This window comes from Streptomyces sp. NPDC050161 (assembly GCF_044460025.1).
Classification (GTDB): domain Bacteria; phylum Actinomycetota; class Actinomycetes; order Streptomycetales; family Streptomycetaceae; genus Streptomyces.
Genome location: NZ_JBITJM010000034.1, coordinates 1 through 52,179, shown reverse-complemented (window position 1 = coordinate 52,179; position 52,179 = coordinate 1). Strand labels below are relative to the sequence as shown.

At 70.6% G+C, this 52,179-nt stretch carries 40 protein-coding genes; 12 read left to right on the top strand and 28 right to left on the bottom strand.

The features are described from left to right. Positions 1-291 precede the first annotated feature (291 nt). The 3 genes from ACIBK8_RS33855 to thyX form a co-directional block, all read right to left on the bottom strand. The gene (locus ACIBK8_RS33855; protein WP_393687725.1) at positions 292-1,977 is read right to left on the bottom strand and encodes a ribonuclease J; all 1,686 of its coding nucleotides are present in this window, start codon (positions 1,975-1,977) and stop codon (positions 292-294) included. A 113-nt stretch (positions 1,978-2,090) separates the two neighbouring features. Next, a complete protein-coding gene (gene dapA, locus ACIBK8_RS33850; RefSeq protein ID WP_227047812.1) occupies positions 2,091-2,990 on the bottom strand; it encodes a 4-hydroxy-tetrahydrodipicolinate synthase in 900 nt (299 codons plus the stop codon). A gap of 197 nt (positions 2,991-3,187) precedes the next feature. Beyond that, entirely contained in the window at positions 3,188-3,955 is a 768-nt protein-coding gene (gene thyX / locus ACIBK8_RS33845) for an FAD-dependent thymidylate synthase (protein WP_399046305.1), read from the bottom strand. Positions 3,956-4,195: 240 nt separating this feature from the next. Between thyX and ACIBK8_RS33840 the strand changes: the two genes are divergently transcribed. Together ACIBK8_RS33840 and ACIBK8_RS33835 are read left to right on the top strand one after the other, a co-directional pair. Further along, on the top strand, positions 4,196-4,435 hold the full coding sequence (locus ACIBK8_RS33840) for a hypothetical protein (RefSeq protein ID WP_399046303.1): 240 nt from the start codon (positions 4,196-4,198) through the stop codon (positions 4,433-4,435). 102 nt (positions 4,436-4,537) lie between these two features. After that, entirely contained in the window at positions 4,538-5,095 is a 558-nt protein-coding gene (locus ACIBK8_RS33835) for a hypothetical protein (RefSeq protein ID WP_399046302.1), read from the top strand. Between the two features lie 84 nt (positions 5,096-5,179). On the opposite strand, the gene ACIBK8_RS33830 is transcribed toward ACIBK8_RS33835, so the two are convergent. The 6 genes from ACIBK8_RS33830 to eccD all read right to left on the bottom strand — a co-directional run bounded on the left by ACIBK8_RS33830 (position 5,180) and on the right by eccD (position 12,224). After that, complete coding sequence (locus tag ACIBK8_RS33830; RefSeq protein ID WP_399046301.1) at positions 5,180-5,632, bottom strand: hypothetical protein; 453 nt, start codon at positions 5,630-5,632, stop codon at positions 5,180-5,182. Positions 5,633-5,637: 5 nt separating this feature from the next. Continuing rightward, positions 5,638-6,390, bottom strand: coding sequence for a 4-hydroxy-tetrahydrodipicolinate reductase (dapB, locus tag ACIBK8_RS33825; protein ID WP_399046300.1), 753 nt, complete (start codon positions 6,388-6,390; stop codon positions 5,638-5,640). Between the two features lie 37 nt (positions 6,391-6,427). After that, positions 6,428-7,807: a M16 family metallopeptidase gene (locus ACIBK8_RS33820; RefSeq protein ID WP_399046298.1), complete on the bottom strand. Its 1,380-nt coding sequence runs from the start codon at positions 7,805-7,807 to the stop codon at positions 6,428-6,430. Next, the gene (locus tag ACIBK8_RS33815; protein WP_393687738.1) at positions 7,804-10,023 is read right to left on the bottom strand and encodes a polyribonucleotide nucleotidyltransferase; all 2,220 of its coding nucleotides are present in this window, start codon (positions 10,021-10,023) and stop codon (positions 7,804-7,806) included. Before ACIBK8_RS33815 ends, ACIBK8_RS33820 begins: the two co-directional genes overlap by 4 nt. A 293-nt stretch (positions 10,024-10,316) precedes the next feature. Next, positions 10,317-10,604 (bottom strand): 30S ribosomal protein S15, encoded by a 288-nt coding sequence (rpsO, locus tag ACIBK8_RS33810; RefSeq protein ID WP_030991941.1) that lies wholly within the window; start codon positions 10,602-10,604, stop codon positions 10,317-10,319. A gap of 153 nt (positions 10,605-10,757) precedes the next feature. Continuing rightward, the gene (gene eccD / locus ACIBK8_RS33805; RefSeq protein WP_399046296.1) at positions 10,758-12,224 is read right to left on the bottom strand and encodes a type VII secretion integral membrane protein EccD; all 1,467 of its coding nucleotides are present in this window, start codon (positions 12,222-12,224) and stop codon (positions 10,758-10,760) included. Between the two features lie 277 nt (positions 12,225-12,501). On the opposite strand from eccD, the gene eccCa reads away from it, so the two are divergent. Beyond that, a complete protein-coding gene (gene eccCa, locus ACIBK8_RS33800) occupies positions 12,502-16,458 on the top strand; it encodes a type VII secretion protein EccCa (protein ID WP_399046295.1) in 3,957 nt (1,318 codons plus the stop codon). Between the two features lie 143 nt (positions 16,459-16,601). On the opposite strand, the gene ACIBK8_RS33795 is transcribed toward eccCa, so the two are convergent. Both ACIBK8_RS33795 and ACIBK8_RS33790 read right to left on the bottom strand, forming a co-directional pair. Beyond that, complete coding sequence (locus tag ACIBK8_RS33795; RefSeq protein ID WP_399046294.1) at positions 16,602-17,405, bottom strand: WXG100 family type VII secretion target; 804 nt, start codon at positions 17,403-17,405, stop codon at positions 16,602-16,604. Further along, complete coding sequence (locus ACIBK8_RS33790; protein WP_399046292.1) at positions 17,402-17,710, bottom strand: hypothetical protein; 309 nt, start codon at positions 17,708-17,710, stop codon at positions 17,402-17,404. The genes ACIBK8_RS33795 and ACIBK8_RS33790 overlap by 4 nt, the downstream gene beginning before the upstream one ends. Positions 17,711-17,945: 235 nt before the next feature. Between ACIBK8_RS33790 and ACIBK8_RS33785 the strand changes: the two genes are divergently transcribed. The 3 genes from ACIBK8_RS33785 (at position 17,946) to ACIBK8_RS33775 (ending at position 22,257) form a co-directional block, all read left to right on the top strand. Beyond that, positions 17,946-18,353 (top strand): hypothetical protein, encoded by a 408-nt coding sequence (locus ACIBK8_RS33785; protein WP_399046291.1) that lies wholly within the window; start codon positions 17,946-17,948, stop codon positions 18,351-18,353. A 416-nt stretch (positions 18,354-18,769) separates the two neighbouring features. Continuing rightward, the gene (locus ACIBK8_RS33780; RefSeq protein ID WP_399046289.1) at positions 18,770-20,899 is read left to right on the top strand and encodes an ATP-binding protein; all 2,130 of its coding nucleotides are present in this window, start codon (positions 18,770-18,772) and stop codon (positions 20,897-20,899) included. Further along, positions 20,896-22,257 (top strand): SUKH-4 family immunity protein, encoded by a 1,362-nt coding sequence (locus tag ACIBK8_RS33775; protein ID WP_399046288.1) that lies wholly within the window; start codon positions 20,896-20,898, stop codon positions 22,255-22,257. The genes ACIBK8_RS33780 and ACIBK8_RS33775 overlap by 4 nt, the downstream gene beginning before the upstream one ends. Before the next feature lie 214 nt (positions 22,258-22,471). Here ACIBK8_RS33775 and ACIBK8_RS33770 read toward each other — a convergent pair whose 3' ends face one another. After that, on the bottom strand, positions 22,472-22,771 hold the full coding sequence (locus ACIBK8_RS33770; protein ID WP_399046286.1) for a hypothetical protein: 300 nt from the start codon (positions 22,769-22,771) through the stop codon (positions 22,472-22,474). Positions 22,772-23,079: 308 nt separating this feature from the next. Here ACIBK8_RS33770 and ACIBK8_RS33765 point away from each other — a divergent pair, with 308 nt between their 5' ends. Beyond that, the gene (locus ACIBK8_RS33765; protein ID WP_399046284.1) at positions 23,080-23,376 is read left to right on the top strand and encodes a WXG100 family type VII secretion target; all 297 of its coding nucleotides are present in this window, start codon (positions 23,080-23,082) and stop codon (positions 23,374-23,376) included. A gap of 204 nt (positions 23,377-23,580) precedes the next feature. Further along, positions 23,581-24,666: a PE-PGRS family protein gene (locus tag ACIBK8_RS33760; protein WP_399046282.1), complete on the top strand. Its 1,086-nt coding sequence runs from the start codon at positions 23,581-23,583 to the stop codon at positions 24,664-24,666. A 124-nt stretch (positions 24,667-24,790) separates the two neighbouring features. Here ACIBK8_RS33760 and mycP (ACIBK8_RS33755) read toward each other — a convergent pair whose 3' ends face one another. From mycP (ACIBK8_RS33755) to eccB, 7 genes are all read right to left on the bottom strand, one after another. Then, positions 24,791-26,122: a type VII secretion-associated serine protease mycosin gene (mycP, locus tag ACIBK8_RS33755; RefSeq protein WP_399046281.1), complete on the bottom strand. Its 1,332-nt coding sequence runs from the start codon at positions 26,120-26,122 to the stop codon at positions 24,791-24,793. A 90-nt stretch (positions 26,123-26,212) separates the two neighbouring features. After that, the gene (locus ACIBK8_RS33750; RefSeq protein WP_399046279.1) at positions 26,213-27,703 is read right to left on the bottom strand and encodes a hypothetical protein; all 1,491 of its coding nucleotides are present in this window, start codon (positions 27,701-27,703) and stop codon (positions 26,213-26,215) included. A gap of 72 nt (positions 27,704-27,775) precedes the next feature. Next, entirely contained in the window at positions 27,776-28,105 is a 330-nt protein-coding gene (locus tag ACIBK8_RS33745) for a hypothetical protein (RefSeq protein ID WP_399046277.1), read from the bottom strand. After that, positions 28,098-29,363 carry a type VII secretion-associated serine protease mycosin gene (gene mycP, locus ACIBK8_RS33740; protein WP_399046275.1) on the bottom strand — a complete coding sequence of 422 codons (1,266 nt, stop codon included), beginning with the start codon at positions 29,361-29,363 and terminating at the stop codon, positions 28,098-28,100. Before mycP (ACIBK8_RS33740) ends, ACIBK8_RS33745 begins: the two co-directional genes overlap by 8 nt. A 219-nt stretch (positions 29,364-29,582) precedes the next feature. After that, positions 29,583-29,876, bottom strand: coding sequence for a WXG100 family type VII secretion target (locus ACIBK8_RS33735; RefSeq protein ID WP_399046273.1), 294 nt, complete (start codon positions 29,874-29,876; stop codon positions 29,583-29,585). A 119-nt stretch (positions 29,877-29,995) separates the two neighbouring features. After that, complete coding sequence (locus tag ACIBK8_RS33730; RefSeq protein ID WP_399046272.1) at positions 29,996-30,322, bottom strand: WXG100 family type VII secretion target; 327 nt, start codon at positions 30,320-30,322, stop codon at positions 29,996-29,998. Between the two features lie 387 nt (positions 30,323-30,709). Beyond that, positions 30,710-32,350: a type VII secretion protein EccB gene (gene eccB, locus ACIBK8_RS33725; protein ID WP_399046270.1), complete on the bottom strand. Its 1,641-nt coding sequence runs from the start codon at positions 32,348-32,350 to the stop codon at positions 30,710-30,712. Positions 32,351-32,535: 185 nt separating this feature from the next. Between eccB and eccE the strand changes: the two genes are divergently transcribed. The 3 genes from eccE to ACIBK8_RS33710 all read left to right on the top strand — a co-directional run bounded on the left by eccE (position 32,536) and on the right by ACIBK8_RS33710 (position 37,806). Then, on the top strand, positions 32,536-33,912 hold the full coding sequence (eccE, locus tag ACIBK8_RS33720) for a type VII secretion protein EccE (RefSeq protein ID WP_399046268.1): 1,377 nt from the start codon (positions 32,536-32,538) through the stop codon (positions 33,910-33,912). Then, positions 33,912-34,760, top strand: coding sequence for a hypothetical protein (locus ACIBK8_RS33715; RefSeq protein WP_393687681.1), 849 nt, complete (start codon positions 33,912-33,914; stop codon positions 34,758-34,760). Before eccE ends, ACIBK8_RS33715 begins: the two co-directional genes overlap by 1 nt. Before the next feature lie 331 nt (positions 34,761-35,091). Next, positions 35,092-37,806: an SCO5717 family growth-regulating ATPase gene (locus ACIBK8_RS33710; protein WP_399046266.1), complete on the top strand. Its 2,715-nt coding sequence runs from the start codon at positions 35,092-35,094 to the stop codon at positions 37,804-37,806. 159 nt (positions 37,807-37,965) lie between these two features. Here ACIBK8_RS33710 and ACIBK8_RS33705 read toward each other — a convergent pair whose 3' ends face one another. From ACIBK8_RS33705 to rimP, 9 genes are all read right to left on the bottom strand, one after another. Beyond that, positions 37,966-38,913: a bifunctional riboflavin kinase/FAD synthetase gene (locus ACIBK8_RS33705; protein ID WP_393687679.1), complete on the bottom strand. Its 948-nt coding sequence runs from the start codon at positions 38,911-38,913 to the stop codon at positions 37,966-37,968. A 150-nt stretch (positions 38,914-39,063) separates the two neighbouring features. Then, on the bottom strand, positions 39,064-43,923 hold the full coding sequence (locus ACIBK8_RS33700; protein ID WP_399046264.1) for a hypothetical protein: 4,860 nt from the start codon (positions 43,921-43,923) through the stop codon (positions 39,064-39,066). 298 nt (positions 43,924-44,221) lie between these two features. Continuing rightward, positions 44,222-45,148 (bottom strand): tRNA pseudouridine(55) synthase TruB, encoded by a 927-nt coding sequence (gene truB, locus ACIBK8_RS33695; protein ID WP_399046263.1) that lies wholly within the window; start codon positions 45,146-45,148, stop codon positions 44,222-44,224. Then, on the bottom strand, positions 45,145-45,600 hold the full coding sequence (gene rbfA / locus ACIBK8_RS33690; protein ID WP_393687676.1) for a 30S ribosome-binding factor RbfA: 456 nt from the start codon (positions 45,598-45,600) through the stop codon (positions 45,145-45,147). The genes truB and rbfA overlap by 4 nt, the downstream gene beginning before the upstream one ends. Positions 45,601-45,661: 61 nt before the next feature. Next, positions 45,662-45,961 (bottom strand): DUF503 domain-containing protein, encoded by a 300-nt coding sequence (locus ACIBK8_RS33685; RefSeq protein ID WP_393687675.1) that lies wholly within the window; start codon positions 45,959-45,961, stop codon positions 45,662-45,664. Positions 45,962-46,167: 206 nt separating this feature from the next. Then, a complete protein-coding gene (infB, locus tag ACIBK8_RS33680; RefSeq protein ID WP_399046261.1) occupies positions 46,168-49,272 on the bottom strand; it encodes a translation initiation factor IF-2 in 3,105 nt (1,034 codons plus the stop codon). Between the two features lie 159 nt (positions 49,273-49,431). Next, positions 49,432-49,722, bottom strand: a complete 291-nt coding sequence (locus ACIBK8_RS33675) for a YlxR family protein (protein ID WP_399046259.1) — start codon at positions 49,720-49,722, stop codon at positions 49,432-49,434. Positions 49,723-49,848: 126 nt separating this feature from the next. Further along, positions 49,849-50,838, bottom strand: a complete 990-nt coding sequence (nusA, locus tag ACIBK8_RS33670) for a transcription termination factor NusA (RefSeq protein ID WP_399046258.1) — start codon at positions 50,836-50,838, stop codon at positions 49,849-49,851. A gap of 2 nt (positions 50,839-50,840) precedes the next feature. Next, positions 50,841-51,383: a ribosome maturation factor RimP gene (rimP, locus tag ACIBK8_RS33665; protein ID WP_399046256.1), complete on the bottom strand. Its 543-nt coding sequence runs from the start codon at positions 51,381-51,383 to the stop codon at positions 50,841-50,843. Positions 51,384-51,501: 118 nt separating this feature from the next. Between rimP and ACIBK8_RS33660 the strand changes: the two genes are divergently transcribed. Continuing rightward, on the top strand, positions 51,502-52,020 hold the full coding sequence (locus tag ACIBK8_RS33660) for a hypothetical protein (RefSeq protein ID WP_399046254.1): 519 nt from the start codon (positions 51,502-51,504) through the stop codon (positions 52,018-52,020). The last annotated feature ends 159 nt before the right edge of the window (positions 52,021-52,179 follow it).

Below are 52,179 nucleotides of genomic sequence, written 5' to 3'. Positions count from 1 at the left end.
TTGACCTTCCGGCTTTCGCTTTCCGGCCTTTCCGACTCTATCAGATCCGATTCTCGCCGTTGCCGGTCCGAATTCGTTTCCGATTCCCCGTCGGAAGGGTTTTGCCTTTCGGCTGATCCGACTTTATCAGATTTCTCTGGGCCGGAATTCCGCCCGTTGGTGAGGCTTCTCCGTACGCGCAAGCGTGCGGTGCTTCCCGTTCAGGCGGAGATGTAAACCTACTGGAGCGGGGCGCCCGGATGCAAATCCGGGCGCCCCGCTCCAGGTGCGCAGTGCCTGAGGCTCCGTGCGTCAGACCTCGACGACCACGGGAAGGATCATCGGGCGCCGACGGTAGTTGTCCGACACCCACTTGCCGACCGAGCGGCGGATCAGCTGCTGGAGCTGGTGGGGCTCGACGACGCCGTCCTGGGCCGACTTGGCCAGGGCCTCGTCGATCTTCGGGATCACGGCCGAGAAGGCCGCGTCGTCGATACCGGAGCCGCGGGCCTGCAGATGCGGGCCTCCGACGATCTTGCCGGTGGTGCTGTCCACGACCACGAAGACCGAGATGATGCCTTCGTCGCCCAGGATGCGGCGGTCCTTGAGGTGGGTCTCGGTGACGTCGCCGACCGACAGGCCGTCGACGTAGACGTAGCCCGCCTGGACCTTGCCCACGATCTTGGCGACACCCTTGACCAGGTCGACCACGACGCCGTCCTCGGCGATCACGATCCGGTCCTTCGGTACGCCGGTCAGCGCACCCAGTTCGGCGTTGGCCCGCAAGTGGCGCCATTCGCCGTGCACCGGCATGAGGTTCTTCGGCTTGCAGATGTTGTAGAAGTACAGCAGCTCGCCGGCCGATGCGTGGCCCGAGACGTGGACCTTGGCGTTGCCCTTGTGGACGACGTCGGCGCCCCAGCGGGTCAGGCCGTTGATCACGCGGTAGACCGCGTTCTCGTTGCCCGGGATGAGGGACGAGGCCAGGATGACCGTGTCGCCCGGGACGATCCGGATCTGGTGATCACGGTTCGCCATCCGGGAGAGGGCCGCCATCGGCTCGCCCTGGGATCCCGTGCAGACCAGCACGACCTCGTCGTCGGGCAGGTCGTCGAGGGTCTTGACGTCGACGACCAGGCCGGCGGGCACCTTGAGGTAGCCGAGTTCACGGGCGATGCCCATGTTGCGGACCATCGAGCGGCCGACGAACGCGACGCGGCGGCCGTACTCGTGTGCCGCGTCGAGGATCTGCTGGATGCGGTGCACGTGGCTGGCGAAGCTGGCCACGATGATGCGCTTCTGGGCGTTCGCGAAGACCGTGCGCAGGACGTTGGAGATGTCCCGCTCGGGCGGCACGAAGCCGGGGACCTCGGCGTTGGTCGAGTCGGTGAGGAGAAGGTCGATGCCTTCCTCGCCGAGCCGCGCGAAGGCCGGCAGGTCGGTGAGCCGGCGGTCCAGCGGCAGCTGGTCCATCTTGAAGTCGCCGGTGTGCACCACCATGCCCGCGGGGGTGCGGATGGCGACGGCCAGCGCGTCCGGGATGGAGTGGTTGACCGCGACGAACTCGCAGTCGAAGGAACCGATCCGCTCGGTGTGGCCTTCCTTCACCTCAAGGGTGTAGGGGCGGATCCGGTGCTCCTGGAGCTTGGCCTCGATCAGGGCGAGGGTCAGCTTGGAGCCGATGAGCGGGATGTCCGGCTTCTCGCGCAGGAGATAGGGGACGCCGCCGATGTGGTCTTCGTGGCCGTGCGTGAGCACGATGCCGTCGATGTCGTCGAGCCGGTCCCTGATGGACGTGAAGTCCGGCAGGATCAGGTCGATTCCGGGCTGCTCCTCCTCGGGGAAGAGCACTCCGCAGTCGACGATCAACAGCCGGCCGCCGTACTCGAAGACCGTCATGTTGCGGCCGATTTCACCCAGGCCGCCGAGGGGGGTGACGCGCAGGCCGCCCTTGGGGAGCTTCGGCGGAGCGCCGAGCTCGGGATGCGGATGACTCAAAAGACTCTCCTCACCACGCGCGCCACGCTGCCGTCGAGGCACGTGGCGCGCATGACATTCGTGCACTTGCTGTGTGGCGGTTGTTTGGCCGTGTTCAGTTGTGAAGTCTGTGCCTAGAGCTGTACCCCGCCTGCGGCGAGATCGCGCGTGAGCTGCTCGGTCTCTTCGGGGGCCAGGTCCACCAGCGGCAGGCGCAGCGGGCCCGCGGGCAGGCCCTGGAGGCCGAGTGCCGCCTTGGTGGTGATGACGCCCTGTGTACGGAACATCCCGGTGAAGACCGGCAGCAGCTTCTGGTGGATCTCGGTGGCCTTGCTGACGTCGCCGGCGAGATGGGCGTCCAGCAGGGCGCGCAGCTCGGGGGTGACGACGTGGCCGACGACCGAGACGAAGCCGACAGCACCGACCGAGAGCAGCGGGAGGTTGAGCATGTCGTCGCCGCTGTACCAGGCCAGGCCGGAGCGGGCGATGGCCCAACTGGCGCGTCCGAGGTCGCCCTTGGCGTCCTTGTTCGCGACGATCCGCGGGTGCTCGGCGAGCCGGACGATGGTCTCGGTGTTGATCGGGACGCCGCTGCGGCCGGGGATGTCGTAGAGCATGACGGGCAGCTCGGTGGCGTCGGCGATGGCCGTGAAGTGCCTCAGGAGCCCTTCCTGGGGCGGCTTGCTGTAGTACGGCGTCACCGCGAGCAGGCCGTGGGCGCCGGCGTCCTGGGCCGCGCGGGCCAGTTCGACGCTGTGGCGGGTGTCGTTGGTGCCGGCTCCGGCGACGACAAAGGCGCGGTCTCCGACCGCATCGACCACGGCGCGGACGAGCTGGGCTTTCTCCGCATCGCCTGTGGTCGGGGACTCTCCGGTGGTGCCGTTGACGACGAGTCCGTCGTTGCCGGCGTCCACCAGATGGGCGGCGAGCCGCTGCGCGCCGTCGAGGTCGAGGGCGCCATCCGCCGTGAACGGCGTGATCATGGCGGTCAGCACCCGCCCGAAGGGGGTCTGCGGTGTGGAAGTCGGAGCCATAGGGTCCACGCTACTCGTAGCTCACCGCTCGATGTGTCTCCGGGGAGCAGGGATGTGGACTCCGGCACTGCCTGCTCGGGGGTTCAAGCAGTGCCGGGTCCGTTTCTTCAGCGTAGATGAACTTCGCAAAATGCTGCAATACGGACACTTCGCACGTACGTCCCTGGCGGTGCCGCGCACCGCCGCCCGCCTGGGCTTTACGGCGCGACGCGGCCGTTGGCGTTGAATGCGCCGTACGTGAGCGGCATGAGCTCGGCCCAGTGGGCCTCCATCTGCTCGCCGACCATCTCGATCTCGCGCTGCGGGAAGGACGGCACGGCCGCCTGCTCGTGCTGCGTGCGCAGGCCCAGGAAGTGCATCAGGGAACGGGCGTTGCAGGTCGCGTACATGGAGGAGAACAGGCCGACCGGGAGGACCGCGCGGGCGACCTCGCGGGCGACGCCGGCGGCGAGCATCTCCTGGTACGCGGCGTACGCCTGGCGGTAGCTGTCCTCCATGACGCGGCTGGTGAGTTCGTGCTGCGCGGCGGTGCCGTCGACGAATTCGTACTTGCCGGGGCGGCCCTGCTGGACCAGCTTGCGGGACTCACCGGGGACGTAGAAGACCGGCTCCAGCTGACGGTAGCGGCCGGACTCCTCGTTGTACGACCAGCCGACGCGGTGCCGCATGAACTCGCGGAACACGAAGATCGGGGCGCTGATGAAGAACGTCATGGAGTTGTGCTCGAAGGGACTGCCGTGCCGGTCCCGCATCAGGTAGTTGATCAGGCCCTTGGAGCGCTCCGGGTCCTTCTTCAGCTCCTCGAGGGACTGCTCGCCGGCCGTGGAGACGCGGGCCGCCCACAGCACGTCGCTGTCCGCCGCGCTGTGCTTGACCAGCTCTACCGTCACCTCGCTCCGGAAGCCGGCGGCTGCGCCGTCAGGACTCTCAGGGCTCTGGGTGCTCTCGGCGGGGGTGTGGGACACCGGCGGTTCCTTCCGTTCGATCCTCGTGCGGCGCCCAGCCTACGGCCCGCCACTGACAGCCGGGGGAGCCGGGAAATCCGTCGTGATGCCGCGTACCGCACAGAGCGGACGTCCGGCGCCGTGACGGGGCACGGCAGTAGATATTTTTCACAGAAGTTGCTGGAAACGGGCACCAATCGGACGCCACAGTCGTCTCTCTCTGTGAAAGCGCCCACTTCGAGGTTCCTAGGAGAGCCGCTCATGTTCCGCCGGCGAGAGCCCGTCCCGTTCGCCTTCGTTGCCGAGGCAGACCGGTTCCGCAGCAATGTCACTCCCCCACCGCGCGAGCGCGCGTCCTTCGCCCAGCTCGCCGGCCGATCCCTGATCACTCTGACCGTCGTGGGCGGCCTGGCAGGCTCGCTGCTGTTCGGCCTGCCCGCCCTCCAGCAGGACGGTACGGGCAGCAGCGGCACGCATCACTCCGAGGCCGCGCACCGCTGACCGCGCCGCCTGTTGCGGGCCGCGGAGTGGTTCCGCCCGAGCGCTGCCGATAGCCTCACCGGTCACAGCTTTCATCAGCGTGCCCATGAGTGAGGATCAGCCGTGCCCCTGCCCTTTCTGACGGCCGACCGCGACCTCGATGTCGACGACCGTACGGCGGACCCGACGCCGCTGCCGCATGACGAGCCCGACCGCTGGCGCCGTCCCTACCGCCCGGGACCGTGGCGCGTGGGGACGGCGGCGGTGTTTCTGCTGCTCGCCTCGTTCGTCCTGTTCTCCGCGATGATCATCGCGATGGCCGGTTCGCCGGTCGGCGCCGTGGTCTGCGGGGCCGTGGCGCTGCTCGTGATCGCGGTCGCGTTGCGGTTGCTGCGCGTGGGGGTGTGGGTGAGCGCGGCCGGTCTGCGGCAGGCCGGTCTGCTCGGCACGACGACGGAGCCCTGGAGCGCGGTCACGTCGCTGCGGACGGTCCAGCAGCCGGTGCGCTGGCTGGGGCTGCCGCGGACGGTGCAGGGACAGGCCCTGGTACTCCACCGCGGGCCGGGCGACGGGCGGCGGGTGCTGATCACCGACCACAACGGCGACTTCCTGTCCCGTCCCGAAGCCTTCGAGCGGGCGGCCGACGTCCTGGAGGCGTGGGCCGCGGAGTACCGCTCCTAGAGCGACTTCCGCAGGTACGACGGCGCCGGCCGGGGATCCGCTCCCCGGCCGGCGCCGTCGTTCAGGTCCCGGTGGGCCGCCGGTTCAGGCGTCCGCCGGTGCGCTGTCGTGCAGCGTGATGGCGCGCTGCATGGCCTTGCGGGCCCGCGGGGTGTCCCGGGCGTCGTGGTAGGCGACGGCCAGCCGGAACCAGGCGCGCCAGTCGCCCGGGGCGTCCTCCGTCTCGGCCTGCCGCTCGGCGAAGATCGCGTCGGCCGCGTCCCGGTCGATCCGGCCGCCCGGGATGCGTCGCGGCTCCTCGGTGGCCGGGCCCGCCTCCGCCTCCATCTCGCGGGCGAGCCGGTGGGCGCTGCGGGCGAAGCGGGTGTTGTGCCAGAGGAACCAGGCGCCGATGACCGGCAGCACGAAGGCCACCGCGCCCATGCCCATGGCGGCCGGCTCACCGGTCAGCAGGAGCAGCACGCCCTCCATCGCCACCACGCCGAAGACCAGCACCAGCACGGCCGCGAGGAAGAAGTAAGTGATCTTTCCGCCCATGCCGCTCAGCCCAGATCGAGGAAGTGTTCCAGGCCCACCGTCAGGCCCGGGGTGGACACCACGCGCCGCACACCGAGCAGGATGCCCGGCATGAAGCTGCTGTGGTGCAGGGAGTCGTGGCGGATGGTGAGGGTCTCCCCCACCCCGCCGAGCAGCACCTCCTGGTGCGCCAGCAGACCGCGCAACCGTACGGAGTGGACGGGGATGCCGTCGACGTCCGCGCCGCGGGCGCCGTCCAGCGCGGTGCTGGTGGCGTCCGGCTGATCGGCGCAGCCGGCTTCCGCGCGGGCCGCGGCGATCAGCTGGGCGGTGCGGGTCGCCGTGCCGGACGGTGCGTCGGCCTTGTTGGGGTGGTGCAGCTCGATGACCTCGGCCGACTCGAAGAACCTGGCGGCCTGTCGGGCGAAGGTCATGGTCAGCACCGCGCCGATGGAGAAGTTCGGCGCGATGAGCACGCCGGTCTCCGGGGAAGCGGCGAGCGAGGTGCGCAGCTGCGCGAGGCGTTCGTCGGTCCAGCCGGTCGTGCCGACCACGCCGTGGATGCCGTGGCGCACGCAGAAGTCGAGGTTGCCCATGACGGCGCCGGGGTGGGTCAGCTCGACGGCGACCTGGGCACCGGCCTCGGTCAGCGTCTCCAGCTCGTCCCCGCTGCCGAGTGCGGCGACCAGTTCCATGTCGTCGGCGGCTTCGACGGCTTTGACGGCCTCGGAGCCGATGCGGCCCTTGGCGCCGAGTACGGCCACGCGCAGCTTGCTCATCGTGTCAGCTCTCTCTGTGTGGTGCGGCGGGGCGTGTCTATGCGACGGCTTCGTGCAGCCGGTCCGCCTGCCGGTCCTTCAGCGGGCCGATGACGGACAGCGAGGGACGTCGGCCCAGTACGTCGCGGGCCACCTCGCGTACGTCGTCGGGGGTGACCGCGGCTATCCGTTCGAGCATGTCATCGACCGACAGCTGCGTGCCCCAGCACAGCTCGCTCTTGCCGATGCGGTGCATCAGGGCGCCGGAGTCCTCCAGGCCGAGGACGGTGGAGCCCCGGAGCTGGCCGATCGCGCGGCGGATCTCGTCGTCGGTGAGGCCGTCGGCCGCCACCTGGTCGAGCTGGTCGCGGCAGATCTTGAGGACGTCCTGCACCTGGTTGGGGCGGCAGCCCGCGTAGACGCCGAAAAGACCGCAGTCGGCGAAGCCCGAGGTGTACGAGTACACGCTGTAGGCCAGGCCGCGCTTCTCGCGGACCTCCTGGAAGAGGCGGGAACTCATCCCGCCGCCCAGGGCGGTGTTCAGGACTCCCAGCGCCCAACGCCGGTCGTCGGTCCGGGACATGCCGGGCACGCCGAGGATGACGTGGGCCTGCTCGGACTTGCGGTTGAGGTGGTCGACGCGGCCACCGGCCCGCAGGGTGCGTGCCCCGGCGCGGGGGACGCTCGGGACGGCGTCCGTGCCGCCGAGCGCGCCGGCCTTCTCGAAGGCGCGGCGGACCAGGCGGACGACCTTGGCGTGGTCGACGTTGCCCGCGGCGGTGACGACGAGGTGCGTGGGGTCGTAGTGCTTCTTGTAGAAGCGGCGGATGCGGGCCGGGGTGAGGGCGTTGACGGTGTCGACGGTGCCCAGGACCGGGCGGCCGAGCGGGGTGTCGCCGAGCATGGTGTGCGCGAACAGGTCGTGCACGCAGTCGCCGGCGTCGTCCTCGGTCATCGCGATCTCTTCGAGGATGACCCCGCGCTCGGCTTCGACGTCATCGGGCTCGATCAGCGAGCCGGTGAGCATGTCGCAGACCACGTCGATGGCGAGCGGCAGGTCGGCGTCGAGGACCCGCGCGTAGTAGCAGGTGTATTCCTTCGCGGTGAAGGCGTTCATCTCGCCGCCGACGGCGTCGATCGCGGCGGATATGTCCAGCGCGCTGCGCCGCTCGGTGCCCTTGAAGAGCAGGTGTTCAAGGTAGTGGGTGGCGCCGTTGAGGGCCGGGGTCTCGTCGCGGGAGCCGACGTGGGCCCAGATGCCGAAGCTGACCGAGCGGACGGTGGGCAGGGTCTCGGTGACGACGCGCAGGCCGCCCGGCAGGGTCGTCCTGCGGACCGTGCCGGCGCCGTTCTCGCCCTTGAGGAGGGTTTGGGTACGGGCGACGGCCCGCCCCTCCGAAGAGGTGCGGGCCGTCGTCGTGTGCGTACGGGACGTCACTTGTCGGCGTCGTCCTTCTTGTCGGCGTCGCCGTCCTCGCCCTCGATCACGGGGATCAGGGAGAGCTTGCCGCGCTGGTCGATCTCGGCGATCTCGACCTGCACCTTGGCGCCGACCGCGAGCACGTCCTCGACGTTCTCCACGCGCTTGCCACCGGCGAGCTTGCGGATCTGCGAGATGTGCAGCAGGCCGTCCTTGCCCGGGAGCAGGGACACGAACGCACCGAAGGTCGTCGTCTTCACGACGGTGCCCAGGTAGCGCTCGCCGACCTCCGGCATGGTCGGGTTGGCGATGCCGTTGATCGTGGCGCGGGCGGCCTCGGCGGCCGGGCCGTCGGCGGCACCGATGTAGATGGTGCCGTCGTCCTCGATCGTGATGTCGGCGCCGGTGTCCTCCTGGATCTGGTTGATCATCTTGCCCTTGGGGCCGATGACCTCACCGATCTTGTCCACCGGGATCTTGACGGTGATGATCCGCGGGGCGTTCGGGGACATCTCGTCCGGGACGTCGATGGCCTCGTTCATGACGTCCAGGATGTGCAGACGCGCGTCACGGGCCTGCTTCAGCGCGGCGGCCAGGACCGAGGCGGGGATGCCGTCGAGCTTGGTGTCGAGCTGGAGCGCGGTCACGAACTGCTTGGTGCCGGCGACCTTGAAGTCCATGTCGCCGAAGGCGTCCTCCGCACCGAGGATGTCGGTGAGGGCGACGTAGTGGGTCTGGCCGTCGATCTCCTGGGAGATCAGGCCCATGGCGATACCGGCGACCGGGGCCTTGAGGGGCACACCGGCGTTCAGCAGCGACATGGTGGAGGCGCAGACCGAGCCCATGGACGTCGAGCCGTTGGAGCCCAGCGCCTCGGAGACCTGGCGGATCGCGTAGGGGAACTCCTCGCGGGTCGGCAGCACCGGCACGATGGCGCGCTCGGCGAGCGCGCCGTGGCCGATCTCGCGGCGCTTGGGCGAGCCCACGCGGCCGGTCTCACCGACGGAGTACGGCGGGAAGTTGTAGTTGTGCATGTAGCGCTTGCGGGTCACCGGGGAAAGGGTGTCCAGCTGCTGCTCCATGCGGAGCATGTTGAGGGTGGTGACACCGAGGATCTGGGTCTCGCCACGCTCGAACAGCGCCGAGCCGTGCACCCGCGGGATCGCCTCGACCTCGGCGGCGAGCGTACGGATGTCCGTGACGCCACGGCCGTCGATGCGGACCTTGTCCTTGATGACGCGCTCGCGGACCAGCTTCTTGGTCAGCGCGCGGTAGGCACCGGAGATCTCCTTCTCGCGGCCTTCGAACTGCGGGAGCAGCTTGTCGGCGGCGATCTCCTTGATGCGGTCAAGCTCGGCTTCGCGCTCCTGCTTGCCGGCGATGGTGAGCGCCTTGGCGAGCTCACCCTTGACGGCGGCGGTCAGCGCCTCCAGGACGTCGTCCTGGTAGTCGAGGAAGACCGGGAACTCACCGGTGGGCTTGGCAGCCTTGGCGGCGAGGTCCGACTGGGCCTTGCACAGCACCTTGATGAAGGGCTTGGCGGCTTCCAGACCGGCGGCGACGACCTCTTCGGTCGGGGCCTCGGCGCCGTCCTTGACCAGCTGGATGGTCTTCTCGGTCGCCTCGGCCTCGACCATCATGATCGCGACGTCGCCGTCCGGGAGGACGCGGCCGGCCACGACCATGTCGAAGACGGCGTTCTCCAGCTCGGTGTGGGTCGGGAAGGCGACCCACTGGCCGTTGATCAGCGCGACACGGGTGCCGCCGATCGGGCCGGAGAAGGGCAGGCCGGCCAGCTGCGTGGAGCAGGAGGCGGCGTTGATGGCGACCACGTCGTAGAGGTGATCGGGGTTGAGCGCCATGATCGTCTCGACGATCTGGATCTCGTTGCGCAGGCCCTTCTTGAAGGAGGGGCGCAGCGGCCGGTCGATCAGGCGGCAGGTGAGGATCGCGTCCTCGGAGGGCCGGCCCTCACGACGGAAGAAGGAGCCGGGGATCTTGCCGGCTGCGTACATCCGCTCCTCGACGTCCACCGTGAGGGGGAAGAAGTCGAGCTGGTCCTTGGGCTTCTTCGAAGCGGACGTGGCCGACAGCACCATGGTGTCGTCGTCCAGGTACGCGACGGCGGAGCCGGCGGCCTGCTTGGCCAGGCGGCCCGTCTCGAAGCGGATGGTGCGGGTGCCGAAGGAGCCGTTGTCGATGACGGCTTCGGCGTAGTGGGTCTCGTTCTCCACCAAGAAAATCTCCTCGTCAGCGTCCGCTGCCCGTGTGGCAGGGGACCTTCGTCGGCGGAGCGCCGGTGCGGGCCGGTCTTCGATCGAAGCTCCCGGAATGCTGTCGCACGGTTTCCCGTGGGCATCCGGGGGCCACTACCGAGGACCGGCGGCCAGGGGGCGCTCCACCTCGTTCGCTTTTGCGTTGTGAAACCAGACTACAAAGCTTCCGTCGACCTCGCGGTGACGTCACTGTCCGGTGCATACGGCAAAGGGAGCGGCCCCCCGGTGGGAACCGCTCCCTTCACGGCGTCTTACTTGGCGCCCGCCGCGCCGCGGCGGATGCCGAGGCGCTCGACCAGCGCACGGAAGCGCGTGATGTCCTTCTTCGCCAGGTACTGCAGCAGGCGGCGGCGCTGGCCGACCAGCAGCAGCAGACCACGGCGGGAGTGGTGGTCGTGCTTGTGGGTCTTGAGGTGCTCGGTCAGGTCCGAGATGCGGCGGGAAAGCATCGCCACCTGGACCTCGGGGGAACCGGTGTCACCTTCCTTGGTGGCGAACTCGGTCATGATCTGCTTCTTCGTAGCGGCGTCGAGCGACACGCGGTACTCCTCGGTGTGTGTACGGCCCGTGAGCGTCCCTGGATTTGCTTCACAGGGAATCTTGATGACTCGACAGGACCGTCACACAGCGTACCAGCTGGCGACGGCCCCCCGATCGGGTGACCGGGGGGCCGTCGGCAGGGGTGCGGGCCGCTAGTTTCCGGTGAGGCCGCGCACCGTCGCGTAGATGTCGAGCACCGCCAGGCACAGCGGCACCAGGGACAGCAGGACCAGGCCGTCGAAGATGTCGAAGATCCGGCCCCAGAAGGGGGTGACGCCCTTGCGCGGGACGATCAGGCCCACACCGACGAGCAGGGCGGCGCCGGCCGCGATGCTGCTGGAGAACCAGACGGTGCGGACGTTCAGCGGGCCCGAGTCACCGAAGCGGGCCAGCTCGACGAGGGCGTCGACCGGCGGGTGCAGCGCGACACCCAGGACGAGCAGCACGACGGTGAGGATGCCGGCGATGGTCAGGCAGGCGACCTGCGCGGTGTAGTCGAAGAGCCGGGCGCGGAGCATGATCGTGATGCCCGCGGCCAGCGCCATCAGCTGGGCCCAGCTGTTGTCGGAGAAGCCGAGGACCACTCCGGCCGAGCCGACGACCAGGGCGGAGCAGCCGGCGACGAGGCCGAGCAGCAGTTCGTGGCCGCGGCGGGCCTGGTTGCCGATCTTGACGAAGTCGACCGACTCGTTCTCGGGGCGCTCGCCCTCGTAGGAGCCCTTGGCGATCTGGTCGGGCGACTTGTAGCCGATGGGCAGCCGGGCGAAGCGTGCGGAGAGTCCGGGGAGCCAGGCGACCAGGGCGATGGAGACGGCGGCGGTGACCGCGGCGACCTCTATGGGGGCGGCGTCGGTGAGGATCGCGGCGAAGACGGCGAGGGTGCCGATGGCCGACAGGAAGGCCGCGGCCACGAAGGGGGCGTCGCCGCGCGGCAGCAGCACCACCAGCAGGACGGAGGCGATCAGTACGGTCACGCAGCCGACGAGGAGGTGCAGCCGGCCGGGTCCTGATCCCGCTTCGACGGGGAAGATGCCGGAGCCGGCGAGCAGCAGGTGCGGCAGCGAGGCGAGGCCCAGCGCGATGGAGGAACCGTGGTCGTCGTAGACCCGGGCGCGGACGCCGGATACGGCGACCAGGACGATGCCGACGACACCGGCGATGATGCCGGGCAGGCGGTGCATGTCGCGGTCGACCGGGTTCGAGAACCAGAGCGCGAAGGCCATCATGACGAGCAGCAGCACGCCGGCGGTGAGGCCGACGTAGTGCATGAGGTCGTCGCTCCAGCGGTTGCGGTTCTGCTTGACCGCGGAGGCGACGGCGTCGGACACGTCGTCGAAGACCGGCAGCGGCAGCGACTCGGCGAACGGCTTCAGCAGGAGGAGGTCGCCGTCCAGGATCTGCTGCTGCGCGAGCGACTGACCGGCGTCAAGTACCGTGCCGTCGCGGCGTACGAGGTGGTAGCCGGTCGGGGCGCCCTCCGCCTGGGACTGGCCGGAGAGTCGCAGGATCTCCGGATAGATGTCGACGAGTGCGACGTCCTCGGGCAGTGCCACATCGATCCGTGCGTCCGGCGCGGCGACTGTGACCCGGCAGAAGCCGGTGCCTGTGGTCGTGCTCACCTGGCGGTTCCCCCTATCCGTTGGGCGGTTTGTCGCGGGCGTGGCGTATATATGGAGGCATATACGGAGACGCTTTCGAGCCCGTTTTCACGGCGTCGCGGCACGCTCGCGGTGCGTCAGCGTACCGTCCGATTCGGGGCTTGCCCCACCCACCCCGAAACTTGACGCTTAACAGTAGGATCAACGCCTGCGTCGGGCCAAGGACTTGGCTCGGGGGACCGTCGAATCCAACGGGGGCGGTCCGAGACTGCGAGATGCATGAAGGACTGATGCCTCGGTGAGCGTTGTCATCGTCAAGCGCCCGCCCCGCGCGCTGCCACCTGAAGTCGCCGGTGAGGAGGTGACGCTGGAGGCGCCTCCTGAACTTCCCCGGGAAGGGGAACAGGAGAACATCCTGATGATGTTCATGCCCATGATGGGCATGGGGTCTTCCGCCGCTTTCCTATTCATGGGCGGCCAGCCGTTCATGAAGATCATGGGTGGCGTCATGGTGGTTTCCACTCTGGCCATGGCGATCGTACAGATCGTCAAAGCCAGGCAGGGGCCCTCCGGGCAAATGCTGCAGGAACGCCAGGATTACCTCAAGTACCTCGCGCAGAAACGGAAAGAGGTACGGCGTACCGCACGCAAACAGCGTGACGCACAGCTTTTCACGCACCCCGATCCGGGTCAGCTGTGGTCCGTGGTGGCGGAGGGAAAGCGCGTCTGGGAACGCCGGGCGAGCGACCCGGACTTCGCGCAGGTACGCCTCGGACTCGGTCCGCAGCAGCTGGCCACCCCGCTGAAGGCTCCGGAGACCGCGCCGGTCGACGAGCTGGAGCCGCTGACCGCGCACGCGATGAAGGAATTCCTCGACAAGCACGGGCACTTGGAGAACCTGCCGCTCGCGGTCTCGCTGCGCGCCTTCTACCACCTGACCGTCTCCGGCGACCCGGACACGGTCTACGCCAGTTCCCGCGCGATGGTCGCCCAGCTGTGCACGCTGCACTCCCCCGAGGACCTGGTGGTGGCGGTCGTCGCCTCGCCGGGCGCGCAGGCGGAGTGGGAGTGGACGAAGTGGCTGCCGCACGTCCAGGACAAGACCACCGACGGTGCGGGCAGCCGCCGTCTGGTCGTCGGCGACCTCGGCGAGATCGAGGAGATGCTGGCCGACGAGCTGGACGGCCGCGGGCGCTTCAACCCGCAGGGCACTCCGGTGACCGACACCCCGCACGTGGTGATCGTGCTGGACGCCGGTGACGTACCGATGGACTCGGTCATCGCCGGCGCCGAGGGGCTTCAGGGCGTCACCATCATCGAGGTCGTGCCGGGCGATCTGGACGAGATCCGCGGTGGTCTCGCGGTCCAGGTGTGGCCGGACAAGCTGGTGCTGGAGTCGGCGAGCGGCGCGGTCTACCAGGGGATCTGCGACACCCTGTCGATCCCCGAGGCGGAGGCGCTGGCCCGCCAGCTCGCCCCGCTGCGGGCCGGTTCGGGCGCGGACGGCGAGGAACCGCTGCTGTCCAACCTGGACTTCACCGACCTGATGAACATCGGCGACGCCGGTTCCGTCGACGTGCAGCGCACGTGGCGCCCGCGGACGCTGCACGAGCGCCTGCGGGTGCCGATCGGTGTCGACAAGGACGGCCAGCCCGTCATGCTCGACATCAAGGAGGCGTCGCAGGAGGGCATGGGCCCGCACGGCCTGTGTGTCGGTGCGACCGGTTCGGGTAAGTCCGAGGTGCTGCGCACCCTGGTGCTGGCCCTGGCGGTCACCCACTCGTCCGAGACGCTGAACTTCATCCTCGCGGACTTCAAGGGTGGCGCCACCTTCACCGGTATGTCGGAGATGCCGCACGTCGCCGCGGTCATCACCAACCTCGGTGAGGACGTCAGCCTGATCGACCGCATGCGCGACTCGATCACCGGTGAACTCCAGCGCCGCCAGGAGCTGCTGCGCTCGGCGGGCAACTACGCCAACATCACCGACTACGAGAAGGCGCGTGCCGCGGGCGCCCCGCTGGACCCGCTGCCCTCGCTGGTGATGGTGCTCGACGAGTTCTCCGAGCTGCTGACCGCCAAGCCCGACTTCATCGAGATGTTCATCCAGATCGGCCGGATCGGCCGTTCGATGGGTGTGCACATGCTGCTCGCCTCGCAGCGTCTGGAAGAGGGCAAGCTGCGCGGCCTGGACACCTTCCTGTCCTACCGCCTGGGTCTGCGCACCTTCTCCGCTGCCGAGTCGCGTACCGCGATCGGTGTGCCGGACGCGTACCACCTGCCGAACGTGCCGGGCTCCGGCATCCTCAAGTACGACACCGAGACGATGGTGCAGTTCAAGGCCGCGTACGTGTCGGGTGCCTACCACGGCCCGGGGGCCGGCGGTGGCGGCGGTGGCAGCCGGACGAACCGGCTGCCGGTGCCGTTCACGGCGGCCCCGGTCGTCGAGCAGATCATCGAGGACCCGACTCCGGTGGAGCCGGAGGCCCCGCAGCAGGACGACGCGCTGGCCGACACCGTGCTGGACGTCATCGTGCAGCGGATGCAGGGCCAGGGCCCGCCGGCCCACCAGGTGTGGCTGCCCCCGCTGGAGGAGTCGCCGACGGTCAACCAGCTGCTGCCCGCGCTGGCCACCACACCCGAACGGGGCGTGCACGCGCCGGAGTACACGGCGCTCGGCAAGCTCGTCGTGCCGGTCGCGCTGGTGGACAAGCCGTTCGAGCAGCGGCGTGACGTGATGTACCTGGACTTCTCCGCCGGTGCGGGTCACGGCCTGGTCGTCGGTGGTCCGCAGTCCGGCAAGTCCACGCTGATCCGGTCCGCCATCGCGGCGTTCGCGCTCACCCACACCCCGGTCGAGGTGCAGTTCTACTGCCTGGACTTCGGTGGCGGCGGCATGCTCGCCATGGAGGACCTGCCGCACATCGGCGGCGTCGCCTCGCGTCTGGACGCGGAGAAGGTCCGCCGTACGGTCGCCGAGGTCGTCGGCATCCTCAACGAGCGTGAGGAGTTCTTCCGGCAGAACAACATCGACTCCATCGCGACCTACCGCCAGCGGCGGAACGCGGGCGCCTTCCCCGACCAGAAGTGGGGCGACGTCTTCCTCATCATCGACGGATGGGCGACGTTCAAGACCGACTACGAGCAGCTCGACCCGGTGATCCTGGACATCGCCGGACGGGGTCTCGGATTCGGTATCCACCTCATCATCGGCGGCTCGCGCTACACCGAGGTCCGTCCCGCGCTGCGCGACCAGCTCCTCAACCGCGTCGAGCTGCGCCTGGGTGACCCGATGGAGTCGGAGTTCGACCGCAAGCGCGCGGAGAACGTCCCGATGGGCAAGCCGGGCCGCGGTCTGTCCCCGGAGAAGCTGGACTACCTCGCCGCGCTGCCGCGCCTCGACAACGACAGCGACCCGGAGACGCTCAGCGACGGCATGGCGAATCTGGTGCAGACGGTCAAGGAGCACTGGACGGGCGAGCCCGCCCCGAAGGTGCGGATGCTGCCGACGATGCTGTACGCGAACGAGCTGCCCAAGGGCAGCGACTTCCCGGAGCACGGCATCGCCATCGGCGTCGACGAGACCACGCTCTCGCCGGCCTTCATCGACTTCGAGACCGACCCGCTCCTGGTCATCTACGGCGAGAGCGAGTCCGGCAAGTCGTCGCTGCTGCGCCTGCTGACCAAGCAGATCGCCGAGCGGTACCCGTCGGACAAGGCACTGATGGTGGTCTCCGACTACCGCCGCGCGCTGCTCGGCGAGGTGCCGGAGAGCCACCTGTACAAGTACTGCGCAGCGGGGCCGCAGTTGCAGGAGGTCATCACCGGTCTCGCCGGTTCGCTGGGCCGCCGCATGCCGGGCCCGGACGTCACGCCCGAGCAGCTGCGCAACCGCAGCTGGTACGACCTGCCGGACGCGTTCGTGATCGTGGACGACTACGACCTGGTGGCGACGAGCAGCGGCAACCCGCTGCAGCCGCTCCTGGAGTACCTGCCGTTCGCCCGTGACCTCGGTCTGCGCCTGATCCTGGCGCGCAGCTCGTCGGGCGCAGGGCGGTCCTCGTTCGAGCCGGTCATGCAGCGCACCAAGGAGCTGGGCGCGCAGGGTCTGATCCTGTCCGCCGATCCAGGTGAGGGCCCGCTGATGGGCAACATCAAGGGCCAGAGCCTGACGCCGGGACGAGGCACCTTCGTCACGCGCAAGCGCGGTGCGCAGCTGGTCCAGACGGGCTGGCTGCCGGCCAACAGCCGCTGACGCGGCGGCAGTTCGGTACGGACAACGGCGGTGGGGCGTCCCTCTTGAAGAGGGGCGCCCCACCGCCGTTGTGGTGGGTGGCCCGCGGTTGCGGTGGGTGGCCCGCCGTTGTGGCGCGTGGCTGCGGTGCGCGGGCCCGGCCGTCAGCCGAAGGCGCCGTGCCTGCCGACGTCGGGTGCGGGCCGGCCGTCGGCCGCCGGTGCGGGGGCTTCGGGCTTGCCGTCGCCTGCCCTTCCGTCACCGGTCTCGCCGTCGCCGCGGGCCTTGCCGTCGTCGGCACGCCCGTCGCCGGTCTTTCCGTCACCGGTCTCGCCGTCTCCGGTGGCGGGCTGTCGTTCGAGCCCGTTCTCCGGGCCCCTGGCTTCGGCCGAGGCCGTCTCCTCGCCGGTCCGTACGCCCTTGGCGATGCCCGTGCCGCCGCTCGGCCGCCGCTCGGTGGCGGCGCCGGGTCCGAACGGATCGGGCCCCGTCGGCGCGGTCGATGTGGCCCATTCGCCCTTCGTGGGCGGCCGTTGGCCCTGCCCGCCGCCACCGCCGCGCTTGCCGAACGCCCCGCCCAGGGAGTTGGCGAGCTGGCCGAGCGCCATGAACCCGTAGGCCATGTCACGGCCGGACGACTGCGCGCCACCGGAGTTGTCCACCGGCGGTGCGGCTTGGGCGTCGTCGTGCGGGGCGCCGTCCTGCGGGGTGCCGGTGGACGGCGCCGCCGCGGCGGTCTCCAGGTCGGCGGCGGCCAGCGTGAAGACCGGCAGCGATTCGTCCACCGACCGCTTCAGCCGGTGCCAGTCCGCGGCGAACGCCTCGCCCGCCGGGCCGTGCCAGTCGGCGGCTGCCGCGCTGCCGACGTGCCGGTCGAGCTCCCTGACCAGACCGTCGAGGTGGGCGCCCATGTCCCGCCAGCCCGCCGCCGCTTCGTGCAGGGCCTCCGGATTGCGCCGCCGGGTCACTGGACACCCCGGATCATCTCGGCCAGCTCTTCCTCGACCGTCTGCGTCGACGCGGCGCTCCGCTTGACGCCGACGCCGACCTCGGCCAGCCGCTGCTGCAGCTGGCCCAGGGCGCGCTCGGCCTGCTCGTACAGCTCCACGTGCGGACGGGCCGCCTCCGGGTCGCCGAAGCCGTCGTGCAATGCCCCGGCATCCGACGTCCGGCGGAATGCCGTCAACTGCCGTGCCAGATCGTCCGCGTATTTCTCAAAGATCGAACCGAGCTTGTGCAGCTCCTCGGTACCGACCCGGACTTCATCGGACATCTTTTCTCCCCGAATTGAATGGCAGCGACCTGCCGGACATCGGCACAGGTCTAGCACACCCGCAATGGCCTCAACTCCCGTGCGAAGCAGCCGGACCACGAGGTGCGGAAGGAATGCGGATCAATAGCAGGGAATAGCGACAACCCCGCCTTGACGTCCTGTTCATACCCGTCATTAGACTCGTGACGCCGGTGCCGCACACGCGGTTGCTGTGCCACACGTTCTAGGGGGCAACATGAACAACGAGCGGCAGATCCAGGACGAGGACCTGATGGACGTCGCCCAGGATCCGGAGCAGGCGCACCGGCTGCGCAAGGCGCTGAAGACCCTGGCGGACAACCCCAATGTGGGCGGCAAGCTCCAGGAGATGGCCAAGGAAGTGCTCTCCGGGCGGATCGGCATGAAGGACGCCATCGCGACGCCGACCTACATGGATGCGCTGGGCGACCGCATCGGCGAGATGCGGCGGGCGGCCGAGAACCAGACCCAGGCCGAGCGGGAGTCCTCGCGCGAGCAGTTCGCGACGTGGCAGAAGAAGCAGGAGGAGCAGGAGGACAAGGAGCGCGCCGAGCGCGACGGCCCCTCGGGCAACATCGTCACCACCCCGCGGCACGGCAGGGGCGGCAGCAGCCACCGGCGCTGACCGGCGGCCACGGAACGGGTCCGGCCGACGCACCGGGCCCGAGCCGCAATACGGCGGCCCGGCGGTCCCGGCGCCACGGATCTCCACAGAATCGGCCCCTTTTCTCCGCGCTCTCCCCTTCGCCCGGCTTCCCTTTCCCGAATCCGCGCCGCCTCTTCTCCATTCCCCGGCCCATCGGATACGCGGATCTCCGGGTTGTCCCCGTTCCCGGGGTTGTCCCCGTTCCCCGGGTTCTTCCCGTTCTCCGGGACGGCGATAGCGGGACGCCGATAGCGGCTCGCGTCGCGCTCCGGGCATCCGCTCCATCCCCGATGTCCCGGTTCCGGAACAGCCGGGCCCCGAGGGCTCCAAGATCGCGACCCGGATCATAGGATCGCCGGAGACGCTGGAATGCACGACGGTGGAGGGCGGGATTGATGGGGGACGAGGAAGTCATGAGCGCCTCGGACGAGGGAATCGCCACGGCGGGCGGCTATGCACCGCATCCGTTCATCGGCGGTCGCACCGCCGCGCTGCGCGCACTCGCCGCCTGGCGCATGAGCTGGCCCGGGGCGCCGCGCGTCATCGCGCTGACCGGTGATCCGGGCAGCGGGCGAGGCCGGCTGCTGACCGGATTCCTGATGCTGTGCGACCCGGAGTACCGCAAGCAGCTGCCGCTCGACGACCTGGATCCGGCGACCGTACCGCCCGACCTGCCGGCGCCCGCCGTGCCGGACCCCGAGCGGCTCACCTCGGCACAGCTGCTGTGGACCCTCGCCGATCATTTCGGCCTCCGGGCCACGCGGACCGAGGACATCTTCACCGAACTCGCCGCCCGTGAAGAGCAGGTGACGATCGTGGTGCCGGACATCGCCACCGCAGGTCCGGTGCGGGCCGCGAACGAACCGGCCCGCCTCCTCCAGGACGTGCTCAAGCCACTGGCCGCCACCCCGACCGTCCAGCTGCTGGCCGTCGTGGAGCGCGAGTCGGCCGCCGAGCTGGCCGCGTCGCTGCCGGGCGGCCAGGCGCAGATCATCGACCTCGACGCACCGGAGTGGGCCGACCCCGAAGGTCTTGTCCTGCACGCCGAGACCGCACTCGACACGGCCGCCGGCGCCCCCGAACTCCCCTTCACCACCGACCCTGAGCTGCGCGGGACGCTGGCCGCCGCGCTGGCAGCGCGCGCCGGGGGCAACCGTCTGACCGTGCAACTCGCGGTGCAGTCCCTGCTGATGCAGCCCGAGGGGTTCGACCCGGCGGACACCGAGCGGCTGCCCGGCACCCTCGGCCAGGTACTCGACCTGCACGCCGCCCGGCTGGGCGCCGACCCGCAGACGCTGCGGCTGATGCTGGCGCCGCTGGCCTTCGCCGAGGGCGACGGGCTGCCCGTCCAGCTGTGGGGCCCGCTGGCGAACGCCGTCGCCGAACAGGACCTGAGCCAGGCCATCGCCGATGGCATGCTGCTGGCCGCGCCCTTCGTCCAACTGCCGGATGCCCCGGACGACGACGGGACGAGCGACGGAACGAACGGCGGAGCCCCGGCCGACGACGGCACCGACGGCACCCCCGCCCCCCGCCCCCTCATCCGCCTCGCGCACCCCGCACTCGCCGCGGAGGTCCGCGCCGGGCTGCCGGACCCGCGCGGCGCGCAGACCCGGATCGCCATGGCCCTGCTGGAAGCGGTCCCCGACCAGGACTGGTCGAAGGCCGATCCGTACATCCGTGACCACATCGCCGGACACACCCTCGACGCCGGTCTGCTGCCCCAACTCCTCACCGACCCCGGCCTGTTCGCGCACGCCGACCCGGTGACCCTGCGCGCCGCCGTGGAGGCCGTCCCCCTGGAGGCCCTCGGCGCTCCGGCCCGTACGTATCTGCGTACCGCTCCCCTGCTCACCCGCTCCGAGGCGCCGGTCTCGATGCGCGCGGCGTTCCTGGAGTCCGCCTTCGTCGAGGACGGGCTGCTGCCGTACGCGCAGGCACTGCACGGGCTCGGGCTCGATCTGCCGTGGCGCACCCTGTGGAGCCTGCCGCTGACCGGCGCCACGGGGGTCACCCTCGGCACGCTGGCCCCGGCCGCCGCACCGGGAACCGCGGACGGTCCCGACGGCCCGTCCGGCGACGGCGGCGCGGCCCCTGCCCTCCCGGTGGCGCTCGTCGTCGTCCCCGCGGGCACGCCGGGTTCCCGCCCGGTGCCCGGCGGCGACACCACGGCCCTCCTGGTGCACGAGCTGGCGACGGCCGCTTACCTCGACACCGACCCGGCGCAGGTCGTGAGCCCTTCGGACGAGGAGCGCGCGGCGGGCCGCCACGGACTCAGCCGCAGCGCCGACTACCTGCGCGTCTGGTCCCGGACGGACCGCGAGGTGGTGGCCGCGCTGATCTCCGACACCCCGATCACCGGCGCCGACCTCTCACCGGACGGCATCCTGGTCGTCGCCACCCACCGCGGCGTCACCGCCCGGCAGATCGTCACGGCGCAGCCCGCCCGTCCCACCGTGCCGGCCCAGGCCGCCGGCCCCGCAGACGTTCCCGCTTCTCCCGGCCTCGAAGGAGACCACTCGTGATCACCCAGGAGCAGGCGCACGCGACCGCCGACCGCTGGCTCAACCCCGAGGGGGCACAAGGCCCGCCGCGCGAAGTCGCCCTCCAGGAGTTCGACCTCGGCTGGGTGGTGTGGGCCGTCCCGCCGCCCCCGGAGGTGGACCCGGAGACCGGCGCCCGCCGCCCGCCCGCGGAGATCGGCACCGCCTGCGGCGTCGTCGACCGCGCGTCCGGCGAGCTGACGGTGTGGCCGTCGGTACCGGTCGACGAGGTCGTACGGATGTACCGGCGCAAGCACGGCGCTGACGGCGGCGATGCGGGTGCGGCCACCGAGCAGCCGGCGCCCGGACAGCCGGCCACCGAGCAGCCGCCGGTCACCGGCCCCGGCAACACCGCGGTCGCCACCTTCGACGATCCGGCCACCGGCGCGGAGACCAACCTGGTCCGCGTCTCGGCCCCCGGCCTGCCGCCCGCCGAATACCAACTCGCCGACGAACTGCGGCAGATGGGCGTGGCAGGCGAGAGCGTCCGGGCCGTGCACACCGACCTGCGGCCCGCGCTGCTGCCCGGCGGCTACCCGGGCGACTTCGTCTTCCGCGCCTTCCCGAACGCCCGGTTCTCCTGCACCGAGGGCTACGGCATGCGGCCCGAAGAGCGTGCCGAGGGTGTCGCGGGGCTGGTGCGGCACGTCGAGATGATGCACCGGATGGCGGGCCGGCAGGCGCCGCCGCGGCCACACCGGGTGCCGGTGCCGCGGGAGGTCCCGGCGGCGGAGCCGGTGCGCGACGTGGCGCTCGGCAGGCAGCTGACGGAACTCTTCGGCGAGCAGGGCGTACTGCGTCCGGACGCCGACGACCTGGCGGCGACCCCGTTGCCCGAGCCCGCGAAGGCCACGCTGACCTGGGCCGGACTCCCCGCCACCGTGCCGTACTTCTTCACCGCCGACCGCGCGGACACCCCCCCGGCCGGCGGCCTGTTCACGGACGCAGCCACCCACCTCCGGGAGACCGGCACCGAGGCCGGGAGCGGCACGCTGGAGACCCTCGCGGGTCACGTCAGGATCGGCACCGACGGCGGCTACGCCGTCACGGTCCAGTGCACGGCGCCCGCCGAGAACCAGGGTCTGATCGGCACCGTCTGGGCGGTCCAGCCCTCATCGGGCGGCGGCAGGTTCGTCAACCGCACCCTGTCCGCCTATCTCCGCTCGCTCGCCCTGCTGACGGCCACCCGCACCCGGATGCGCGGCATGGACCCGTACGCGGCCGGCGCCGCGGTCGCCGCCTTCCAACGTGACCTGGTGGCCATCGATTCCTGGTCCCTGGACGACGAGGGCAACTGGTGGTCCCTCATCGTCGAGCAGATGTGGCACGGGCTGTTCTGAGCGGCTGGGGTTGAGGGGCTGAGGGCTGGGAGGGTTGGGGGCGCTGAGCGAGAGGGGATTGGCGGGGCGGGCGGGGGCTGCCCGGGGCGCGGCGAAGAGGCCGGGTTTCATGGCTTCACGAGGACAGACCTCAGAGCTTCACGGGGGCCCACCGGCAGGCGCGGCGCCTCAACTGCCCCTCACTACCCGCCCATACCGCCCGCCCCTCCCCCTCTCAGGGCAGCAGCAACCAGTCCGCCGCCAGCGCCGCCACCAGGCCGACGCCGAGCAGCCAGGTGCCCAGCCGGGTACGCCCGTGCCGGCTCAGTTCGATCACCACGCCACAGAGCACAAGCGCCGCCCCGTACACCCCGACCACCAGCACCGACGTCCGGCTGGCCAGGCGCACCACCAGCACCGCGGCCATCGCGGCCATCACCACCGAGGCCAGGATGATGCGTATCCGCCGCGCCTGACGGGGCGTCAAACCCCCGACATCCTCGGCGATTGACTCTTCACTACCGGCTGCGTCCATGAGCCGAAATGCTACGGGACCACCGACCCGCCCCACCCCCTGGTCCCCGCACCCGGCGCACTTCCCCGCCCTTCCCCCAGGGCCGCCTCACCCCCACCCACGCAGCCATAGCAACCACCCACCCAATTTCCCTGAATTCCCCCTCCGTTGGCCTCGCAAGACGCCCACGGAGCCTCCACATACCCGCCTTGACATGGCTACGGACAGATCACCTAATGTGAGATCGTTAGACGTGAGAATTACAGTTCGGGAAACGGCGCAAACCGGGGGCAGTGGTGGCAGGCAAGGCATTTGACGTTGATCCGGATGTGCTGAAGGCGCAGGGTTCCGCGTTCATCCACATCGGCAACGACTTCTCCAAGGCGTCGAAGAAGCTGCAAGACGATCTGGACGCACTCGGCAGCCCCTGGGAGGAGTGTGACTTCGGCGAGCTCTTCGAGACGATCTACGACCCGATCAAGAAGGGCATGTTCAAGTCCATGGACTCCCTGGGCGAACGCCTCGAAGGCATCGGCGACAAGCTCGAAACCATGGCCCAGTCCTATGCCGAATCCGATGAACAGGGCATCCACACCATCAGCGCGGTCGGCCGCCCGATGATCTGAGGCCCGGCCTCACCAACGGATTCCGCAGGACGCGCCCGCCCCGGGCGGCTCCTGAACCACGCAATCCCCGGTGCCGCTCCGCACTTCACGCTCCACACCATCCAGCACCACCACTCAGCACTGCTCACCACCGCTCAGCACTGCTCAGCCAGTTGCTGATCAACTCAGCACCAATCGCTTACCATCGCACGGGGGACGAACACTGTGTCACTGACGCTGCCAGACGGAGTCGACTGGGTCCTGGATCTCCTCGGATTCGACTGGCCGAACGCCGACGAGGACAAGCTCTTCGAATGCGCCGCGGCCTGGCGCAACTTCGCCACCCAGGTGAATCAGGCGTCGTCCCAGGGATCGTCGGCGGCCAACGAAGTCCTCTCCGCCAATTCGGGCGAAGCCGTCGACGGCTTTTCCCAGGAATGGGGATCCTTCTCCGGCGGCGGGGACAGCGGCGACAACTACCTTCGCGACGCCGCAGCGGCGGCCGAAGTCATCGCGCTCGCCTTCGACGCCGCCGCGCTCGCAGTCATCGAGGGCAAGGTCGCGGTCATCGTCCAGCTCGTCATGCTGGCCGCCGAACTCATCGCCGCCCAGGCTGCCGCTCCGTTCACCCTCGGCCTGTCCGAACTCGGCGCCGCCGGAGCCACCCAGGCGACCCGTTTGATCGTTCGCCAGATCCTGGACAAGATCAAGCGCGAGGTAGTGCAGGCGGCCACCAAGGCGATGGAACACGCCACGATGGACGCCATCAAGAAGATGGCGAAGAACGCCGTGTCCAAGGAATCCCGCAAACTGGCGACGGACTACATCAAGAACACCGTCAAGGAAGAGGTCAAGGACAAGGTCGTCACCGCGGCCAAGGATTCCGCGAAGGAGTTCGTCCAGGAAACCGTCGTCCAAGGCGCCAAGGACAAGGCCAAAGAAGCCGCGACCGGCATGGCGCAGAACGTCGCGGAACAGGGCATCGAAAGCCACTTCGGTGAACGCGACGGCATCCGCTGGGGCGAGACCGCGGACGTCGGCAAGGAAAAGGCCGGCGAATACATCGAGGACGTCAAGAAGGACGCCACCGACAGGGTCCAGGAGTACAAGGACGGCGTCACCAGCCTTGCCGACCCCAACACGTACATCGAGCACGGCAAGAACGACCTCGCGGCCAAACGCGACGAACTCACCGACCGCGGCCTGGACCACGCCCAACGCCGCGTCGACCACCACACCGGCGGCGCCGCCACCCGCCACCAGGAAACCACGGACGCGGCCAGGGACCACGTCCGCTCGGTCTTCGGCTGACCGCCGGCGGGCCGTCTGCCCCGCAGCCGCCCGCGGTGCCGCACAGCAAGGGGCCCGCTGCCACCTCTGACGGTGACAGCGGGCCCCTTGCTTCATTGCTCCAGGCAGCGGGAGCCGCCGTGCGCTACTGGCCGGGAGGCGGCGGGTACTGCCCCGGGGGCGGGGGGTACTGGCCAGGAGATCCGGGCTGCTGCTGGTAGGGGCCCGGCTGCTGCGGCGCGAAACCGGGACCACCGGGGCCACCGAACCCACCCGGACCACCCGGGGGCGGGCCGTTGCGCCGGCCCTTACGTCGCGCCACCAGAACGATGACGAGGATGATCCCCAGGACCACCAGCACCGCCACCACGATCAGACCGATGAACAGCGGGCTCACACCGGGCTTTTCCACCGCCTGCGACGAACCACCCTTGTCGTCCGTCCCCTGCGAACCGGTCGAATCCCCGGCCGACGGCGAGGAGTCCACCTTGGGCATCGTCAACGGCCCGTTCTTGGAACCGGCCGGAATATCCCGCTTGAGCGCGGCGAGGGGCTGGATGTATCCGTAGCCGTACTTCTGGTCGGGGAGCGAGATCCCCTGAGCCGAAGGGGGAAGACCGGCGCTCTTGGTCAGGCGGTTGACGATCTGGCCCGGCGTGAGGTCAGGGAATTTTGCGCGGAGAAGGGCAGCGGCTCCGGAGACGAAGGCTGTTGAATTCGATGTGCCTGAGCTCTTCCGGTACGAAGACGTCCCACGCCCCGTCGAAACAATATCGGTAGCCGGAGCTGTCAGACGAACCCATGGCCCGTAATTTGAATCCGGCCAGACTTTTCCTGTATTTTCCACGCCACCGACGGCAAGGACGCCCGGATACCGAGCCGGGTAAGTGAGCGGCGAAGACGCACCCTCTCCTTCATTCCCGGAGCCAGCAATAACCAACACCCCGTGCTTCACGGCGTACGCAATCGCGGCAGGCTCAGCCGTCCCTTCTGCGGCAGTGCCCACCTGGGAAATATTGATGATTGACGCACCGTGATCAACGGCGTAGCGAATGGATGTGGCGTAGCCCTCCGGCCTTTCCCCAATATCTCGAATGGGGAGAATCTTGGCATCGGGAGCAAGCCCCTTCACCCCGGCGAAACCACCCGCGTGCCCATGGCCAGCAATGATACCGGCCATCTCGGTCCCGTGGGTGTCGCCGTTCTCTTCGTCGGGGCTACCGCCATCCACGAAATCCTTGCCCGCGAGAACATTTCCTCGCAAGTCCTCATGGCTCGAATTGACGCCATCATCAATCACCGCAACCGTTACGCCTTTACCGGTTGAGATGTCCCAAATGTCGTCTGCTTTGAACGCCTTCAGAGGCCACTGTGCATCTCTGATCTGGTCCGCCGACGCAACCGGTGCGGTGCCGAAGAGCAGCGCCCCAGCCACCACCGCGCCGCCCACCACACGCAGCTTCCGCGTGAAGCTCATTCCTTTACACCTCTCCTAACAGGACGGGGCCTTCTGCCCAGAGAGCAACGGGCCCCGTCTTGCTACCACCGATTTGCTGACGACAGGTTCCTATTCGATGACCTTCGGGGCAACGTTACGCTCCGACGCCCAGGTCTCCTCGTCCTCGACAAGGTAGTCGGGGCGCTCGCCGTTGTTCTGCCCCTTCTCCTTGCCCTTGGCACCGTGCATCCCAGGGGCGCCCGCCATGCCCGCGGGGCGACGGCCACCCGCTCCGGCGCCGGCCTGTGCTCCGCCTCGGCTCCGGTGCAGGCCGGATCCGCCCTGCCCGGCGCCGCTGGCCTTCCCGCTTCCGGAGCCGATGACGCCGCCCTTCTGACGGGCCAGAGCACCGCCGCGGCCCGCGCCTGCGCCCTTGCCTCCGGCGCCCTTGCCGGCACCAGCGGCGCCGCCCATTCCGGGCATACCTGAACGGCCTGCGCCGCGAGCACCCGCTCCGGCTCCGCCTCCGGCACCACCGCCGCGGCCCACGCCCATGCCGCCGCCGACACCACCACCGATACCGCCACCGCCGCCGATACCGCCACCAGCGCCGGAACCACCGCCGGCTCCGCCACCGACGCCGCCGTTCAGGCCGCCACCACCACCGATGCCGCCGCCACCGCCGCCGATACCGCCACCGCCTGCGCCGCCACCCTTAGGGGGGTTGAAGCTGTCGAGGCCGGTGTTGACATCGGGAGTGAACGATCCCTTGCCGGGCTGGGGGGAGATCCCGCCACTGATCCCCGGCGTCTTCGGCGACTGGAGACCACCGGGCGAGAAGCCGGGCCCCTTTCCTGTCGGCTTGAGCGACGGACTTTCCACCCGCCCCGGTCCTGTCGGCCCCGTCGGCATCGGCATTGGCACGGCGGAAGGCGGGTCGCCCCCAGGGGGGCCCGGATATTCTTCGCCCTCGCTCACGCGCTTATGCGCCGTCCATGAGCCCATCGACTTGGCCTGGGAAGAATATGCCGCCCCCAGCTGCTCCATCTTGACGGCCATGCGGAGCTGCTGCTCCTTGCCCGCCGAGAGGCTGCCGGTGTTGTTGTCCAGGGCCTGCTGCGTCGTCATGTGAGGGTTGGAAAGGTCGCGCTTGAGGCCGTCGTCGTCGCGACTACCGCCGTCCTGGAGCCAGTTGACCGCCTTGTTGGCCGTGCTTGGCTTCTCCATCGACTCAACCTCGGGCTTGAGCTGCTCAAGCACGTTGGCCGCGTTCTTCATCGCCTTTGAGGTGTAGTCGGCGTACATAGCGCCGTCCGAGATCTTCTTGCTGATCTTCTTCGCTTGCGCCTTGAACTTATCAGCGGAGTCTCCGTGCCAGTGCTGGAGAACTTCTTCGACAGCAGCGTCGAATGCTCCTTGGATTCCACCGCCCCCGCCCCCGACAAGCTGGGTGTGAACGTCCTTCCACCCCTGCGACACATTGTGCACCTCGCTGGGATTGGACGCCTTGACCATCGCCTTCATGGTGTCCATGTCCATCTCGGCGAAGTTGGTCTCATGCTCGGCGGCGTAACACATCGTCGCCGGGATGAACTGGTACTCAGTCGTCTCTTTGCTCACAGCAAGCCTCCCCCTTTGCTTCTCTCCACGCTGACTTCAGATCCGCTGCAATCGGCCGACCGGGACGCCACATCAATCACCGGACATACTCGTGGCGGTCTCGGCTTCCTGGTTCTGGTAGTTCCCATGCACCTTGCGCGTGTTGGTGCCGAACTGATCCGTGACGTCGTGGAGGTGCTGCACAACCTCCTCGATGTGCGCCTTCATCTTCGAATGGGCCTCGGTCAGCTTCCGCGCCTCGAGAAACGAGGCGCCAGGCGCATCCGCTCCCAGTGCGTTCGCCGACAGCGATGTTTTGTATCGAGTGTCTGCGTTCGCATTCCCGAGATCCTTCAAGACGCTGTTGAGCTTCCTGATGGTGTCCTCGAGTGCGCTGAGATCAACTCGATATTGCTCACCCATGGTTTGACTCCCCGTGAGATGTGAATCCGGTCTTGCGGCGCCAGTCGCGCAGTGCGACGGACGCGCCCACTACCGCCGCGACGGCCAGCAGACCGCCTCCCACAATGTAGATGGCGAACCGCGCCTGCCGGTCCTCCGGGCTCTCTCCGATGGTGAGGGCGGCCGGCTGGACCTCGGAGCCGCCGTTGGCGGCGTTGGACGGCTTGTCGGGCTTGGGCGAGGCGGTGGGCTTGGTGGTGTCGTTGAGTGCGGCCACCGGGTCGACGACGCCCCAGCCGATGTTGTGGTCGGGGCCGCGGTCGACGCGTTCGGCGGTCTGCTCCAGATGCCAGACCAGCTCGTGGGCCTTCCAGTCCTTGTGCTGCGCCTTGAGCAGGGCGGCGGCTCCCGAGACGTACGGTGCGGCGAAGCTGGTGCCCTGGTCGACGCAGTTGCCGCCACCGGGGACCGTGGAGACCATGTCGACGCCGGGAGCGGCGATGTTGACGTAGTCGCCGGGCTGGGAGAACGGGGCGCGCTCGTTGTTCCGGTCGGACGCGGCGACGGCCAGGATGTTGTCGAACTCCCGGAAGCCGGCCGGGTACATGGTCTTTTCCTTGCCGCTGGCACCGTCGTTGCCCGCCGAGGCGACGATGAGTATGCCGTGCCTCGCGGCGTTGCCGACGGCCTGCTTCAGGCTCGGGAGGAGGGCCTCGCTCGCGTCCGTGCCCTGGGAGATGTTGATGATGTCGACGTTCTCGGCCACCGCGTCGTTGATGGCCTTGGCGAGACTGTCGGCGGTGCCGGCCTTCTCCTGGTCGGTCTGCTGGAACGGAATGACCTTCGCGTCGGGCGCGAGGCCGTAGAAGCCGGAGGAGGACTGCTGCTTGGCGGCGATGATGCCGGCGACCTTGGTGCCGTGGCCGACGCGGTCCTGGGTCTTCTTGCCGTCCTTGACGTAGCTCTTGCCCCCGGAGCCGATCGAGGGGGCGATCTGGCTGTTGCCGGCGTCGATGCCGGTGTCGATGACGGCGACCTTGACACCCGCGCCCTGGCCGTGCGCCCACAGCTGCTGGGTCAGCAGGCGCTGCAGCGACCAGGGGGTCTCTTTGATGTTGCTGGTGTTGAACTTGCACTCGCCGCTGTTGAGCGGAACGTTCTCGTCCGCGGACGCCGGCGCGGCGCTGACACAGGAAAGGCCGACGGCGCATGCCGCTGTCACCAGTACACCGGCTGCTCGGCGGTGCCCGGAACGGTGACCGATGGCGCGAGATCCCACGGGTTGTCTGCTCTCCATGTGTGGTGGACGGGACGAGAACGAGGGTGTGGAAGCGGTGGAGGAGCGGGAGGGCCTGCGAAAGTGGTGGGGAAGGCGTGCGGGTGCGGCGGACGCCAGAAGGGCGAGCGCACTGATGCAGCGCGCTCGCCCTCATTGACCACTGTGCGAGCCTTCCGGGCTGCTCAGCCGTCGGTCACCCCTGCCTGTACTGATGTCAGGTCAGTGGTTCCAGACGTTGGCGTTCTTGTGCTCGGTGCTGCGGTAGTTCTGCGCCGCGTTGTCCAGCGCCTTGGCGATGGCCTCCAGCGTCGAGTGCAGCGAAGCGGCACGCTTGTCCCACTCGCGCTGACGGGCCTGGTAGCCCTCCTGCGCGGCACCTTCCCAGCTGGCGGCGATCTTCTTGACGCCGGCCTCGAGGTTGTCGAGCTGGGACTTGATGTTGTTCGCCGTGCGGCGCACGTCAGACGCGGCCTGCGAAATCGTCTCGAAATTGACGAGGATGTGCCCCGACATTACGTCTCCTCGGGAGTTGTTGAGCTGGTCGATTCACATACCGCGGCAGGTCGCAGGAACCTTCCCGGACACCGCCGCGGCGATTGGTCACATGCGCCGGCTGAGGCGGCGCGGACCCATCATCCGAAGGGGGAATCCTGGGAGGAGGCGACGTGGTGAATCGACTGAGCCTGCTCGTCTTCCGAAGCCACGTAGTTCTTCGTGGTCGCGTCAATCGCTTCCTTGATCTCGCCAAGGATCTGATTGAGGCGGGTGGCGTCCTCGTTGACCTTCGACTGCAGCTGGTTGTACGAAGTGGCCGCAGCACCCCTCCAACCGGAGGTGATGTTGTCGACGACCGTGTTCAGGTGCTGAATCTCGCCCTGGATCGCGTGATTGACCGAGGAGATCTTGCCGCTGAACGCGACCATCTCCTCCTCGGTGGTTGTGAACTGCTGACCAGCCATAGTCAACGTCCCCCATGAGACTCGTACGTCGTACCGTCCGGCGCCGATGAGGGCGCTTCACGGTTGGCATCTCCTGTTGACGCCAGCGGCCACTTTAACCACTCCATACCCCTGTTCCCAACAGGGGGAGGGCTGTTGTGATGCGATCACAACATGGCCAACTGGCCGTTCCTTGCGTCCTGTTCGGCCAAACGCACAGCCGAATCGGACAGTTGCCATGCTATCGGCTCAGAAAGAATCACATCAAGATTTTCACACGTTCGGTTGCCGCCGAGTTGACACCCGTGGGAGGAAACGGAGGAATCGGAACCGAAAGGGCGGGCCACCCGATTCCCGGTGGCCCGCCCAGAGGTGTCGGCGCGGCAGGAAGGTCCGCCGCCGAGGTGTTCAGGAGGTCTGCGGGTGCCTGGCGCTGTCCACGTCGAGGTTCGGGCCCGCGGAGAGCAGCGACGACCACGACTTGAGGATCGGCGGCGCGTGCACGCCCTTGTAGCCGAGCCGCAGCGCCGCCTTGTTCGTCTCTTCCTGGGCGTTACCCGCCTTGCCCGCGCTGTCGTTGTTCACGCGGACGGAATAGCGCAGTCCGGTGTCGGTGACCAGGAAGAGCGACCCTTCCTTCTGCGCGGCGGTGTTCACCTCCTGGTAGAGCAGTCCACTGCCGGGGGTGACGTACGCGCTGGCGCCGCTCGCGATCTTGGCCGGGTAGTCCTTGCCGACCCAGGTCTGCATGTTCGGGATGCCGTTGGGGTAGCCCAGCGCCTTGTCGGCGCCGCCGGGGAGCTTGGTGGCGGTGCCGTCGTAGACGCTGCAGGAGACGCCGTTATCGGTGGGGGCCGTCAGGGAGCCGGTCTGCGAGCCCTCGAAGTTGTTGGCCATCTCGACGGCCTCGGTCGGCCAGGGGAGGTCGACGTCCGTGCCCGGGACCTTGCCCATGAACTTCGCGGACCGCCCGTCCTCCGTCTGCGGCGTGAAGCTGGAGGTGGAGACGTGCTCGGGCTCCAGCGCCTCGCCGCCGGGGTGCAGGTCCGTGGCGTTCTGGCCCTGCAGCAGCAGCTTCGCGATGAAGTCCGAGACCTGCTGGACGCCTTCGGCGGTCACCACGTACTTCTGTCCGTCGGGGACTTCGAGCACCGTGCCGATCTTGGTGTAGTTCGACGGGAGGCCCTCGGCGTGCGAGGGCTTGCCGACGCCGGGGACCTGCGGCATGTAGATCGGGACAGGGCTCTTGACGAGCGTGTCCATCCACTGCTTGGTGACGTCCTGCGGCTCCGCGTCCCGGAAGATCACCCGGCGCAGGACGCTGTCCGTCGCCTCCTTGCCCTGCGGGGGCTTGATGTGGCCGCCGCCGGATGAGTCGATCTGGAAGGCGAAGCCCTTCTGGTCGACCAGCCACCGCACACCGTCCGGGTCACGGACGTAGAGAGCCTGGTTCAGACCGACCCGGCCCTTGCCCTCGACGAGCTTCTTGTCCTTGCCGCCGAGGACGAACACCGCCTGCTGGGCCTTGCTGTTGGCGCCGCTGCCCGGACGGTCACAGACCGCCCAGACCTTGGCCGCGCCGGCGTCATCCTTGCTGGGCAGCCGGTCCGGGGCGTACGGAATTCCGATGGCGGGGCCGTGCGGAATCTTTCCGTCCAGCTCGGATTCCTTGACCTTGACGACTTTGTACTTGTCCGGATCGAGAAGAAGCTTCGCGGAGGCGAGATTCAGAACGGGATGCAGGAGCTTTTCATTCTTTCCGCTTTCGGGGTTCTTCGAGTTCAGAACCACATAGCGGGTGGTGGATTTGTCCCCGACGATGACGTTCTCCCCGACCGCGTCCCATCCCTTCGGGGCAACCGGCTTGAGGATGCCGCAGGCACCGAAGCCCACCAGGATCAGGACCCCCACCAGCACGCTGGGCAACACTGCTTTCAGCGGACGCGGCGCACTCTCGATCGAGCCGTTCGGCAGCGGCTTCAAGAACGCGGCATTCGTGCGCTTTCGCGCAAAAGAATACGCATTCAGCTCGTCCCGACGTGATGCCATTGTTGCTTTCTCTCCCCGCCTGTCGGATCCACCTTCGACCGCCCCCGGCACGCACGCCGTAGCGCCCTCTACTATGCCGTGTATCGATCGACCCGTACGGTACGGGTGCCACCTTCCAACGCACCAGTCTCAGCGGCGGTTGATACGCCCAGAGCCACCACACCAGTAGAGGAGCAGGCCGGGGGATGTCCAGCGCCACCAGGGCTCGACGCCGCAATGGGCGGCAACAGCAGCAACCACCTTCCGCTGCCCCGCGCAATGCGGGAGATGCTGACCGAAACGGATCGACTCCGGGCAACAGAGGCAGTCGCGGCCGGAGTTCGGCCGACCGCCCGGCGGGCCCGGTCGCCCCGCGCCTGCGCCCGCAGGCCGGAAACATCGGCGGGGTCCGCGTCCAGCAGCTGGCCATCATCGAAATCGCCGCGGCCCTGGTGCTGGTGGGCTGGTCGATCCATCCGGCCGCGCTGACCGCCGCCGTCGTCGTGGCCGCCGTACTCGTCGTCTTCGCGCTCGGCCGCCGCCGCCGGATCCCGCTTCCCGAGTGGATCACGACGGTGCGCGCGATGAAGCGCCGCGGCAAGTCCACGAGCGCATCGGCGACCACGGGCATCGACCCGGCGTTCGCCCCGGTCGTCGAGTGCGACCCGGCGCTGCGCACCTACGAGTACACCGACGCCGAGCAGCGCGCCATCGGCTTCGTCGGCGACGGCACGTTCCTCACCGCCCTCGTCCAGTTGGACGCCCGCGACGAGCCGCTGCGCCCGCAGCGCGGCAGCCACATGATGCCGCTCGACGTGCTGCACAACGCCCTGGACGTCGAGGACATCCACCTCGAATCCGTGCAGTTCGTGCAGTACACCCAGCCCGCGCCGGCGCCGCACCTGCCCGAACAGGCCGTCGCCGCCCGCTCGTACGCGCCGCTCCAGGCCCAGGCCCAGACGCCGGCCGTCCAGCTGACCTGGATCGCGCTCAAGCTCGACCCGGAGCTGTGCGCCGAGGCGATCGAGGCGCGCGGCGGCGGGATGGACGGCGCCAAGCGTTCCCTGCTGCGCGCCGCCGACCAGCTCGTCAGCCGGCTCACGGCGCACGGCGTCAAGGCCAAGGTGCTGGCCGAGCGCGAGGTCGTGGCCGCGATCGGCACCGCGGTCTGCGTCAGCCCGCGGGCTGCCAACGGAGCGATGGGGCGGGACGGCAGGTCGGCCCGCCGCACCCAGGAGTCCACCCGCGCGTGGCGCTGCGACGACCGCTGGCACACGACGTACTGGATCGGTCGGTGGCCCCAACTGGGCAACGGCGGCGCGCCGTTGGCGGCCATCAGCCAGTTGCTGACCAGCACGGCGGCGATGGCGAGCACCTTCGCGCTGACCGCGTCGCACGGCGGCGGCCGGGCCCCCGCGATCTCGGGCTACGTACGCCTGTCGACCCGCAGCGAGAACGAACTCACCTCCGCCCAGAGCGAGTTGGAGCGCCGTTCCGGTTCGGCGAAGGTGGGCCTCGTACGCCTCGACCGCGAGCAGCTGCCCGGCCTCCTGGCCACGCTTCCCCTCGGAGGTACCCGCTGATGGCCACTCCCACCTATCAGCCCCGCACCAACACCAGCGGCAACGGCTGGCGCAATCCGCCGATCGGCGGCCCCGGCGCCGGCGAGGAGCGCCGTCTCTCGCACCAGCCGCGCCCCGACGAGCAGCAGTCGGGCCCGACGGGTCCGAAGCCGCAGCCCGGTTTCGGCCTGCGCGGCCCGCGGCGCAGCCCGCACATCCTGACGGCCGATTCGCTCGCCTCGCTGACCCTGCCGGTCGGCGACGACGGCGTGATCATCGGCATCGACCCGCAGAACCAGCCCGCGGTGCTGAGCCTGCTGCGCCCCGCGCCGCTGGAGATCGCGCTGGTCGGCAGCATGTGGATGGCGCAGGTGCTGGCGCTGCGTACGGTCGCCACCGGCGCCCGGGTCGCCGTCGAGACCGCGCGACCGCCGGCCTGGGGGCAGATGGCGCAGGCGGCGGGCGGCGGTCAGCAGTGCGTTTCGGTGCACGACGTGCGCCAGATCGCGCCGCAGGGCCCTTCGGTTTCCAGCCCCGTTCTGGTCGTCCGCGACATGGGTGCGCGCCCGCCGCGCAATCAGCTCGCGCCCAGCCCCTGGCAGTCGGTGCTGACCGTGCTGCCGTTCCTCGGCCCGCGTTCGCCGCAGCTGCTCGGCCGCGCCGATCTGGTCGGCCTGCAGCGGCTTTCGCCCGAGGAGGCCGAGGTCGTGACGCGCATCATGCGGCTCCCGCAGCAGGTGGGAGCGGTGCTGCCGACGCTCAGCGACAACGCCATGCTCTGGTGCACCCGCGACAGCCACCAGTTCGTCATGACCCAGCCCACCGAAGCGGAGACCAACCTGCTCGGCGGGCCGCGGCGGATGGACTGACGGCACAGTGGCGGGCCGGGTCCTGGCGGTGGCTGCACCGCCCCGGGCCCCCGGACCGCAAGCATTCTTACGGGCGCATCCACGGGTGCGCCCGTAGGTGTGCCGCAGGGTTCGAAGACGACATGACGTCGACTGCCGTTCGGGGCCGACTCTTGATTAGGCTGTATGAAGAGCCGCAGGAGCGCACCTTCCGACGGCAGCCGAAACGGGGACGGAGAAAGTTAGTGTTGGCACAACCCCGGGTGGTGTGTTCCGACTTCCGCTACATCCGATCGATCCGCCTGTATCCGGTCCTGCCGTTCAGGTGCGTTGCAGTACACCAGGAGGCACAGTGAACGAGCAGGAGGCTTTCCGCCGGGACGGGAACGATCCTGACGACGACCAGTCCGAGTTCGATCTGACCGGCGAGTTCAAGATCGACTTTGCCGCTCCGGCCTGGTATGCGAGCAACGACACCAGTGGGGGCGGCATCTCTGCCGCCACTCCCCCTGCCGCCTCCTCCACTCCGCCTCCTGTGACGCCGCCGCCCACCGGTGCGCCGCTGCCCGGTCAGGGCCCCGTTCCGCAGGGCCCGCCCGCCACCGGTCCGCAGGGTGCTCCGGGGCCGGCCGCCGGGCCCGCTCCCGTGCCGCCGCCCGCCGACGCCGCGCCGCCCGGTTTCCCGATGCTGCGCCCGCAGGGCACGGGTGACGCTCCGGCGGCTCCCGCTCCGGCGACCGCCGCTCAGGGCGGACCGACCGAGGCACCGGAGCCCGACGCGGCGCCCGCACCGGACCTTTCGCCGTCGTCCGACGCACCGTCGGATGCCTCACACGTCCGTTCCGGCACGGGTGCCGACCCGTCGGCCTCGCTCTGGGACGACGACCCGGAGCCCGCGGCGCCCGAGCCGGAGGCGGCAGCCGCCCCGCAGGCCGAGACCGAGGCCCCCGCGCCCGCCGCCGAAACCCCGGCGCCCGCACCGCAGTCGGCACCGGAGCAGCCGGTTGCGGACCCGTCCCAGGGTGCGCAGGCGGCACCGCCCGTCCAGGCCGTGCCGGATCAGCAGCTGCCTCCGCAGGCCGTACCGCAGCAGGACGCGCCGCCACAGGCCGTTGCCCAACAGGGCGTTCCGCAGCAGGGAGTTCCGCAGCAGGGCGCTCCCTGGGGCGCCGCGCCCGATGCCGCGCAGCAGGGTGTGCCGGGACAGGGCGCGCTGCCGCCGCTGCCGCCCGAGTACCAGCCGGCCGACCCCCGTTCGGCACAGGCCCAGCAGGCACCGCAGCAGCCCCAGCCGCAGCAGGCTCAGGTCCAGCAGCAGCCCGGCTACCCGCAGCAGCCTCAGCAGACACCCGTGCAGCAGGGCGGCTACCCGCAGCCCTCACAGGGCGGTTACCCGCAGCAGCCCCAGCAGGGCGCGCCCGCGCAGCCGCAGCCGGGCGCCTACGGCTACCCGCAGCCCGCGTACGGCTACCCCCAGCAGGCCCAGCAGCCGCCGCAGCAGAACCCCAACGCGCCCGCGCAGCAGCCCGCTTACGGTTATCCGCAGCAGCCCCAGCAGGCCGCCCAGGGATACCCGCAGCAGGGGTACCCGCAGCAGCAGGGCGGGGGCGGTTACGACCAGCAGCAGGCACACCAGCAGGCGCAGGCCCAGGCTTACGCCCAGCAGCAGGCTGCCCAGCAGGCCCAAGCGGCCCAGCAGGCGCAGCAGGCCCAACAGCAGGCCCAGGCCCAACAGGCCGCCCAGCAGCAGGCGCAGCACCAGCCGCTCCCCGGCCAGCAGGCGGCCGACCCGAACGCCGCGGCGAACTACGCCTCGTACTCCCAGCCGGGCCAGCAGCAGCCGCAGCAGCGGGCCGCACCCGGCGCGCCGCTCGGCTACAGCGCCGCCGTCGAGCTGACCTCCGACCGGCTGCTGCGCAACCAGCCCAAGAGGCGCAAGCCGGGCGCCAACGCGCAGCCGTCCAAGTTCAAGCTGGGCGCGAAGAAGGAGGAGGCGGAGCGGCAGCGCAAGCTGGAGCTGATCCGTACTCCGGTGATGTCCTGCTACCGGATCGCGGTGATCAGCCTCAAGGGCGGTGTCGGCAAGACCACGACCACCACCGCGCTCGGCTCCACCCTCGCGTCCGAGCGGCAGGACAAGATCCTGGCGATCGACGCGAACCCGGACGCCGGCACCCTCGGCCGCCGTGTCCGCCGCGAGACCGGCGCGACCATCCGTGACCTGGTGCACGCGATCCCGCACCTGCACAGCTACATGGACATCCGCAGGTTCACCTCCCAGGCCCCTTCCGGCCTGGAGATCCTCGCCAACGACGTCGACCCCGCGGTGTCCACGACGTTCAACGACGACGACTACCGCCGCGCGATCGACATCCTCGGCAGGCAGTACCCGATCATCCTCACCGACTCGGGCACCGGCCTCCTCTACAGCGCGATGCGCGGAGTCCTCGACCTCGCCGACCAGTTGATCATCATCTCCACACCGTCCGTCGACGGTGCGAGCAGCGCGAGCACCACCCTGGACTGGCTGTCCGCGCACGGCTACGCGGACTTGGTGCAGCGCGGCATCACGGTCATCTCCGGTGTCCGCGAGACCGGCAAGATGATCAAGATCGATGACATCGTGTCGCACTTCGAGACGCGCTGCCGCGGCGTCGTGGTCGTCCCCTTCGACGAGCATCTCGCCGCCGGTGCCGAGGTCGACCTCGACATGATGCGGCCCAAGACCCGCGAGGCGTACTTCAACCTCTCCGCGCTGGTCGCTGAGGACTTCACGCGCGCCCAGCAGGCCCAGGGGATGTACCCGCAACAGGGTGGCCCGCAGATGGGCGGCGACCCCTACGCCCAGCAGCAGTACCCGCAGCAGGGACAGCCACCGCAGCAGGCGCAGCAGCAGCCGCAGGCGCAGCCCCCGGCCGGTTACCCGCCGCAGCAGGGCGGCTGGACCCAGCAGCCGCAGCAGCCGCCCGCCCACTGGCAACAGCAGCAGCCGGCTCCGGACGCACCCCAGCAGCCGGAACAGCCGGGGCTCCAGCCGGGATGGCAGCAGCAGCCGCCTCCGCAGTGATCCGGCGGTAGGACACAGAAGTGGGGCCCGGCAGCTGACTGCCAGGCCCCACTTCCGTACCGTCCTTGCGCCGCGCCGCCGGCCGTTCGTTCCGGCCCGCCACCAGCTCCCTCGTTCGGATGAACGGGGCCGCCGGCGCCGACCGGGGGCGCCGCCGCCTCAGGAAGCCGCGGCGATCAGCCCGCGCGCCTGCTTCACATCGATCGCCATCCGCTCCAGCAGGGCGTCGAGCGTGTCGAACTTCTCCTGCCCGCGGATGTAGGCGAGGAAGTCGACGGCGACGTGCAGCCCGTACAGATCGAGCCCGACGCGGTCGATCGCGTACGCCTCGACCGTGCGGGTCTTCCCGTCGAACTGCGGGTTGGTGCCCACCGAAACCGCCGCCGGCATCGCCTCGCCCTCGACGTGCAAAAGCCCCGCGTACACCCCGTCGGCCGGGATCGCGGTGTGCGGCAGGGTCTCCACGTTCGCGGTGGGGAAGCCCAGTTCGCGACCGCGCTGGGCACCGCGGACGACGATGCCCTCGACGCGGTGCGGGCGGCCCAGCACCTCGGCGGCGCCCGTCACGTCGCCGTCGGCGACCAGCTTCCGGGTGAGCGTGGAGGAGAACGGCACGCCGCCGCCCGCCGTACCGCGCGCGACGAGGTCGATGACCTCGACGGCGTAGTCGTAGGTCCTGCCCAGCTCCGCGAGGGTGGCCACGGTGCCCGTCGCCTTGTGCCCGAAGCGGAAGTTGGGGCCCTCGACGACGACCTGCGCGTGCAGCTTGTCGCACAGCACCTTGACCACGAAGTCGGCCGGTGCCAGCTTCGAGAACTCCTTGGTGAACGGCAGGATCAGCACCGCGTCCACCCCCAGCTCGGCCATCAGCTCGGCACGCCGGTGGTGCGGGGCGAGCAGCGGCGGGTGGGTGCCGGGGCGCACGACCTCGCTCGGGTGCGGGTCGAAGGTGACGACCACCGCGGGAATGCCCAGCTCACGGGCGCGTGCGACGGTCTCACCGATGATCAATTGGTGGCCGCGGTGCACTCCGTCGTACGAGCCGATGGTGACGACGCTGCGCCCCCAGCCCTCGGGGATGTCCTCCAAGCCACGCCAGCGCTGCACTCTGCCCGCTCCTCGCCCGAACTCGTGTCCGTCCAATGCGCCAATTCGGCATGACGCAGGTCTAAGACTGCCATGCCGGGGATGCCGCCTCGCGCGAAGGGTGGCCTCGCCTTGCCGGGCGGCCCGTCCTGACCCGCAGCGTCGCCCTGATCAGCCGCGGCAGCCGGCGAGCGCGGCGCGGGCGCCCGGCCCCACCAGCGCCTCCCACTCCCCCGGCTCGGCCGCCACCCACTCCCGCATCCGCCGCGCGAACCCCGGCACCAGCCGCCCGGACCCGGCCAGCCACCGGTCGAAGCAGGCCGCACCCTCGGGCGTGCCGGACAGCAGCAGCCCGATCCGGCGCACCCACTCCCGCGTACGGCCGTCGGGGCGCTCCTCGGCTCCGTCGGCCACCGCCCGCAGCAGCGCCTCCAGCACCCGGGTGTCCGGCATCCCCTGTGAGGCGCGGCCGACGGACCCGGCCTCGTGCGCCAGCAGCACCTCCAGCAGCTCACGGCGCAGCGCCACGGCGTCCCCGCTGCCCTCCGCGACCAGCACGGACGCCAGCGCGCACCGCACCGGGACGGCGTGCCGGGTCAGCAGCTCCACCACGAGCGGGCGCAGCGCGGCACGGGCCGCGGCCCCACCGTCGAGCCGCCGCCCGACGAACGCCGCCACCCCGCCCGCGGCACGCTCCGGATGCCGCTCCGCGTATTCCCGTACGAGAGCGGCGACGCACTGCGCCAGGCCGGGCGGTACGGGTGCCCCGGGCGGACGCGCAGGCGGTACGGCAGCGGCCGGTTCCGGGGCCCCGGCGGACATCGGAAGGCCGCACTCCGCGAGGGTGTCGAGCACCGCACCTGGCGAGCCTCCCGAGCCCGCCGCCGGACCGGCCGGTTCACCGGTCAGCAGCCGGGTGCGGAAGGCCGCGAGCACCGGCCCCGGGTGGGTGGCCAGCGCGTCCGTGAACACCGCGGCGGGCAGCTGCGGATCCCCGTCGGCGAACCGCAGCAGCGCCCGGTCCAGGAACTGCGCCCGGGTGGCGCCGTCCGCCATCAGGAGGGCGAGCGCGGCGCCGTGGTGCGCGCTGTCGCCCGGCCTGGTCAGCAGGGCGAGCGCGGCCTGGCGCAGCCGGATGCGGTCGGTGTCGGCGGTGGCACCCGGAGCGAGGCGGGGCGCGTACGCCGCGGCGGCGCGCCGGCGCTCGGGGCACTCGTCCTGGGACCAGCGCGCCACGGCCCGGCACATCGCCGACGGCTCGTCCTCGGCCAGGGTGGCGAGCAGCTCGTCCGCCCGGGGGTGTGTGCTGTCGGCCAGCGTGTCGGCGAGCGCGTCGAGCGCGCGCCGCCGGTGGGCGTACAGCAGCGCCTGCGCCGCCGCGGAGACGGTGATCTCACCCGTCGGGCCGCTGGGCACCACGTGCGGCGACTGCTGCAAGGGGCTCACATCGTCGAACCATTCGCACAACAGCGGCTGCATCCGCTCCGGCTCCGCCCGCAGCAACGCTGCCGCCACATCGAGAAACCGCAAGGGGCGCGCGACATGCGCACGCACCCGCGCGGCGTACGGACCGCCCACGCCCCCCGCTCCGGCACCGGCCGCGGCATGCGAGGCACCACCGGGCGGCCCGGCACCCGCGGCCTCTCCACCGGAGCAGGTTTCGGCCGCGCCTGCTGGATGCCCTGCGTCGCTGTAACTCCCTTCAGCGGGACGCGAGTTGGAGTCCGGGGCGGCACCAGGCGAATCCAGGGAATCTGCCACGCTTCGGGATCCCGTGACATCCGCCTCATCCGCACCGAACTCGGCTGTGTGTGCCGGGAGTTGCGGGTGTACCGATCGGGCACCCAGCGGCTCGGGGACCACCTCCGCGACGGAAGCGACCCCCGCCCCCGCAACGGCCTCCGAGGCCGCCCCTCGAACCGGCTCGGCAACGGGCTCGGCGGCAGACGCCTGGCTCCCGGCGCCGCGCCCCGCCTCGTCGTCCAGCGGGCCGTACGCGTCCGGCGTCGGCACGGCGTCCGCCCAGCCGAAGCCGTCCGGTGTGCCCGGCGCATCGGCGAGGTGCACCCGCACCCGCGGCGGTCGCGCGAACGGGCGGGCCCGCCGCCAGGAACGCGACGCGGACCACTCATCGGCCATCGGCCGCCCGCCGCCGGACGCCCCGGCGTGCGCCGCCCCGCCACCCGGCTCACCGCGCGGCGCGGCACCGTCGTCGGCGGTGTCCCGGACAGCGGCGCCGACAACGGCAACCGCGACACCGACATCGCTGACGGTGGGACCGACCGGCCTCTCCGTATCCGCCCCCGCATCCCTCGCCGCCTCCCTCTCCGCGTCCGTCTCCACCTCCGGAGCGGACCGCTGCCGATGCACCCGCCCGGACGCTCCAGCCGCAGCCCCCTCAGGAGCCGCGGGAGCCGCCCCGGCCTCACGCCCCACCGCCGCGCCCGTGCCCGCACCCGCGCCCCCGTCCGCCGGCCGTCGCACCGCCCCGGCCGCCAGCGCCGCACCCGCCGCCGCGCCCGGCCGCGGCGGTCCGTCGGCCGGCAGCAGGCGTCGCAGCAGATCCATCCGGTCCGCGTCGGGCAGGTCGATGCGGTGCCAGAACCACGGCCCGAGTGCGTCGAGTCCGGTCCGCCCGAAACCGCCGAGACGTACGGACCGGTCGGTGAGCCGGTCGGCGAGCAGCCGGAGCACACCGGCGTACGGTGCCACGTCAGGCGCCCGCAGCAGCACCTCGCTGAGCAGGTGCGAGGCCCACCACCTGGCGTCCGCGTGCCGTCCTGCGGGGCCGCCGTCGGCCACCGCGACGGACACCAAATGCGCCAGCCTGCGCGTCAGTTGCGGCGTTCCCTCACGGCGCGCGAGCAGCAGCAGGGCCTGCACGACGGGGCCGATGCGGCAGCCGGGCACCTGGAACGCCCGCGCCGCCCGCCCGGCCGCCGCGTCGGGCGAGGCGCCGTCACCGAAGCCGCCCCGCTCCCGGCCACTCCACGACGGCAGCCGCGCGGACCGCTCCGCCTCGCCCGACGCCCCCCGCGCACGGTGCACCAGCACGTACAGGGCGGCGTCCACGTCGAGGTGGGCGCCCTGAAGCCACTCCGCGAACTCCTCGTGGACGAAGCGGTACCCGGCGCCCGCCGGCACCAGCAGGCCCTCGGTGAGCACCGCTGACGCCCACCCCGGCCCCCAGGGGAAGACCTCGTCGAAGGACGCGCCGTCCAACTCCCCCTGCCCGGGGCCCAGACACCGCCGTGCCGCCTCGTGCACCTGGCCCGCCACCTGGGCGGCCAGCCTGCGTACGGCCCCGCCGCGCGGCACCGGGCGGCGGCCGGCCGCGATCCGGACGGCGATGCGCAGGCACAACAGGTCGAGATAGGCGCCGAAAACGGCGTGCCGGTCCGGCACTCCCCCGGCCTCGGGCTCCGGCCCTCCGGCCTCCGGCACCACCATGCCCATGCCGTCCGCGCCGCCCGCGTCGCACTCGCAGACGCCGTCCCCCTTCGGCAGCGCGGCCCGCACCTCGGCGAGCAGCCGCAGCGTCAGCGGATGCCCGGCGTCCGCGGCGGCCTGCGCACCCTCCGCCAGGCCGTAGCGCCTGCGGGCGTGTGCCGCCTCGCACGCCGGGAGATCACCGAGCCGTACGCAGGCGGGCAGCGGGCCGCCCGGAGCGCCGGGCGGCAGCGGGTAGGCGCGGCCGGTGCGGTGCAGCAGCGCGGGCGGGAAGAGGGCGCCCGCGGCTTCCCAGTACTCGGGGCGGCAGGCGATGACCAGCCGCGTTCCTGAGGCACGCAGCCAACCTGCGGTCGCCGCCGCCCAGTCGGCCGACCACGAGCCCAGCGCGGGCGGCATCTCCTCCGGCCCGTCCAGGAGCAGCAGCAGGGGACGGCCCGCGGCGCCCGCCAGCCGTGCCACGCCGTCCGGGGTGGCCTCGCCGGGGTCGCCGGCCGTGCGGCCCGAGGCCCCGATGATCCGGCCCGCCGCGTGCAGCGCACGCCGTACCGCCGTCCGTACCCCGTCGTCACCTGCGTGCAGATCGGCGCCGCGCAGCCAGACGGTCGGCGCGGGAGCCGCCCCCTGCGCCCGCCGGGCGGCGAGCGCGGCCAGTTCCGTCGTACGCCCGGATCCCGGCTGCCCCACCAAGGCCAGCACCAGCGGCCCGGCCCCGTCCGCCCGCTCCGCATCAGGCACCCCGTCCGCACCGTCCGCCTCGGGCGTCCCCGCTGCCGGCAACGCCCCGAACGCCTCGAACTCGCGCACCACATCGGGCCGTTCCACCGGTTCCCGCCACAGCCGGGGCCGCCCGGCCGAACCCACGGATGTGGCGGTCAGCTGGAGCCCGCCCGCCAGGTTCAGTTCGCTGCCGTAGGCCGGGACCGTCGCCGCGTTCCGTGCCAGCAGCGCGGCCAGCGGCCCGCCCGGTTCGGTGGCCGCCGCCGCCCGCAGCAGCACGGCGAATCCGTCCGCCGGCCGCCCGGCCTGCAACGCGGTGCCCAGCACGCCCAGCAGCGCGCCCGTCCGCGCGTCGAGCACCGGGCCACCCGCCGCCGCGCCACCGAGCCGCAGCGCTTCCCGCCCGCCGACGCACAGCTCCAACTCCCCCACGGTGTCCAGGAGATGGAACCGGTCCGTCGCGATGTACGTCACCTCGCAGCCGACCGCGGTCACCAGCCCGTCGAACCAGCCACCGGCCCACAGCCGCACCCTGGTTCCCACGGCGGCCGGCCCGGAGGACACCGGCAACGGCGTCATCGGCGGCAGCCCGAAGCCCCTGCTGCGCACCAGGGCCAGGTCGCTGCCGGGAAGCGGGGTGACATCGGCGGCGTCCACCGTGCAACCGCCGTCGAATCCCCGGCCGCCGAGCCCGCCTTCCCGCAACGGCTGCACCACGATGCGGGCCAGCCCGTCGACCGCTTCGTGGCTGGTGAGGATCGTGCCGTGCTGGTCGGCGAGGAAGCCCGTGCCGCGCGGCCGTCCCGCGAGATCCCGGATGCGCACCAGCGCCCTGTCCGCATCGGCGTCCAGCAACGCCATCGCCGTACCTCCCCGCCTGACCGCCTCCCCGACCCGCGCGCCGGTCCCCGACGTCCGACGGTAAGCGGCCGGTGATCGCCCCGACGCCGAACAGGACGAACACGCCCCTACAGCGCCCGCCGTTCACTCCGAGCGCCCGACCACACGGGTGAATCCACGGATCCGGCGGAACAAGGGGACACCAGGCATCACGGAGCGCCACCGGTCCCGCCCGCGCACCCGCCGCACGGCAAAGGGCCGGGCCCGGGAAACGCCATCGCGCTCCCGGGCCCGGCCCCGCACAGCCTGCCTGCGGCTCCTAGGCGAACACCGCCAGGCTCTTCGCCTTCCCGCCCTGGTTCTCGACCAGCGCCAGGAAGGTGCCGTCAGGACCGAACGCCGCGACCGGGCCGTCCGTCTCGAACAGCGGCATCGCGATCCGCGCGCCGTTGAGCAGCAGCCTGGCCTGCGGTTCGGTCACGTCCCAGCGGGTGAAGGCCGCCGTGGCCGCCTCACCGATCGGCATCACAGGAAGCCCCGCGCCCTCGGTGTCGTCCACCGCGGCCTGCAGCTGTTCGAGCGTGCGCGCCCGGTCCAGCTTGTACGGGCCGACCCGGGTGCGCCGCAGCGCCGTCAGATGCCCGCCGACACCCAGCCCGGCGCCCAGGTCACGGGCCAGGGCGCGGATGTACGTACCGGACGAACACGTGACGGAGACCAGCAGGTCGGTCACCGGGGTGCCGTCGTCGGCCTCGCTCTCGTGCACCGAGTGCACCAGGAACGAGGACACGGTGACCGGCCGGGCCGGGATCTCCACGTCCTCGCCGTCCCGCACCCGCGAGTACGACCGCTTGCCGTCGATCTTGATGGCACTGACCTTCGACGGCACCTGCATGATCGCGCCGGACAGCTCCGCCACACCGGCGTCGATGTCGCCGCGCGCGAGGCCCTGCGCCGCCTTCGACGCGGTGATCTCGCCCTCCGCGTCGTCGGTCACCGTCGTCTGGCCCAGCCGGATCGTGCCGACGTATTCCTTCTCCGTCAGCGCGAGGTGGCCGAGGAGCTTGGTGGCCCGCTCGATGCCCAGGACGAGCACACCGGTCGCCATCGGGTCGAGGGTGCCGGCGTGCCCGACCCGGCGGGTGCGGGCCATGCCGCGCATCTTCGCCACGACGTCGTGCGAAGTGAAGCCGGCCGGCTTGTCGACGATGACCAGACCGCCCGGCTTGTTGCTCTCACGCTTCATTCTGCCGCTGTGCCCTCGTCGTCCTCGTCGTCTCCCGGCTTGCGGTACGGGTCCGCCTCCCCGGCGTACTGGGCGCCCGACGACACCTCCCGCACCTTGGCGTCGGAAGCCCGCGCCTTGTCGAGGAGGTTCTCGATCGTCTTGGCGTTCTCCGGCAGGGCGTCCGCGACGAACGCCAGGGTGGGCGTGAACTTCGTGCCCGCCGCCGCACCGACCGCCGAGCGCAGGATGCCCTTGGCGCTCTCCAGTCCTGCTGCCGCGCTGGCACGGTCCTCGTCGTCGCCGTAGACCGTGTAGAAGACCGTCGCCTCCCGCAGGTCGCCGGTGACCCGGGTGTCCGTGATGGTCACGTGCGTACCGAGCCGCGGGTCCTTGATTCCGCGCTGCAGCTTCTGGGCGACCACCTCCCGGATGAGGTCCGCCAGCTTCTTCGCCCGCGCATTGTCGGCCACTGGTCCGTCTCCTTCTTGTCTTCCACAATTGTGCTTCCACCGGCGAGCGCCCGCCCGGTCGTCATGACCAGTCGTCGTCGCCGTGCAGCCGTCGGCGTACCGACAGCAGCTCCACTTCGGGCCGTGCGGCGACCAGGCGCTCGCAGCGGTCCAACACTTCGGTGAGATGCCCCGTGTCCCCGGAGACCACCGCCAGGCCGATGGTGGCCCTGCGGTGCAGATCCTGGTCGCCGACCTCCGCGACGCTGACCGCGTATTTGCGGTGCAGCTCGGCGACGATCGGGCGGACGACGGAGCGCTTCTCCTTCAGCGACCGTACGTCGCCGAGAAGCAGGTCGAAGGACAGCGTCCCTACATACATGCTGGGGGGGCACCTCCCAGGCCCCTGAGGCCTGGGGGAGGGTTCAGCCACCCGTGGGGCCTAGACGTTCGATTCCTCGCACCGTACACGGAACGGCCGGGGCCGATCGACGGAAATAACTCCGCCGACCGGCCCCGGTCGCCTGCCCGCCGCCCGGCCCACCAGGACTGGTGGACCGGGCCACGCACGGGCTCTCGTCCGCGTGATCAGCCGCGCGGCTTCTCGCGCATCTCGTACGTCGCGATGACGTCGTCGATCTTGATGTCGTTGAAGTTTCCGAGGTTGATACCGCCCTCGAAGCCTTCGCGGATCTCGGTGACGTCGTCCTTGAAGCGGCGCAGACCCTGGATGTTGAGGTCCTCCGCGATGACCTTGCCGTCGCGGACCAGGCGAGCCTTGGTGTTGCGCTTGACCTCGCCGGAACGGATGAGGACACCCGCGATGTTGCCGAGCTTGGACGAGCGGAAGATCTCGCGGATCTCCGCGGTACCGAGCTCGACCTCCTCGTACTCCGGCTTGAGCATGCCCTTGAGGGCCGCCTCGATCTCCTCGATCGCCTGGTAGATGACCGAGTAGTACCGGACGTCGACACCCTCGCGGTCGGCCATCTGCGTGGCACGGCCTTCGGCGCGCACGTTGAAGCCGATGACGATCGCGTCGGAGCCGGACGCCAGGTTGATGTCGGACTCGGTGACCGCACCCACGCCACGGTGCAGCACGCGAATGTCGACCTCCTCGCCCACATCGAGCTGGAGCAGCGAGGACTCGAGAGCCTCCACCGAACCGGACGCGTCACCCTTGATGATGAGGTTGAGCTGCTGCACCTCGCCGGCCTTGAGCACCTTGTCGAGGTCCTCGAGGGACACCCGGCGGGTGCGCTTGGCGAAGGCCGCGTTGCGCTCGCGCGCCGCACGCTTCTCGGCGATCTGACGGGCCGTACGGTCCTCGTCGACGACCAGGAAGTTGTCGCCGGCACCCGGGACGTTGGTCAGACCCAGGACCAGGACGGGGGTCGAAGGACCGGCTTCCTCGACGTTGTTGCCCTTGTCGTCGAGCATCGCCCGGACACGGCCGTACGCATCGCCGACGACCATCGTCTCGCCGACGCGCAGCGTGCCGCGCTGGACCAGGACGGTCGCCACGGCGCCGCGGCCACGGTCGAGGTGCGCCTCGATCGCGATGCCCTGCGCGTCCTGCTCCGCGTTGGCGCGCAGGTCGAGCGAGGCGTCCGCGGTCAGGACCACGGCTTCGAGCAGCTGCTCGATGTTCAGGCCCTCACGAGCGGAGATGTCGACGAACATGGTGTCGCCGCCGTACTCCTCGGCCACCAGACCGAACTCGGTGAGCTGGCCGCGCACCTTGGTCGGGTCGGCGCCCTCGACGTCGATCTTGTTGACCGCGACCACGATCGGCACCTCGGCCGCCTTGGCGTGGTTCAGCGCCTCGATCGTCTGCGGCATGACGCCGTCGTTGGCCGCCACCACGAGGATCGCGATGTCGGTCGACTTGGCACCACGGGCACGCATGGCGGTGAACGCCTCGTGACCAGGGGTGTCGATGAAGGTGATCCGACGCTCTTCGTCGTTGACCTCGGTCGCGACCTGGTAGGCACCGATGTGCTGGGTGATGCCGCCGGCCTCGCCCGCGATGACGTTCGTCTTGCGGATCGCGTCGAGCAGTCGCGTCTTACCGTGGTCGACGTGACCCATGACGGTCACCACCGGCGGACGCGCGACGAGCATTTCCTCGCCGCCCTCGTTCTCACCGAAGTCGATGTCGAAGGACTCGAGAAGCTCGCGGTCCTCCTCCTCCGGGCTGACGATCTCGACGACGTAGTTCATCTCGTCGGCGAGCAGCTGCAGCGTCTCGTCGGAGACCGACTGGGTCGCGGTGACCATCTCACCCAGGTTCAGCATGACCTGGACGAGCGACGCCGGGTTGGCGTTGATCTTCTCGGCGAAGTCCGTCAGCGAGGCACCACGCGACAGGCGAACCGTCGCGCCGTTGCCGCGCGGCAGCATGATGCCGCCCACCGACGGGGCCTGCATGGCCTCGTACTCCTGGCGCCTCTGCCGCTTCGACTTACGGCCACGACGCGCGGGACCGCCGGGACGGCCGAACGCACCCTGTGTGCCACCACGGCCACCGGGGCCGCCGGGACGGCCACCGAAACCGGGACGACCGCCGAAGCCGCCGCCGCCACCGGGACGACCGGGAGCGCCACCGCCACCACCGGGACGGCCGGCGAAGCCGCCGCCACCGCCACCACCGGGACGACCGGCGAAGCCGCCGCCACCACCGGGACGACCGCCGCCGCCACCGGGACGACCGCCGCCACCGGGACCGCGACCGCCGCCGCCACCGGGGCCCGGACGCGGGCCGGCAGCCGGACGCTGCGGCATCATGCCCGGGTTCGGACGGTTACCGCCGCCGGGACGCGGGGCGCCACCGGGAGCTGCGCCCTGCGGACGGGGCATGCCACCGGGGGTCGGACGCGCGCCGCCCTGGCCCTGTCCCTGGGGACGGGGGCCACCCTGGCCGCCGCCCTGCGGACGCGGGCCGCCGGGGCCGCCTTGGCCACCGGGGCGCGGGGCGCCACCGGGACGGGGGGCCTGCGGACGGGCCATGCCCGTGGAGCCACCGGAGGTGAAGGGGTTGTTACCCGGACGCGGGCCGGACGGACGACGGTCGCCGCCGGGACGCGGGGCGCGCTCGCCACCGGGACGCGGGGCGTTGCCGCGGCCCTGGCCGCCGCCCTGACCACCCTGGCCGCCCTGCGGCGCGGGACGCGCCGGACGCGGGCCGGGGGTGGCACCCGGACGGGGAGCCGGCTTCTCGGCGGGAGCCGCCGGCGGAGCCTGGAACTCGGGCTGCGCGGGGGCGGCCGGAGCGGGCTTGGGCGCCGGACGCGCCGGAGTCGGACGCGGACCCGGGGTCGGGGCCGCGGGGGTGCTGCTCTTGGGCGCCGCGGGGGCCGGGGCTTCCGGGGCCGCCGGGGCCTCGGGGGCCGGCGGAGCCGCGGGGCCCGGCTTGGGGGCGCCCGGCTTCGGGGCAGCCGGACGGGCCGCCTGCGCCGGGGAGGGCGCGGACGGCTTTGCGGGCGCAGCCTTGCGCGGCGCCGCGGGCTTGCCAGAGGCGCGGCCACTGCCGCCGCCTGCCTGGAAAGCGTCGGTCAACTTGCGAACAACCGGCGCCTCGATCGTCGAGGATGCCGATCGGACGAATTCACCAAGTTCTTGGAGCTTGGCCATGACAGCCTTGCTCTCCACGCCGAACTCCTTGGCGAGTTCGTATACCCGGACCTTAGCCACTTCGCTCCTTCTAGGTCCGGGTTGTCCACCGGACCGTCGCTACTTCATGGGCGTACTCATCGCGTACTCATCGAGTGCTCATCGCAATCTCGACCTACTTCCGACTCGCGAGGTACCTGACCGCACGGTTTTCCGTGCGCTGTGCATTCGTGCTGTGCGTTATTGCAAGGGCGGCTGCTCGATGTGTTCGACGTACTGGCGCAACGCCGTCGTGTCGAACGGTCCCGGACCCCGGAAGGCCCGGTTGAACGCCCGGCGGCGGACCGCCAGGTCGAGACAGACCCGTGTCGGGTGCATGTGAGCACCCCGGCCGGGCAGCGTACCGCGAGGATCGGGGGCGCACTCACCCTCGATCGCCACGATGCGCAGCAAATCGCCCTTGGCCGCTCGCTCCCGGCATCCCACACAGGTTCGCTCAGGGCATGCGCGGGCATGCGTCCGGCCAGACACTGCTTAAGTCTACCTCCCCGCGCCGCCCTCACCCTGATGGGGTAAAGACCGGACGGCTGCTCAGAATTCCCGGTGGACCACCGCGGCACCACTCATTTTTTCCGGGCCGCGGCGGCCACCGCGCGATCAGTCCTGCGGCGCCTGCTCGGTGTCCGGCCGGATGTCGATCCGCCAGCCGGTCAGCCGGGCCGCGAGCCGGGCGTTCTGCCCTTCCTTGCCGATGGCGAGGGAGAGCTGGTAGTCGGGCACGATGACCCGCGCCGACCGGGCCGCGAGGTCGACGACCTCGACCTTGCTGACCCGGGCCGGCGACAGCGCGTGCGCCACCAGCTCGGCCGGGTCGTCGGACCAGTCCACGATGTCGATCTTCTCGCCGTGCAGCTCGGCCATGACCGCGCGCACCCGGCCGCCCATCGGGCCGATGCAGGCGCCCTTGGCGTTCAGCCCGGACCGCGTCGACCGCACCGCGATCTTGGTGCGGTGTCCGGCCTCGCGCGCGATGGCCGAAATCTCCACCGACCCGTCCGCGATTTCCGGCACCTCCATGGCGAACAGCTTCTTCACCAGGTTCGGGTGCGTACGCGAAAGGGTCACGGACGGGCCGCGGACACCCTTCGCCACTCGGACGACGTACGAACGCAGCCGGGTGCCGTGCGTGTAGTCCTCGCCCGGGACCTGCTCCTGCACCGGCAGCATGGCCTCCATCGGGCCGATGTCCACCAGGACGTTCTTGGGGTCCTTGCCCTGCTGGACGACGCCGGTGATGACGTCGCCCTCACGCCCGGCGAACTCGCCGAAGGTGATCTCCTCCTCGGCGTCCCGCAGCCGCTGCAGGATGACCTGCTTGGCGGTGGTGGCCGCGATCCGGCCGAAACCGGACGGGGTGTCGTCGAACTCGCGGGGCTCCTCGCCCGGCTCCAGGTCCGACGCGTCTTCCTTCGCCCACACCGTCACGTGGCCGGTGCTGCGGTCCAGCTGCACCCGCGCCTGCCGACGGCTGCCGTCGGTGCGGTGGTAAGCGATCAGGAGGGCCGACTCGATCGCCTCGACCAACAGGTCGAACGAGATCTCCTTCTCCCGCACCAAACCCCGCAGGGCACTCATGTCGATGTCCACGGCTACGCCTCCTCCTGGTTCTCGTCGAACTTCTCTGCGTCCTGCACACTGCCCTTATCGGACATCCCGCTCTTGCGGTTGAACTCCAGCTCGACCCGCGCCTTGGCGATCGCGTCGAACGCGACCCGTCGCTGGGTCGGCTTGCGTCCCTTGACACCCGGCACTTCGAGGTCGAGCCCGTCCTCGTCCACCGCCTGGATCCGGGCCACCAGCTCCCCGCCCTCGTGCAGCTGCGCCTTGATGAGGCGGCCGACGGCGCGGCGGTAGTGCCGCAGCTCGGTCAACGGCCGGTCGGCGCCGGGCGAGGTCACCTCAAGGGTGTACGGGGCGCCGCCCATCACGTCGGCATCGTCCAGGCTCTGCGAGATCTCGCGGCTCAGCTCGGCACACTCGTCCAGCTGAACGCCTTCGTCGGAATCCACCACGACTCGCAGCACCCGCCGCTTGCCCGCGGGGGTCACATCGATCTCTTCCAGATCCAGCTCTCGCGCGGCCACGAGCGGTTCAAGCAGCCCGCGCAGCCTTTCGCTCTGGGTGGTGCTCATCCGGGTGACTCCTCGGCCGCGTGTGCTGTTGTGGGTAGGTCGCGTGTCGGGTCAAAGCCTATCTGTTCCGGCGGGGTACTGACGATTCGGTGACCGGTCACGGATACGCTCGCCTGCGGTGATCACTACGGAAGACCCCGGGAAGTGGAACGTGCCGAACCTGCCGCTCACGCGCAGAACGACCCTGCTGGCCGGCGCCGCCCTAGGGGCCGCCCCCCTCTTGACCGGCTGCTCCGACGCCCCCGGGACGCCGCCTCCCGACCGCACCGCATCCGCCGACCGCCTGCGCACCACCGCGGCCCGCGACAGCACCGCCTTGCTGGCCCACTACGACGCGACCCTGGCCGCCCACCCCGCCCTCCAGGACCGCCTGCACCCCCTCCGCGACGAAGTGGCCCGCCACGCCGAGGCGTTCGGCGCCAAGAGCACCCCCACCACCCCGTCCGCCCCCTCGGGCAAGAACCACCCCCCGGTCCCCGAGAACGAGAAGGCCGCCCGCACCACCCTGGCCGACGCAGAACGCCACCTGGCCGACACCCGCACCAAAACCCTCCGAACCGCACCCCCCGACCTGGCCCGCCTCCTGGCCTCGGTAGCCGCAGCAGGCACCGCCCACGCCTACCTGCTGACCCGATGACCGCACCACTCAGGTAACCCCCGAGGCCCCGAGCCAACGATGCCCGAAGGGCGAGGCGCAAGGGCCATCCACCGGCGGTCAGCCGCGTACGAGGCCCGGGTGGGTCGGAGGGGCCGCACCGGGTCGCTCCCCGCAGCGACAGGTGCCAACACCGGCAGC

Excerpts from the sequence above, each read along its gene's own strand:
- ACIBK8_RS33840 (WP_399046303.1), top strand. The coding sequence starts at position 4,196 with ATGTTCCGCCGGCGAGAGCCCGTCCCGTTCGCCTTCGTTGCCGAGGCA.
- rimP (WP_399046256.1), bottom strand. The coding sequence starts at position 51,383 with ATGAGCACCACCCAGAGCGAAAGGCTGCGCGGGCTGCTTGAACCGCTC.
- ACIBK8_RS33770 (WP_399046286.1), bottom strand. The coding sequence starts at position 22,771 with ATGGACGCAGCCGGTAGTGAAGAGTCAATCGCCGAGGATGTCGGGGGT.
- ACIBK8_RS33790 (WP_399046292.1), bottom strand. The coding sequence starts at position 17,710 with ATGTCCGATGAAGTCCGGGTCGGTACCGAGGAGCTGCACAAGCTCGGT.
- dapB (WP_399046300.1), bottom strand. The coding sequence starts at position 6,390 with ATGAGCAAGCTGCGCGTGGCCGTACTCGGCGCCAAGGGCCGCATCGGC.
- ACIBK8_RS33780 (WP_399046289.1), top strand. The coding sequence starts at position 18,770 with ATGGGGGACGAGGAAGTCATGAGCGCCTCGGACGAGGGAATCGCCACG.
- dapA (WP_227047812.1), bottom strand. The coding sequence starts at position 2,990 with ATGGCTCCGACTTCCACACCGCAGACCCCCTTCGGGCGGGTGCTGACC.
- ACIBK8_RS33715 (WP_393687681.1), top strand. The coding sequence starts at position 33,912 with ATGGCCACTCCCACCTATCAGCCCCGCACCAACACCAGCGGCAACGGC.
- ACIBK8_RS33785 (WP_399046291.1), top strand. The coding sequence starts at position 17,946 with ATGAACAACGAGCGGCAGATCCAGGACGAGGACCTGATGGACGTCGCC.
- ACIBK8_RS33745 (WP_399046277.1), bottom strand. The coding sequence starts at position 28,105 with ATGGGTGAGCAATATCGAGTTGATCTCAGCGCACTCGAGGACACCATC.
- ACIBK8_RS33700 (WP_399046264.1), bottom strand. The coding sequence starts at position 43,923 with ATGGCGTTGCTGGACGCCGATGCGGACAGGGCGCTGGTGCGCATCCGG.
- ACIBK8_RS33735 (WP_399046273.1), bottom strand. The coding sequence starts at position 29,876 with ATGTCGGGGCACATCCTCGTCAATTTCGAGACGATTTCGCAGGCCGCG.
- truB (WP_399046263.1), bottom strand. The coding sequence starts at position 45,148 with ATGAAGCGTGAGAGCAACAAGCCGGGCGGTCTGGTCATCGTCGACAAG.
- eccB (WP_399046270.1), bottom strand. The coding sequence starts at position 32,350 with ATGGCATCACGTCGGGACGAGCTGAATGCGTATTCTTTTGCGCGAAAG.
- ACIBK8_RS33685 (WP_393687675.1), bottom strand. The coding sequence starts at position 45,961 with ATGTATGTAGGGACGCTGTCCTTCGACCTGCTTCTCGGCGACGTACGG.
- mycP (WP_399046281.1), bottom strand. The coding sequence starts at position 26,122 with ATGAGCTTCACGCGGAAGCTGCGTGTGGTGGGCGGCGCGGTGGTGGCT.
- eccE (WP_399046268.1), top strand. The coding sequence starts at position 32,536 with ATGTCCAGCGCCACCAGGGCTCGACGCCGCAATGGGCGGCAACAGCAG.
- ACIBK8_RS33830 (WP_399046301.1), bottom strand. The coding sequence starts at position 5,632 with ATGGGCGGAAAGATCACTTACTTCTTCCTCGCGGCCGTGCTGGTGCTG.
- ACIBK8_RS33730 (WP_399046272.1), bottom strand. The coding sequence starts at position 30,322 with ATGGCTGGTCAGCAGTTCACAACCACCGAGGAGGAGATGGTCGCGTTC.